Below are 57,671 nucleotides of genomic sequence, written 5' to 3' on the forward strand. Positions count from 1 at the left end.
TGAGCACCGGCCAGTACCGGTCCAGCGCCGTCTGGACAGCCGGGTCGGCTCGCAGTTCCCGGCGGATGTCGGCCAGGTCGGCATCGGCCAGCACCTGGGGGTCACCCGGAGCGTCGTCGCCACCGAGTGGGTCGTCCGCGTACGGGTCGACGTCGATCTCCTCGGCGATCTGGGCGGCCAGGGCGTGCACGACCTCGGTGTCGAACAGCGGACGTGCCAGGTTGTGCAGTCGACCCGACCGGCGGGTGTGCTCCCGGGCGTCGAGACAGATCTGCGGGGTGAGGCGCAGGACATGCCCGTCGACATCGATCAGTACGGTGTCGGACGGCACCTCCTGCCGGTCCCGTACCGCCGCCGCGATGACGTCGGCCATCACAGCGCGACCCTTGATCTCGGCCACCGGTGCCGACTCCGCCCGTCGGGCGGTCACGCCCGGGAAAAGGTCTCCCGGGGTGCGCAGCAACACGCCGGTCTCGGCCAGTGAGGGCAGTACCTGAGCGATGTACCGCAGGAACGTCGCGTTCGGACCCACGACCAGCACGCCTCGGCTGGACAGTTCCCGGCGGTGGGTGTACAGCAGATACGCGGCGCGGTGCAGCGCGACAGCCGTCTTGCCGGTGCCAGGTCCGCCCTGCACGACCAGCACGCCGTCGACTGGTGCCCGGATGACCTCGTCCTGCTCGGCCTGGATGGTCTGGACGATGTCCTTCATGCGGCCGGTCCGCCCGGCCGTGATCGCCGCGAGGAGCGCGGCCTCACCGGTCAACAGGCTGCCGGGCTGGTCTCGGGCGAGTTCGATGTCGAGCAACTCGTCGTCGATCGCGGTGACCGTACGCAGCCGGCTACGGATGTGGCGGCGCCGCCGGACCCCGTCCGGCGCGGCGGCGGTGGCGAGGTAGAAGGGACGGGCGGCCGGCGCCCGCCAGTCGATCAGCAAGGGCTCGTAGTCGCCTTCGTCATCGAACAGACCGATTCGACCGATGTAGCGGTTGGTGCCGTCGATCAGATCGAGCCGTCCGAAACACAGACCGTTGTCCACCGCGTCGTACAGGGCGATCCGGTCGCCGTGCAGCGCGACCGCGCTTTCCCGTTCCGAACGGGCCTGCGGCGTACCCCCGGTTTGTCGTAGCGCCGTGGCCAGGCGCTGCTGTGCCTGGGTCCGCAAGGCGTCCAACCGGCCGTGCAGCATCGTGACGTACCGCTGCTCACGGGTGAGTTCGGCGGCTCGGTCCGCGTCGTCGATGCCTTCCCGGCTGGACGTACCCACCGCACTTGACAAGTGTGCCCCCTGATTAGTACGTTGCCCGACGTAGGCACCTCAGTAGAGGTGTCCATTTTGTCTTGGTCGTTCGCCCATGGCACGCCATGGAGCGCCAACCATAACGCGCGGATCGGCCTTGCGCATATCTCCTCGCGCGGGCGTCTCCTCGCGCGGACGCGGCGCGTCCGGCAAAGGCCCACTGCCCGGCATCCACCCCACCGGCCGGCACCGCCGCGATCCGTCGAGATCGCCGTCGTTGAGCCGTCCTTGAGCCGTCGTTGAGCCGTCGTTGAGCCGTCGAGATCGCCGTCGTTGAGCCGTCTCACCGGCCGCACGGCCGGATTCGAGATCGTTTCAGCACTGGTCCGGGGGGTACGCACCGCACGCCACGACGCGGGTGAGGGGGCCATGATGGGCGAGGCGGACACCTGGAACCACCGGGCTGCGGCGACCGCGCGAGGCGGTCGGGTCCAGACCGACGACGGCGCGTTCTCCAGCCGGCTCTCGTCGCCGCTCGCCCCACCTGGCAGTGGGCTCACCCCGGAGCACCTGCTGGCGGCGGCGTTCGCGACATGTCTGCATCACGCCGCCGCGGAAGCGGCCACCGAGATCACCAACGAGCCGCACACGGTCGAGGTCCACGCCGAGACCCGGCTGCGCCGTGACCCCGACGGGCGCTACCGGGCCGAGGTACGGGCCAGTGTCTCCTCCTGCGGGCTGTCGCCGGACCAGTTGTCGGCGCTGGTGAACCGCGCCGATCAGCTCTGGCCGTTCTCCAGCTCCGGTGACGTACGGCACGCGCTGCACGTGGTGGCGGGCCGCGTCGAGGAGAACCAGCCGCAGGCTCAGCTGAGCTGACCCAGGTTCGCGGGTCACCGTCGGAACCCCGCGAAGACCGCCCGATGGTCGCTGGCCGGGGTCCGGACCACCCCGGCGGCGGTAGCGGTGAACCCACGGTAGAGCACATGATCCGGCCGGGTCACCGGCAGTGGTGCCGGCCAGGTGAACCCAGGGCCACTCCCGGCGTCGGCCTGGGCGTCGCGGAGCAGATCGGTCAACGGGGTGATCACCCGGTCGGTGGTGGCCGTGTTGAAGTCACCCACCACGATCAGACGATCGGCCCGTTCCTGGCGCAGTGTGGCGGCGAGAGTGGCGACGGTCCGGTCCCTCAGCACGGTGTCACCAGCTCGGGCCGAGCCGAGATGCACGACGTAGACCACGATGTCGCCGGTGGGTCCGGCGACCACGGCTCGTAACGCCCGGGTCCAGTCGAGCCCGGTGTCCACGCCGACCGCCTGCTGGATCGGCCACCGACTCCACAGGGCGACGGTGGAGAGCACGACACGGTGTGGATACCGTGGAGCCAACGCGGCGGCGATCGGCCGATGGCCGTGTTCGGAGATCTCCTGCAGAGCGATCAGGTCCGGATCCGCGTCGAGCAACACGTTCACGGTGGCAGCCGGGTCCGGATTCCCGGCCCGCACGTTCTGGCTGATCACCGTCAACTCGGCCGGGCCGTCGGCGGGCCCAGGCAACCAGACGATCCCGAAAGACGCGGTCCAGACGACCGTCGGCACCAGCACCGAGCCCAAGGCGGGAGCGGACCGACGCAGCAGCGCCACCGCGACCAACGGCATGATCCCCAGGCCGAGGAAGGGAATGACGCTGTCCAACAGACTGCCGAGGCCACGAACGTTGGGGACGAACTGGTGACCGGCGAGCAGGCCCGCCAGCAGCAGCGCGACGGCACTGGTACGGGCACCTCGGCGATGGGTGGGACGGGCCGCCGCGTCACCGACGGCAACGTCGATCTTGTGGGTGGTCACCGCGTACATGGTAGCGGCCGGCCGGAAGGGCGCTCCACAACGGACCGACGCCGCGCGGCGCGGTGGTGTCGACTCGGTCAGCCGGAGCTGACCCGGCGTAGCCGGGGCATCCGCACGACGTTCGCCCCGGAATGCAGGCTCGGCGCCAGCGTTCCCGCGACCCCGTCACGTCCCTTACGGAGGGTGTCGAGCACATCGGTCAGACCGGCCGCCCCGGGCCAGAACAGCCGGCCCTGGCCGGCGGTGCAGCCCATCTCCCACAGCAGCCGGCGTTGGCCCGTCGTGGCCACGCCGGTGGCCACCACCAGATTCGCCAGATCACGTCCGAGTCCGACAAGCGAAGGAAGCGCGGCCGGCGAGTTTCCCGAAGCCGCCAGCGCCGGATGGTCGATCTTGACCAGGTGGACCGGGATCCGCAGGAGCGCCGCGAGCGAGACGTCGGAGGTGCCGAATCCGGCGAAGGCGATCCGGACTCCGTCGTCGTGCAGCTGGTCGAGGGCCCTGGTGGCCAGGTCCGGACAGTTCGCCCCGCCGGTCTCGGTGAGCTCGATGATCAGCTGGTCGGCGGCGATTCGATGAGCCGCCAGCCGCTGCCGGATCTCGGTGGGGAACGCCGGGTCGAGCAGGCTCCGCGCGGAGACGCAGACCGACACCGGAAGGCGGAATCCGGCGTCCTGCCAGACCCGCGCCGCCGCCAGCGACCGGTCGACCATGCTCCGGGTGAACTCGGCGAGCAGTCCGGACCGCTCGACCAACGCCAGCATCCCGGTGGCCGGCTGGTCACCGAGCTCCGGCTGACCCCACCGGACGACCGCGTCGACGCCCAGTGCCGCCCCACTACCGAGATCGACGATCGGCGCGAAGCCGATGTCGAACCGGTGTTCGCTGACCGCACCGGGAAGTTCACCCCGCAGCGCCAACCGGTGTGGATCAGCGGTGTCCCGGCTGCGGTCGTACCGGGCCAACGCCCGTCCGGCATCCTTGGCCTGGTACATCGCCACGTCGGCCCGGCGCAGCATCTCCTCGGTACTCGAGCTGCCGTTGGCGGTGGCGAGACCCGCGCTGGCCCGCAGGCTCACCCGGATCCCGTCGAGGTCCATCGGATCGCGCAGCACCTCGAGGATCTGGCGGGCGTCGTGTTCGGCCCGAGCCGGCGCGGAGTGCCCGTCGAGGATGACAGCGAACTCGTCGCCGCCCAGCCGGGCCACCAGGCCGTCACCCGCCGCCCCGCGTAGCCGGTTCGCCACCTCGATCAGGACCTGGTCACCGGCGGAATGGCCGAGGGTGTCGTTGACCTCCTTGAAGTGGTCGAGATCGATGAGCAACAACGCCGTACTGGGCAGACTCCGCCGGTCGGCCAGTGCCGCCCCGAGGCGGTCGCGCAGGTGGCGGCGGTTGGCGAGGCCGGTCAGCGGGTCGTGGGTCGCGTCATGTTCGTGGCGGGCGGCGAGTTCGGTGGCCTGCGCGTACGCGATCGCGTTGCGGATCGCCGTGGTGAGCGCCGCGCCGAAGGTGCGCAGCGTGTACCGCTCCCGGTCGGACAGCCCGGCGGTCGGCAGGACCAACCGCAGCACACCCGGACCGGTCGGTTCCGGTCCGATGGCGCCAAGCGGCACCGTGACGGGTTCACCAGCGGAGGGTGGGCCGCCGGCTCCGGCCGGGCCGTCGTACCGTAGGCCGTGCTCATCGCCCCGGATCAACCGGCGTTGCCCGGCGTACTGGAACTCGATCTCGACCAGCCGCGCGGAGAACAGCCGGGCCGCTCCGTCGATCGCGGTCCGCAGCACCACGTCGAGGTCGACGGTGTTGAGCGCGTCGGTGGTTTCGGCCAGCTGCCGCCAGGCCGAGCGCTCCTCGCCGAGGTGCAGCCGCCGCCGATATCCGGAGTGCAGCAGCAAGACCGCGAGCGGGGTGGCCACCAGCAGTCTCGCGTCGATGGCGGTCACCAGCACCGTGGCCAACGCCAACACCAGGGTCGCGGCCTTGACGCCGGCGCGAACGCGGGCACCCCGCTGGACCACTCGCCGCCAGGGGGTCCGGTCGGCCAGCGCGACGACCGGCACCGGTACGGTCTCGTCGACCACGGCGTAGACGAGTGCGGCGGCGCACAGCGCCACCACCGTGGTCGGCCAGGAGTCGGCGAGATGTCCGGTGGAACCGAGTACCGGGGTCAGCCCGATCCAGCCGGCGGTGAGCGCCGCGGCGAGTGCGGCGATGGACTCCTTGGCGGCGGCGAAGGCGACCTTCGCGGGCGCGGAACCGACGACCGACCGACCGACGCCCACTCCGACAGCGGTGCAGACGACCACCCAGTGTGTCGGCAGCACGGCCACCGACACCAGCACCGCCGCGCTGGTCGAGGAGATGCCCTGAGGGGTACGGGTACGGATGGGCACGGTGCACCCGCTGGCCACGGCGACCAGGCTGGCCAGCACCACCGGGTAGTAGAGGGCCGGACGGCTGGGTGGTGCCTCGATCCCGGACACCGCCCATGCCACCGTCACCAGGCCACAACAGACGATCAGACCGACGATCGGCGCCAGCCGCCGGTCCATCCCGTCGCTACGCACCGTAGCTCTCGCCTCGCTTCCTGGCCGAACAGAACCATCTACATAAGCCTCGCGTCAGCGTCTCATAACTCACCGTCCATAGAACAGGTCCGGAGTCACAGCCAATCGTTGTCACGCATCTCGCCACCTCCTCCGATCTACTCGATGCAGTGGAAGGATAAGCAACGTAAGTACCGGTTGGTATAGCTAAATGTCTTTTGCCCCACTAATCGACTATTATTGCTAAATGAGCGCAGAGCGCCTTTAGGAACCCACGGGACCACATCGGATACTCCGCGACACCACTTTCCAAAGTGATCAGTGCACAACGGATGAATCCGAGACGAACCCGGACGACACCTCGGCCGTCAAGGCACGATCGGAACCCCACCCATCACCACGAACTCCGCGCCCGACGGGCGAACCATCACCCTCGCGCCACTGACCAGAGCGCTCGCCGACCCGCACGCAGGAAGGCACCCGCCCGAGGGAAATCACGAAGAGTCTCGACATAAACACTGAGGGTTCTCATCACGCCGGCAACGGACACTCCGCGAGCGGCGAGTACGTCGCGTGTCCACCGCATCGACTCGGTGAAAAGCTGCTCGTCGTCCACATAGACGGCGGCGGCCAGGAAGTCGACGATATGCCCGAGGTCGGCGACGGTCGCGTCCCATTGGGCAACCGTGTAGTCGGCGACGCTCGGTTGCCTGCGCCGCAGGTCGTCCAACCCCAGATCGATGATCTCGGCCCGTCGACTGATGAGTCCGACGTACTCCTCGCCGCCGAGCGAGCCGGTCCCGGTGCCCGGCCCGGAGAGCGCGTCCCCACCCTCGGCCAGCAGATCGGCGGCCCGGCGGGCGTCCGACGCCCAGACCACCCCGAGCTTGCGGGCCCACCGCCCGTCCGGACCGAACCCACGCCCACCCACCAGGATCGGCACGTCCGCGCGGCGGCACGACTCGATCATCCGGTGTGCTTGGGGAAGTCGCATCGGCAGCGCGCAGGCCAACGCGAGCGCGGACGCGTCATGACGATGCAGGTACCCCATCAGGTGCACGGCCGGCACGCTGGCCCCCAGAAAGGTGACCTGCCAACCGCGCAGCCGTAGCACTTCGGCGACCAGCCGGGGTGGCAGGGCATGCCACTCGCCGTCCATGCAGGCCACGATCACCCGGCCCCGGTACGGCCGTGGTGCCGACCTGGTGGTGACGGCGGAGACCACCAGCTCACTGATGTGGGTCGCGGCGTGTTCCTGAGCGACCGACCACTCGTTGCTCTGCCACCAGCGGCCCACCTGGACCTGCGCCGGTACGATCAGCTCCAACAGGACCGATTCCGCCGCGACCCCGGTGGTGAGCAGTTCGTCGGCGAGTTCCAGCGCACCGATCTCGTCCGCCGCCGCCAGACAGGACAGAAAGGCTGGATAGGCGCTAGCCAGGTCTAAGGTGGACGGGGCCGCCACTACCGGCCTGCCTCCGGTTTCGCCGGGCCCGAACCGCCTACCGGGTTCGCCTGGGAGGGACCGGTACCGGTGATCGTGTCGGGCACCGCGTGCAGGTGCCGACCGCGTGCCCTCGATGACGGCCGATCGGCACGGACCGCGAACACGGCGATGTCGTCGTGTTCGCGACCCGCCAGCCAGTCACCGGCCAGCTGTTCGACCCGCTCGGCGAGCGCCGGGGCCGGCATCCGGTGACAGCCGCGCAGGGCGTGGACGAGCCGGCTGAGCCCGTACTGCTCGTCGCCGTAGCGACCGCCCCGGGCCTCGGTGACGCCATCGCTGTAGAGCAGGCAGGTCTCCCCCGCCGCGAGATGCACGGCGACCTGACCGATCCGGGGATCCGGCACCACCCCGATCAGCATCCCGCTCAACGGCACCGGCTCGACCGTGCCGTCGGCGCGCAGCACAAGCGGCGGTAGATGGCCGCCGCCGGCGAGGGTCACGGTCACCCCGCCGTCGCGCCCCGGCTCGGCAACCCCGAGCACCATCGTCGCGAACCGGCCTTGACCGTGTGCCTGGGTGGTCTCCAACACCGACTCGTTGAGCAGCCGCAGCAGCTGCCTCGGGTCGGTCTCGACGTTACGCAGTGCCTGCAGGCCCTGCCGCACCTGGCCGGTGAAGACGGCCGCCTCGACTCCCTTGCCGGAGACGTCGCCGAGGAAGAACAGCGTGTTGCCGTCCGAGAGGTCGAAGGCACCGTAGAAGTCGCCGCCGATCCGCAACGACGACTGCGCCGGCCGGTACGCCGTACCCCATTGCAGCCCGGCGACCGGCGTGGGAGCGGTGGGCAGCAGGCTCGCCTGCAGAGTCTCGGCGATCTCGGACTGATGCCGGAAGAGCACCGCCGCGTCCAGCGCCGAACCGGCCCGGGCGGCGAAGCCTCGGAGCAGGTGATCGTCGGCGTCGTCGTACTCCGCCGGACGAGATCGTACGACGACCAGCACCCCGGTCGGACGGGCACTGCCGGGCAGCCCGGTGATCCGCGGCAACGCCTCACCGGCCTGCGCCTCGGTCAGCCAGCCGACATCGACCAACTGTTCGGCGAGCCAGTCGACCGACGTGGGCTCGACCCCCGCCAATGCTTCCGTGAACGCTGGTGGCAGTTCGGCCATCGGCACCATTCCGCCGTCGACCTCGGGCCTGGTGCCCGCTGCCCCACCGCGCGCCCGCCACCACTGCGCCCGACCTCGGCGCGGAGCCAGGACCAGTATCGCCACCTCGCCCAGTGTCGGCACCGCGAGCCGGACCGCCGCACGGGCGGCGCGGTCCTCGTGCAAGGGGTTGCCGAGTTGCTGACTGGCGGTGGCCAGGAACATCCATCGCGCCCGTTCCGCGAGCAACGCGTCGGATCGGGCAGTCGAGTCGGTGGCGTCGTCGACGTACCAGCCGATCCGGTCCGGGCCGAGGGTCACCCGACGCAGCCGCAGCCGGTGCCCCCGGTGACTCAGCTCCGCCGGGGTGACCTCGGCGGCCATCGCGGCGGCCAGTCCGGGGATGCCGCTGGCCGCGACCACCTGGTCGGACGCGAGTTCGGGCAGCAGCCGGCGAGCGGTCGCGTCAACGTGTCGGACCACGCCGGCACCGTCACAGACGACCAGGCCCTCCCGGAAGTTGTCGATCACCGCCTGATCGACGATCGCCGGCTGGCGAAGCAGATCAGCCGGCGCGCACCGTACCCCGGCGGCGGGCAGGCCCGCACCGGAAGCCGTCGATGCCGTCGGCTCTGGTGCCCGGACCGACCCGTCACCCGAATCGCAATTCGTGACGTCGGCGGCGCTCACCAGCCAGACCCACTCCTCACGTTCATCGACACGACCGCCGGCATCATGGTCACCGGGGTCACTACTCGTGCTCCACCCTACGCGGGTCACCGGCGACCGCCACCGGAGCGCAAAGCAACTACTCTCAGTTGAGATAACCAGGACACACGGCGATCGGCGCGCCATGGATCACCCGCCCGCCGCGCGAACCATCGCCACCGGGATTAGCCTGGTATGGGCCGGACCACGGAATCCCACCCGCCCGACACCGACGAGGGCGAGCGTCCGGTATCAGGCACAGGGTCCTGTTATCAGGCAGAAAGGCAGAATCGGTGATTCCTGACGGCCGGAACGCCACAGCGACACCCCTGGCGATGACTGTCGACACGACTACCGACGGTCAACCGGTGCTCCGGCTCTCCGGCGACCTCGACTTCCAGACGGCCACGACCCTGCGCGAGCAGATCGATCGACTGATGACGCGGCCACCGACCCGACTCGTACTCTCGTTCGCCGGGCTGCGCTTCATCGACAGCACCGGCTTGGCGGTTCTGGTGCACGCCTGGCGGCTGGCACATCCCCTCGGCACCCGGATCGAACTCAGCGAGGTTCCCGCGTTCCTTGCCAGCGTGCTGGACATCACCGGCGTTGGTGAACTGGTGAACCGACCGGCGGCCGCTGTCGACGACGACGCCAGCACCGCCTGACGGCGGCGATGCCAGCGACTGGCCCCAGTGAGACCAGCCGGCGGTCGGAGACTGAAGACGCCGACCGCCGACCGTTGGCTGAGGAGACGCCCCCGGCAGGAACCGCGGTCAGCCGGCCGCGACAGCGGGCAGCAACTGCTGACTCGACCGATCGGCCGCGTCGGCCACCTCACTGGGCGACAGCGGCATCGCACGCTTCCACCGGTGGTAGATCCGCTCGTATCGGGCGGCCATCAGATCCGGCGAGAAGGAATCCCGGACGTGGTCGGCGCAGACCGTCGGGTCGATCCCGCTCGCCTGCCGAATCCCGTCGGGAAGTTCCCTGGGATCCGTACAGATGATGCCGGTCTCACCATGGCGGACCACCTCGGGTACGGCGCCCCGATTGAGCGCGACCACCGGAGTACCGCACGCCATCGCCTCCAGCATCACCATCCCGAAGGGCTCCTCCCAGCGGATCGGCATGAGTAGGCAGCGCGCCTCGGCCAACAGACCCCAACAGCGCTGGCGGTCGGGATTGACCAACAGTTCCACGTCCGGGCCGAGCATCGGACGGACGACCTCATCGAGGTAGCGCTGCTCCGACGGCTCGGTCGCCTTGCCCGCCAGGACCAACCGCGAACCCGCCTCGCGGCAGGCTTCGATCGCCAGGTCCGGACCCTTGTCCGCCGCGAACCGGCCCAACCAGAGCACCGGTCCGTCGGTGGGTGCCGGTTTAGCCGACACGTCGGTCGACAGCCCGTTGTGCACCGTTGCCGTCCAGGGCAGACCTGCCCCGACCCGGCGCTGGGCGTAGGAAATGGACACCAGGGCGACAGCACGGTCGATCCCGCGCAGATACTCGCCAAGTTCGCCGTCGGGTGAGTTGTGCACGGTCACCACGGTCGGTACCCGGCGTTGCGCCGCGGCCAACGGGCCCACCGTGGTGTGGTCGTGCACCACGTCGAAGCTGCGATCCTCGATCAGCCGGTCCACCCGGGCCAGGTGCACCAGTTCGGGTAGCGAGTGGCCGAGCCGGTCGGCCTGCGGCTCCCGGACGGTGCTCACGAAGTTCGCGGCGGTGCCGGTCTTGCTGCCCGCGCCGAACAGGGTCACTTCGTTGCCTCGGGCGACCAGGGCGTCGACAAGCGCGGCGCACACCTGTTCGACGCCCCCGTACCCGGGTGGAGGCAGTTCGTAGTACGGCGGGACGATCATGGCGATCCGCAATGCCGTGTGGTGCTCGGTGTGCGTGGACGGGATCTCGTTCACGGCGCACCCCCTGCGCTCAGCCCGGCGCTACGGCCGGATGGCATCGGTTACCCGGCTACCGACGGATAAAAACGGATATATCTGGGAGTAAGCCGAAGCGAGCCGGACTGTGGAACGCACGGCCGCAGGACCCGGCCGCCCGTGGGTGGGCCGCCAGCTCGCCCGGTCCAGGCGATGTGCGGCGTTAGATCCGGCCGGCTCGGGGAACGCCACCGCGACACACACGCACCGCTCGCCACCTGGCGGTCGGTCCGACGAGGGGGTGGCCGATGCGCACAGCCGGACAGGACACCATGGCGGACCAGCGCGGCACGCCGCGACCCGACAGCCTGACCGGCACCGAGGCGCTCCCCCTACTCGCGTCCAAGATCACCCAACCCGACCCGCCGACCGGTCTGGTGGACCGTCCCCGGCTCCTCGCCCGGCTGGACGCCGGCGTCCACACGCCGATCACGCTGCTGGTGGCACCGGCGGGTTGGGGCAAGACGACGCTGCTCACGACCTGGTTCGCCCAACACCGGACGGCGACGGCGATCACGGCCTGGCTGACCCTCGAGCCCGGTGACGACGCCGACCGGTTCTGGACCTACCTGCACGCGGCGATCACGGACGAGATCTCGCGCCGGCTACCGGACCACCCTGCCGTGCCGCGACCGGGAGCGGCCGGCACCGGCGACTACCTGCCCAGGTTCGCGGCGGCGATCGCCGCGCTACCGGAGCCGGCTGTCGTCGTACTCGACGACTTTCACACCGTGACCGACCCTCGGGTGACCGGTGGGCTGGAGTTCCTCCTCCGGCACTGCCGAGGCCGGCTCCGCTTGGTGATCTCCGGTCGAACCGAACCGGCGCTGGCTCTGCATCGCTGGCGACTGGCCGGTGAACTGACCGAGCTGCGCAGCGGCGACCTCGCGCTGACCATCGCCGAGAGCGCCACACTCGTCACCGAGCAGGGCGGCGGTCTGTCGAACGAGCGGATCCGCGAACTCCACACACAGGCCGAGGGGTGGCCGGCCGGGGTACGGCTGGCCGCGCTGGCACATCGCCAGGTCGAGGAAGCCGCCGCAGCTCGGCAGGGGGGCGACGGCCCCGGTATCGGCCTGGTCGAGTACCTCAACGCCGAGGTCGTCGCCGGGCAGTCCCCGGCGGTTCGGGAAACGTTGATCCGTACCGCCCTGCTGGACCGGATGTGCGGCGATCTCGCCGACGCGCTCACCGGCCGACACGATGGCGACGAGCATCTCGCCGCGGCGGTCCGCGAAACGGCCGGTTTCGTCGTCCGGGAAACCCCCGGCGCGGTCGTCCGTGACGCGGCGGGCATGGCCGTCGACACCGCCACCGGCACCGTCTGGTACCGGTGTCACCAGATGCTCGGCGACGTGTTGTACGCAGAGCTCCTCCGGCGACAGCCGGACGGACTCGTAGACCTGCACCGGCGGGCCTTCGACTGGTACCGAACGCACGAGCGCCCGGTGGCCGCGCTCCGCCACGCCATGGCCCTGGCCGGAACGGGGGCGACGGACTGGCAAGTGCCCGCCGCACTCGCCGACGCCCATTGGCCGGAGCTGCTGCTGTGCGGCCACGAGGACGCCGGCCGCACCGCTGTGCCGACGGCGGTGACGTCCGACGATCCGGCGCTACGGTTGGCCGTCGTCGTCGACCGCCTGGAGACGGCAGGTCGCCTGGAGACGGCAGGTCACATCGTGGCACCGCCCGACGGACCGGGATCCGACGATCATCCGGCGTCGACGGCGCTGCACCTGGTGACGGCGCTGGCCCGGGGCGACTTCTCCGACGCGGTGACGTACGCGGGCCGGTTGCTGGCGATGACGGGACCAGCGACGACGGCCAACCGGCGGGGACACCGGGTCGCCCTGGTCGCGCGAGGTGCCGCCCAGCTCGGACTCGGCGACCTGGCCCGAGCCGAACAGTCCCTGATCGCCGCACGCGCCGACGACGGCCCCCACCGCTGCCCGGTCCGCCTGGCCACCGGGCTGCTCGCTCTGATACACGCGTGGCGCGGTGACGTGACCCAGGCACAGCGGACCGGCCAACAGGCGCTCGCGCTGCCGAGTTGCGCCGGCCGCCGGTGCGCCGGCCACTCGGCCGCGGCCCACCTGGCGTTCGCGCTGGTCGCGCTGCACCGCGACGACCTGACCGACGCCGCTCGGCACCTGGACCAGGTGCTCATGCTGGCGGTCCCCGGCGCGGACGCCGCCGTCGGTCGGTTGGCCGCCGTGGTCCGGGCCCAGGTCGACCTCGCCCACGGGGAGTACGCCGTCGCGACCTCGGTGCCGGACCAGCAACCGCCGCCCCCGCACGACCACCTGGAGTACGCCCGCCTGGTCATCGTGGCCGAGGCACGGATGGCCTGTGGCGACCTGGGCGGCGCCCGCGCGCTGCTGACCATGCTCACCGGCGGTCGACGCCATGCCGACCCGGTTCCGCGTGCACGCGGCACGATCGCGCTGGCCCGGTTGCACCTACTCAGCGGGCAGCCAGCGGCAGCGCTCAGCAGCGTCCCCGACTGGTCGCCGCAGGCGACCCACCAGTTGAGCACAGTGGACCGGATCGACGCCGGGCTGGTCGCGGCCGTGGCCACCCGCGCGCTGGGCGACCACCGGCGGGCCAGGGAACTGCTGGAGCGGGTACTCGACCTGGCGGAGCCGGACGGGCACCGGCGGGTGTTCCACCACGGCGGGTCACCCGTACGGGACCTGCTGGTGGACCATCTCGACTCCGGCACCCGGCACCGGGGGCTGGTCAACGATCTCGTGGACACCGCCGGCCGGCGGCACGCCGATCGGCATCGGCCGACCCCGACGCTGGCGGAGCCGTTGACCGACCGGGAACTCACGGTGCTGCGGTACCTGCAGAGCACCCTGTCCAACGGGGAGATCGCCGCCGAGCTGTTCCTGTCGGTCAACACCGTCAAGACTCATGTCCGCAACATCTACCAGAAGCTCGGCGCACCACGGCGGCGCGATGCGGTGCGTCGGGCCCGCGAACTGCGTCTTCTGTAGCACCCACCAGTGATGCCGCAGCCGACCTCCCCAGGAGGAACCATGACAGCGACGACGGCGCGCCGCAGCGACGACGACATCCAGCACGACGTCCTAGAGGAATTGAAATGGGACGCCCGGGTCCAGCCCAACGAGATCGGCGTGATCGTGCGCGACGGGGTGGTCACCCTGCTCGGCTGGGTGGACAACTACGGCAAGAAGTGGGCGGCCGAGCGGACCACCCATCGCGTACGGGGTGTGACGGCGGTCGCCAACGACATCGAGGTACGGCTGCCGAGTAGCGCCGAACGCACCGACGCCGACGTGGCCGGTGCCGCCACCCGGGCCCTGGAGTGGGACGCGTTCGTCCCGATCGAGCGTCTCGAGGTCACCGTCGCCCAGGGTTGGGTGACCCTCAAGGGCGAGGTGGAATGGGAGTTCCAGCGGCGGGCGGCCGAACGAGCGGTCCGCCGACTGTCCGGCGTACGCGGGGTGACCAACCTGATCGCGGTCCGGCCCCGGATCAATCCTTCCACGACGGAACTGCGCCGCAGCATCGAAGACGCGCTCACCCGCAGCGCGGCCACCGACGCACGCCACATCACCGTCGACGCCGACGGTGGTGACGTCGTCGTCGAGGGCGTGGTCCGGTCCTGGCTGGAACGGGAAGAGGCGGAACGGATCGCCTGGTCGGCTCCGGGCGTGACAGCGGTGAGGAACCGCATCGCGGTCGACCCGCAGCCGTGAGCGTGGCGACGGGGGCGTCAGCGGCCGGGCTTCGGAGGCCGGACCGAAACACGATCGTCGGACCGGTGGAGGCGACCGGGACATGTGGGACGAGCAGGTAGGGCGGGCCGTCGCGGCGGTCGTGGTCGCGATCGTCGGATCGCTGGCCCTGACCTGGATCTCCGGGCGGGTGGTACGGCATGCGGCCCGGGGGCGGTACGCCCCCTTTCTCAACACACTGCACCGGGAGTGTCACCGACCCTGGGGTGCCACGCTCGTCGTGTCCGGGACGCTGCTCGCGGTACCGTTCAGCGGGATCACCGGTGACCTGCGCGCCGAGGTACTGCACATCGGACTGCTCGCCCTCATCTACGCCGGTGCGTGGCTGGTCATCCGGATCCTGTTCGTCTTCGAGGACACGGCATTCCGCCGGTTGCCGGTGGACATGGCCGACAACCGACGTCGGCGCCGGGCCCGGACCCAGATCGGCCTGCTCCGCCGGTTGACCGCCGTGATCATCGGCATCGTGGCGCTCGCCGCGACCTTGATGACCTTCTCCCAGCTGAGGGCGCTCGGGGCGTCGCTGCTCGCGTCCGCCGGTGTCGCGGGCGTCGTCGCCGGTCTGGCCGCCCAATCGGTGCTCGGCCACGTGTTCGCCGGCCTGCAGTTGGCCTTCAGCGACGAACTACGTCTCGACGACGTGGTGGTGGTGAACGAGGAATGGGGCCGGATCGAGGAAATCCGCCTCACCTACGTGGTGGTCCGGGTGTGGGACCAGCGCCGGCTCATCCTGCCGACGTCCTACTTCACCACCACTCCGTTCCAGAACTGGACCCGCAACGAAGCGCAGGTGCTGGGTACCGTCGTCCTACACCTGGATTTCACCGCCGACATCGACGTCCTTCGCGCCGAAGCGCACCGGATCGTGGACGCGTCGCCGCTGTGGGACCGACGCGAGTGGGTGATGCAGGTGGTGGACGCCACCGAGACGACGATCTGTGTACGCGCGATCGCCTCGGCCGCCGACGCCCCGAGCTCCTGGGACCTTCGCTGCGAGCTTCGGGAAGGACTGTTCACGTTTCTCCGTAGTCACCACCCGGACTGGCTGCCCCGGGCCCGAAGCGAACTGGCCGGGCCGGTGGTCGATGATGCCGGGTCCCCGACGACGCCCGCCAGGTCGGGCGGCGGGTCGGGTCGTACCGCCGGCGGCACGACCGGCGGCCCCACCGGCGGTCGGCTCGGCCGTCCGGGGTCCGGCGGCCCCGATCCGGCGACCACCCGCGGCACCGGGCCGCGCGGCCGCGCGGCCCGAGCCGCCGGTACGCGCCAACTCGGCACCCGGGCGAGCGCTCGTCAGCAACAGATCGCCGACGCGGTCAGCCGGCGGACCACGCCCACCGCCGAAGCCTGACCGAACGGGCGGGCGGGTCGTGGTGGTGGTGGGTGCGTCTTGGGTGGGGGTGGTGGGTGCGTCTTGGGTGGGGGTGGTTGGTGCGTCTTGGGTGGGGGTGGTGGGTGGTGACTGGGTGCCGTCAGGCTTGGATCGGCGCGCTGAGCGCGGCCGCTACCTGGCGCAGTTCGGCGCAGAGGGTCCGTAGCCGATCCACCGGGGCCTGCTCGGCGAGCGCGCCCCGGGCATCGTCGAGCAGCATCCGGGCCCGGGCCAGCTCATGGACCGGGGCGCCGGTGTTCGACTCGGTGTCCAGACGCTGTTCCACCAGAGTCGTCACGATCTCCAACTCGCCACGCGGATCGACGTCGCCGGCCTCGACGACCACGGCAGCCGAATCACCCGGTTCGCCCCCGCCGGTGCGGCTGGCCGTCGGGCTGCTGGTAGAGGGGCGGACCGAGTCGTCGGTCCGGTCCCGCTCCGGTTCCTGGATCTCGGTCACCGTGATCGTCTGGGTACTGCCACTGTCGGCGTCGCGCGCCGACACGGTGACGATGCCGTCCGCGTCGGTGTCGACGGTGACCTCGATTCGCGGCACGCCGCGCGGGGCGGGCCGGATGCCGGACAGTCGCAGCCGGCCCAGCACCCGATTGTCGGCCGCCTGCGGCCGCTGTCCCTGCCGGATCACGACATCGACGCTGGTCTGATCGTCCTCGGCGGTCGAGAAGATCTGGGTCCGGCGGACCGGGATGGCTGTGTTGCGCTCGATGACGGTGGCCATCGTGCCGTCGTGGGCCTGCAGGCCGAGCGCCAGCGGCGTGACGTCGCGCAACCGGGTCGCCGCGCCGACACCGGTCAGCAGTCCGGCCTGCACCGCCGCTCCCAGGGCGACCACCTCGTCGGCGTTGATCATCAAGTGCGGCTCACGGCCGGACAACCGGCGCACCAGATCCCGTACCGCCGGGATGCGGGTGGCTCCGCCGACCATTACCACCTGGTCGAGTTCGGCGGAGGTGACCCGGGCGTCCCGCATCGCCTGCTCCACCGGGCCCCGGCAGCGGTCCACCAGATCGCGGGTCAGCTCGTCGAAACGCTGCCGCTCGACCAACGTCCGCAGATGCCGGGGCCCGGCCGGGTCAGCGGTGATGAACGGGAGGTTCACCTCGACCTCGGTCATCGCGGAGAGTTCCTCCTTGGCCCGCCGCGCCGCCTCGGCGAGCCGCTGCCGGACCTGCGGATCGGTGGCCAGGTCGATGCCGTGGTCCCGGTGGAACTCGGCGACCAGATCATCCACCAGCCGGCTGTCGAAGTCGTCGCCGCCGAGCTGCGCGTCGCCAGCGGCGGCCCGGACCTCGACCGTACCGTCGCCGGTGTCGAGCACGCTGACGTCGAAGGTGCCACCCCCGAGATCGACCACCAACACCGTCTGACGCTGCCGCAGGTGCAGCCCGTAGGCCAACGCGGCCGCGGTGGGCTCGTTGATGATCCGCAGGATCCGCAGACCCGCCATCCGACCCGCCTGGCGGGTCGCGGTGCGCTGAGCGTCGTCGAAGTGCGCCGGTACGGTGATCACCGCGAGTCCGACCCGCTCCCCGAGGACCTCGGCCGCCTCGTCGACCAGGCGACGCAGCACCATGGCGCTGATCTCCTCCGGGGCGTACCGACGGCCCCGGACGTCGAAGCGAGTCATCCCACCGTCACCGACCACGTCGAAGACCACCGCCGCCGCCTGACGGGCGACCTCGTCGTAGCGACGGCCGGTGAAGCGTTTCGCGGAGTAGATGGTCCCTTCCGGGTTGAGCACCGCCTGCCGTCGGGCGGGTTCGCCCACCAGTCGTGCCCCGGCCTCGGTGAACGCGACGACCGAGGGCGTCGTCCGGGAACCGGCGGCGTTCGGGACCACGGTCGGCCGACCGCCGGACACCGCCGCGATGACCGAGTTGGTGGTCCCCAGGTCGATTCCTACTGCCTGCGGCATGGCCACTGCCCTTCGTCGAGGTGGCTGGCGTACGCGCACCGGCAGGCGTGGTCGTGTCCACGCCGGCAGCGTCATGATGTCCTCGGACCGGATGACGCCGACTCACCCGTACCGGACGAGCGACCCGCCACCGCCGACCGCGCATGACAGCTGACCGCCGACCGCGCATGACCGCCCGCCACGGCGGGTACCACCGCGGTCATGACCGACGCGCTACGACTGCCGGACTACGTCACGGGACTGGACTTCCCACTGTCGCGGGAGGATCTGGTCCGCCGGGCCCAGGAACTCGGCGCGGACACCGCGCTGCTGCGGGCACTGCGGTCGTTGCCCGCCGAACGGTTCACCAGCGCCGAGCAGCTCCTGGCGGCCCTGGGACAGCCCGGTTGACCGGGTCAGCCGTCACAGGTCGAGCTGGATGTCCTCGGCTTCGTCGATCGACCGCAACGGCGTCACGGTGGCGTAACCGCCAGCGAGGTCCGCCAGATCGGTACCGGGGGTCAGGCGGGCACCGGTCTCCTCGACCGAGGTGCGCAGATAGCCCTCCCCCGACTCGGCGATCGCCATCTGCACCTGCCCGAAGGACGCCAGCCGCGCCCGGCGTAGTCCCCGCAACCGGTCCGCCGGTACGTCGGGCGCGTTGACGTTGAACACCGTCCCGGCTGGTGCCCGCCGCAGCATCGGCAGCAACCGCCCCAGCAGCTCGGCTGCCGTACCCCAGTGGCGGATCTCGTCGTCGGTGTCGTCCAGCGCCGCGATCGCCGTCACCCCACCGGACGAACTGGCGGCTACCGGCGACAGCACGTCCAGCGAGAAGGCGATCGCCCGTTGTCCCTGCCCGGCTGCGGTGAGCGCCGCACCGACCGTCCCGGAGTGGATCACCGCGTGCCCGGCGTTGGCTCCCCGGTTGATCCCGGAGAGCACGATCTGCGGCGGCGGGCCGAAGGCGCCGAGGGCGGCGAGGACGACGATGTAGCTCGGTGACGCGCTCACCCCGTACGCCGGCACGTCGTCGAGCCCCGGCAGTGGTCGGCGCTCGACGAGGACCCTGGCGTGGTCGGTGATCGCGGTCATCGCCGCGCTCATTCCGCTCGCCTCCTGCAGCGGGGCGGCGACCGTCACCTGGCAGCCCTCGTCCACCGCGGCCACCGCCAGTCGCCGCAGTCCGGGCGCGTCGATGCCGTCGTCGTTGGTGATCAGTACCGTTGGTCCTGCGGTCAACGCTCCCCCTCTCCCCCGCACCACGGTCACCTATCGGGCCTGGACCGTCAACCGTCCGGTCCCCCTCAGCCGCTGAGCCCGGCGCGCCCGAACAGTTCGGCGTACCCGGACGGCAGCTGGGTGAGCACGTCGTTGAGCTCGCCGCCGGACACCGCCTCGGCCACCGTGGACAGCACCGCGCCCGCGTCCCACTGGGCCGTCTGCTCGGTCGCCCCGCTCGGTTCGGCGATCTGGGCCAGGAACTCGTGGACCGCGTACGGTATCGCCGGGCCGTCCTGGTCGAGCAACGCCGCAGCGGCCGGCTGCGGCAACTGCGCCGCCAAGTCCCGGGCCTCACCTCGATCGAGCCGCTGGCCGAGCACCGACAGCACCGTCTGGGTGGCCGATTCGGCCTCGTCCCGGTCGGCGTACTCACCACGGTCCCGCACCTTGGCCAAGAACTCGTCGTAGCGCATCGCTTCCTCCTCCTCCGTCCACCCGCCGCCTCGCCCGGCGTCCGAACGGATGCGGCGGCATCGGTCGACGACGGGTACCCGGCCAGCCGGCGCCGATGCGCGGCGCGGGCCACGTTTCGGACCCACCTCGCCGGGTACGCGGCGGCCGTGTTCTACGCGGACAGCTTCTCCAGCGCCCGACACCGACTGCACGACGGCTACCTCACGGTCACGGCGGCCGACCTGATCGCCACGGATCCGCGACTACGTGACCTCGACGTCGACGTCCGGTTCGACGGCGGCGTCGCACACCTGACCGGCGAGGTCGCCGACGACGACCAACTGCGCCGGGTACGGGAGGCGATCGGCCGACTGGCCGGGGTGCACGGCGTCTGGGACCGGCTCCGGGTCGGTGGCCGGGCGCCGGTGATCCTGGACATCGGCTGCGGTGACGCGCCGCAGTACCCGGGCAACATCGGGCTCGACCAGCGGCCCGGCAAGGCGGTGTCGGTGGTCGCGGACCTGCGCGACGGACTGCCGATCGCCGACGCCACCGCCGACCAGATCTTCGCGGTCCACGTGTTGGAGCATCTCACCGACTACCTGCGGCTGGTACGGGAGTGCCACCGGGTGCTGCGTCCGGGCGGGGTTTTGCACATCCTGTCGCCGTGGTGGCGGCACGTGAACGCGGTCGCCGACCCCACCCACCTTCGCTTCTTCGACCTGCAGACGATCAAGGGAATCTGCCAGCAGCCGACTCCGGATCGGTGGTATCCCCAGCACGCCTCCTGCGACGGCGCGACCGTCTTCGCCGACCTGGTCGCCGCCCGGCCGACCGATCCCGAGCCCGACCCCCGCCATCTGGCCCGATTCTTCGACTGACCCCGACGGCGGCGGCCGGGCCGGTACCGACGGTCGGACCCGGCCGGCCACCGAGGGGTACGCGTCGTAGCCGGCGGTGTCGACGTAGCGGCTTCTCGGTCCACCCGGTGCTGGGGTCGAATCTCAGACCAGCCCGCCAGCGGCCAGGACGAGCCAGGTCAGTTCGGGATGCAGGATGTCGCTGTGCGCGCCGCTCGGCGGCCCGCCACCGCAGACGACGGCGGAGGCGTCCACGTTGAGGATCCGGCGATGGCCGTGCCGGTATCGTCCCGACCGCCCGACCGCGCGGATCGGGTCGCGGGGAGCGCTCACCGCGCGAGCACCCCGGTACCCGAGCGCACCCCACCGTTCGCCGATGTCGGGCAACGCGGCGGCGGCGTCACCGGCGGCCATCGAAGCGAGCGGGTAGAAGATCCCCAGCGCGGCGTCGTGCACCGAGTAACAGACGGTCAACGGGCCGTCGACACGGGCCGGCAGCTCGACCAGTGCACCCGCCCGGTGGGCGGCGAACGGCAGCACCGGAGCGAAGGCAAACTGCGAGAACGCCGCCTGCAGCAGGGTCACCGACCGCACCGGACCCGGAGCCGGAGCCGGAGCCGCGCCGGGCAGCCAGGCGGCGGCGTGACAGACCAGCCTGGCCCCGAAGCTGTGCCCCACGAGATGCAGCCGGATGCCCGGCACGGCCGCTGGCAACCGGCCGAGCAGCGGGCCGAGTCCGTTCCGTCCCACCACACCGGCCCGGTTCTTCATCTGCCAGTACGTCAGCTGCCGCAACGCCTCCTTGGCACCGTTCCAGATCCCCCGCAGCGGATCGCCGAGACCGGCGGCGCCTCCGACGGCGTCGACCCCGGCCAGCGGAGCGTCGCACCGCCGTAGTCCGTCCAGGAACCTGCGATAGACCTCGACCGGGTCACCCTCGAGCATCCGGGGCAGGGCGGGCGTACCGGTGCCCCGGTCGCCGGGCTGGGCGGCGCGGTCGGCTTCACCGTCGGTCTCTCCGTCGGTCACTCCGTCGGTCTCTCCGTCGTCGAACCCCTCGGCCACCGTCGTGGCGAACTGCCGTAACTCGGTCGCGAACGCCCGTACCCGGGCGGTGGTGGGCGCGGTCGCGAGCAGGTGCGCCATCCGGTCCAAGGCCGGCGCGCCACGCGGGAAGGTCGCCCGCAGACCGTGCAAGGTGGCCGCGTCCAGCAGGGTCGTCACCGGCTGCGCGGCCCGTGCTCCCGAGCCACCGCCGGGTCCGACCTCGCCGCCTGGTCCGAGCCCACCACGCGGCCCGAGCCCAGCACGCGGTCGCAGGCCAGCGGCACCAGCGGGTCGGACGCCTCCCACCGCCGCCGCGCCGCCCGGCGACCCGACGCCGCGACCCGCCGCTGGTCCGCCGCCGGGTCGGGATGCCGACGGCGCGGCCGGTACGTCGGCACCGAGCCGGACCGGATCGACCGGCGCGTAGTCGGCGACCGGTTCGTCGGACCATCGCCGCGCCGGCCAGTGCACGCCGACCAGACCGAGGGTGTCCGCCCACGGGCCGGCCTGCCGCGCCTGCCGCGCGAGCAGCCCGAAGAACGCCTCGTAGAGTCCGGTCGCGATCGACCGGTCGTTGTTCCAGCCGTGGACGAAGACAACGAGGTCGGTCACGCCGCAGGCGCGCAGCCCGGCGACCAGCCGGGTCGCGGCCACCGGATCGGGGTCGCCGGCGGCGTCGAACCCCAGTTCCCAGTACGGTAGCCCGCCGATCCGCTGGTGCATGCCCGACTTCCTCCCTGGCCGTCCCCGCCGCCGTCACACCGACTGCAGGGCGCGCAGCAGATCGACCAATCCGTGTCCTTGGAACTGTCGGTCCCGGCCCAGCGGGACGGCGCTGGACACCATCACCTGTTTGACCCGCTCGGGCTGGCCGATGAACTCGCGCCGGACCGAGAGGAAGGCGGCGATCGCCCCCGACACGTGTGGGGCGGCGACACTGGTGCCGGATTCCTCCAGGTAGACGGCGGGCTGTGGCCCGGTCCAGCCGGCCAGCGCGGCGGTCAGCTTCACGCCGGCCGCGCAGGACACGATCCGCTCCCCCGGCGCGACCAGGTCCGGCTTGTGCCGGCCGTCACCGGTCGGCCCCTTCGAGGAGAAGTACGACACTCCGTACGTGTGCGGCATGTCGCGATGGGTGGAGCCGACGGTGATGGCCCGTTCGGCGTTGCCCGGGTCGTTGATCGTCATCCCGAGGGTGAATCGCGACGGTACGCCGAACGGCGCCGCGACCGATCCGTAGCCGGAGTTGCCGGCGGCCGTCACCACCACCACGCCGGACCGGACGAGCTTGTCCACCTCCCGGCAGAGCGGGGACTGTCCACACGCGAACCACTCCGGGTCGAACTCGTACCCGACGCTCAGGTTGACACCGTGGATCCGCATCACCCGGTCGCTGCCCGCGTTGACATGGCGGACGTACGCGAGCGCGCTGATCACCCGGGACACCCGTTCGGTCAGACCGCCGCCACCGTGCAAGACCTTGAGGCTGACGAGCCGGGTCAGCGGCGCGATGCCGGTGAGCGGCTCCGCCGCGGTGTACGGGCGGGGCACCTGGATCGGTTCGTCGGGGTTGTCGATGTCGTAGTGGTTCTCGATGACCCGTACCACCCGGTCCGGCTGCTCTCGCGCCCAGCCGTCCAGCCCACCGGCGATGATTCCCGCGACGTGGGTGCCGTGCCCGGTCTCGTCCACCAGCGCTCCGTCGGCGCGGGGCGGCCCGACGGCGGGGAAGGTCCGGTGCAGGTCGCGCACTTCCGGTGCCGTAACGGTGGCGTGGCGGGAGAAATGCGGATGGGTGGCGTCGATGCCGGAATCGACCACCGCCCAGACGATCCGCTCGCCGAGGGCGGCGAAGGTACGCCGGGCCGCGTCGGCCTTGATCGTCGCGGTCGACACGTCGATCTGCTGCGCGACCGGGAAGTCCGGCCAGACGCGGTGCACGCTGCGCCGGGCCGGGTCGCCCTCGACCGAGTCGGCGGCCACCAGCCGCTTCATCTGGTTGACGCTCAGCTCGCCGACGGCGTACTCACCGGCGAGCGGCTGCGGATGGCGGCCGGCCGTGACCCGGAACCACAAACCGGCCAGCTGGTCCATCGCCCGCCGGGCACCTCCGTCGAAGTGCAGGTTGAGCGCTACCAGCACTGGCATCGGTTCGTCGGGATCGGCCGGGAATCCGATCCGCCGACGGCCACTGGGCCGGCGTAGCGGCGCGGCGATGATCCCGGGTGCCGGCACCGCCACGGCCGGAGGAGCATCGGCCGGCGGAGCATCGGCCGGCGGAGCATCGGCCGGAGGAGCATCGGCCGGCGGAGCATCGGCCGGCCGGTGCGACGTCGTGGTCGGCCCGGTTCGCTCGGCCCTGCCCCCGGTTCGCTCGGCACCGCCCTCAGCCGGGACGGGCGGGGGTTCACCAGTAGAACCGCCACTAGCGGTCTGCTGGCGGGTGTCGGCCGAGTCGGTGTGGTCCGCCGCCCGGGCACGACCGGCCGTGGTGAGCACGAACGTTCGGGTTCCGCTGACCAGTCCGGCGCGCCGGAGCCGGTCGAGTGCGTCGCGCACGTGCTGGTGCCAGCGGGGTTCTCCGTCGCGATAGGTGCGTTCCGCGTCGGTCAAGGCGTCGCCGAACCGCAGGGCCACCTCCCGCAGCACCGGCGCCGTGCCCGCGATCGCTCGCGACCGCTGCGCCAGTACCAGGAGCGTCCGGACGTCCCATTCCTCAGGCTCCGCCATGGCGGCCCTCCCTACCGGCCGCCGTGTCGGCCGACCCATCGGACGACACGGCGGACAATACAAGCTTAGAGCGACCATGTGATTACTTGAAGTCACCAAACAGCCACGTTCGTGCCCGGTGCGGCAGCGACAAATTCCGAACCCGCCTCGGTTCTCCTGGTGGAGATCTACGGTGGGATAGCAAGACCGTCCCGTCACCCCCCTTTCTTCTGCGGGCGCTGGCCGAACAGGGAGGTGACGCCCCATGCTGGAGCGTCCGGCAGCCACCATCTCATCGGTGCGACGCCGCCGGATGGCGCACGCCCGGCATGCCTGGGCCTACGACGGACACGCCCATCTGGAGATCAGTACGGACGACGACGGTCGAGCCATCGCCGACGTACCGGCGCTGGAGCGCGCGCTGGAAGCCGTCGACGGAATCCACTGGGCGGCCTGGAACGGCGCCCTGTGCCGGATGGTCGTCCGGTTCGACCCCGACGTGATCAGCGGCAGCGAGTTGGTCGCCGCGCTGGGCACGGCGGAACGCCGAATCAACCCCCAGGCGGTCGGCAACACCCATGTCGACGCCAGCCTCGGCAACGCCGTCTCATTGGCCGGTGACCTGATCGGCGCCGGGGCCGGAATCCTCGGCCGACTCCTACGGCTGCCGGCCATGCCGAACGAGATCGCCGCCCTACCGGCGGCCTTCGAACACGTCCCGCAACTCCGGTCCCGACTCCGTCGGATCCTCGGACCTGTCGGTGCCGACCTCGGACAGGCACTGTTCGCCACCGCCGTGGCCGCCGCGAGCCAACGACCGCTGACCAGTCTCACCGACGCCGTCCTGCGCGCCGGGCTGATCGCCGAGAACTCCGCCTACCACGACGTCTGGGCCAGCCGGGTCCACGAATTACACCGCGACGCGGCCAGCAGCCGGGCCGCCGTCCTGCCACCGACGGCGCGGCCCCGGCCACTGCCCGACGGGCCGATCGAGCGGTACGCCCAGCGGATGAGCACCCTCACCCTGGTGGCCGCCGGTATCCTCACCGTGCTGCCCGGGGGGCGGCAACGCGCCGCCCGGGTCACGGCGGTCGCGTCACCCCGCAGCGCCCGCACCGGCCGCGACGCCTACGCCGGGCAACTCGGCCGTACCCTGGCTCGCCAGGGTGTCGTCGTCCGCGAGGCGGCGGCGCTGCGCCGGCTCGACCGGATCGACACCGTGGTCGTCGACGCGTCGCTGCTGCTGACCGGCCGGACCTTGATCACCACCGTGCTCCCCGTGACCGGGACCGAACAACAGGCCCGCGACCAGGCGACCCGCCTGCTCGACGGCGACGGTGGCGGAGCCGACGGCTGGGCCCTGACCAGCCCGCGCCGGCTCGCCACCCCGGCTCCGGCGGACCTGGTCGACCACGCCCACGCCGCCCACGCCGCCGGGACGGACGACGGCACCATCGGCGACGAACTACTCGCCCTGAGCCGCCACGGTGAACTGGTCGCGCTGGTACGAACCACCGCCGAACTCGACCCGTTGGCCGCCGCGGTGACCGCGAGCGCCCGGCGGGTCGGCCGACTGCTGATCGCCGGACACTCCACCACACCGCAGGCCGGCACGGGCACCGTCGCCGGCAGCGCACTCGCCGCCCGCTTCCACGCCGAGGGCACCGTCGCGGGCGGCGGCAAACTGGCCGCGTCGGTACGGACCCTGCAGCAGGCCGGACACGGCGTGGTGTTGATCTCCGCCCGAAACGACGTGGCGCTGGCCGACGCCGACTGCGGAATCGGCATCATCCGCGACGCCGACCGACGCCCGCCCTGGGGTGCCCACCTGATCTGCGGATCGGGACTGGACAGCGCCTGGCTGGTCCTGGAAGGAGCTGTCCTGGCCCGGGCGGTCAGCGCCCGCAGCGCCGGGCGGGCGATGCTCGGCTCGGTCGCCGCCGCCGCGCTCGGGGTACTCGACGGCACGCCCCGTGGCGGCGCACGGGCGTTGCTGATCGACAACATCGCCGGGTTGATCAACCTCGGGGCCGGTTACTGGGCCGCACGTGAGCTCGGTCGCCGACCACTACCGGTGGCCGACAGCCAGGTCCCGTGGCACGAGATGTCCGCCGAGCAGGTGCTGCGTATGCTCGACAGCTCCGCCGACGGGCTCAGCGACGACCAGGCCCGCCAGCGGCTGGGCGAGCAGGACGCAGACGACACCGAGTCGGACCGACCACGCGGGCTGTGGCGGGCGGCGGCGGCCGAACTCGACACCCCGCTGACCGCACCGCTGGCCGCCGGCGCCGGGGTATCCGCGTTCACCGGTTCCACCGTCGACGCCGTCATGGTGCTCTCGGTGATCACCGCGAACGCGCTGCTCGCCGGAGCGCAGGAGGTGACCGCCGGGCGGGCGCTGCGCCGGCTGCTGCGCGCCAGCGCGCTGCGGGTACGGCTGCGGCGCGACGGCAGTCAACGGATCGGCCCCGCCCAGGAACTCGTCGTCGGCGACCTGATCTGCCTCGAACCGGGCGACTCCGTGGCGGCCGACTGCCGCCTGATCACCGCAACCGGCCTGGAGATGGACGAGTCCAACCTCACCGGGGAGTCCGTCCCGGTGAGCAAGTCGGCCGCCGGTAGCGGCGCGACGGCCATCGCCGAACGCACCAGCATGGTCTACGCCGGCACCACGGTCGCCGCCGGCACCGCCACGGCCGTGGTGGTGGCCACCGGACGATCCACCGAAGCCGGTCGCAGCGCCCACCAGGTACGCGACGAGGCCCCACCGGGTGGAGTCCAGGCCCGGCTGCGGCAGATCACCGCCGCGTCCGTACCAGCTGCCCTGGCCGCCGCGGTCGCCACCCTCGGCAGCGGACTGCTGCGGGGGCGGCTCGCCGAATCCGTCAACTCGTCGGTCGCCCTCGCCGTCGCCGCCATCCCCGAAGGACTCCCCTTCGTCGCCACCGCGGCGCAGCTCAGCGCCAGCAAACGCCTCTCCCGGCACAACATCCTGATCCGCGATCCGCGGGCGATGGAAGCTCTCGGCCGGGTCGACGTCATCTGCTTCGACAAGACCGGCACCCTGACCCAAGGCTCGATCGGTCTGCACAGCGTTTCCGACGGCCTGCGCGGCGAGCCGGTCGACGCGCTGACCGCCGGTCACCGACACATCCTGGCCGCAGCGCTGCGCGCCACGCCCGTACCGGATGGTGATCAGAAGTTGCCGCACCCCACCGACCAGGCGGTGGTCACCGGCGCACAGGACCACGGCGTCGGAATCCGCGACGGCGCGGACGGCTGGCAACTCGTCGCCGAGCTGCCGTTCGAGCCGGGACGGGGCTTCCACGCGGTTCTCGGCGCCGGTCCCTCCGGCGCGACGATCTGCGTCAAGGGCGCGCCGGAGACGGTCCTGCCGCGCTGCGTCGACTGGCGACGCGGTGACGAGGTGGTCCCGATGGACGAGGCGCACCGCCGCGACGTCGAAGCGGAGATCGACCGCCTTGCCCGTAACGGGCTGCGGGTACTCGCGGTCGCCGATCGCGACGCCTCGCAGCGGCGTGACCTCGCCGACGACCGGGTCGACCGGCTGGTCCTGCGCGGACTACTCGGACTGGCCGACCCGCCACGCGACAGCGCCGCCGAAGCCGTACGCCGGCTCCGTCAGGCGGGCATCACCGTGGTGATGCTGACCGGAGACCACCCCAGCACGGCCGAGTCGATCGGCGCACACCTCGGACTGCTCAACGGCAGCGAGGTGGTGACCGGTGCCCAACTGGACGCGACGAGTGACGAAGACCTCGCCGACCTGGTCGCCCGTACGGCGGTGTTCGCCCGGGTCAGCCCGGCCCACAAGGTCGCGGTGGTCAGGGCGTTGCGCCAGGCCGGACGAGTGGTCGCGGTCACCGGTGACGGAGCCAACGACGCACCCGCCATCCGGCTCGCCGACGTCGGAATCGCGCTCGGCGATCACGGCACCAGCGCCGCCCGGCAGGCGGCGGACATGATCGTCGTCGACGGCCGGATCGAAAGCATCGCCGAGGGGGTGACCGAAGGCCGGGCCATGTGGGTGTCCGTACGCGAGGCGCTGGCCCTGCTCCTCGGCGGCAACCTCGGCGAGATCCTCTTCTCGGTGGGCAGTTCGCTGATCTCCGGCCAGCAGGCACTCAACCCACGTCAGATCCTCTTCGTCAACTTGATGACCGACCTGCTGCCCGCGATCACCGTCGCCGCGCGTCCGCCACGCGGGGTCACCCCGGACGAACTCGCCCGGGAGGGACCGGAGTCGTCACTGGGCGTGAGCCTCAACCAGGAGGTCGCCCGGCGGGCGGCGGCCACGGCACTGGCGACCACGGGCGGCTGGCTCGCCGCCCGGCTGACCGGAACCCCGGCCCGGGCCAGCAGCGTCGCCTTGGCCGGTCTGGTGGCCGCGCAACTCGCCCAGACCGCGGTGGCCGCCAAAGGTGATCCCCTGGTGTTGGGTGCCGCCGGAGTGTCGATGGGTGCCCTGTTCGGTGTGGTGCAGACCCCCGTGGTCAGCCAGTTCTTCGGCTGCCGGCCGCTGGGGCCGGTCGGCTGGTCCATCGTGGGCGGATCGGCGGTGGCCGGCGCCGGGCTGGGTCTGCTGCCGTTGGAACGCATCCAGCGGTTGCGGCGCACCCGGATGGGGCGGTTCACCGTCGACGCCACGCGTCCGCTGCGGACCCGCCGGGTCCGGCGGACGGCACCGAGGACGGCGCACGGCCTACGACCGGTCGGCGACCGTGCGTTCCAGGCCACTTGATCCATCCTCGCGGTCCCAGACGTCGTCGCGGTCCGAACCAGCCCGGCTTCGCCGGCAGCTCCTGGTCGTGGTCTGCCCTGGGCTCGGCACCGGACTCACCGTCGGAATAGTCGAATCCGCGCTGCTGGGACCGTTGGCCGGCTGGGCCGTCACCGCCGCTGCCTACCTGGCGTTGCGCTGGCCGGCGATCTGGCGGTCAAACGCGGCGGCCACCGCCCGCGCGGTCGACCAGGTCGACCCGGGCCGGCTCCTGGCGGACACCGTACTCGTCGGTGCCGCACTGGCAAGCCTGCTCGCGGTCGTGGTGGTGCTCGGCGCCCCCCGAGTGGCGCACGATCCGAAAAGCACCTGGCACATCGCGCTGAGTGTGCTCGGCGTCGTACTCTCCTGGGCCGTGATCCACGAGGTGTTCACCGGCCGGTACGCCCGGCTGTACTACGGCGACCGCGCCGGCGGCATCGACTTCCACCAGGACCAACCGCCCCGATTCAGCGACTTCGCCTACCTCGCATTCACCATCGGGATGACCTTCCAGGTCTCTGATCCCCAGCTCACCAGCAGCCCGATGCGCCGCGCGGTGCTCTGCCACGCGGTGCTGTCGTTCCTGTTCGGCGCGGTCATCATCGCGGTGCTGATCAACCTGATCGGCGGCTTGGTACGGTGAACCAACGCCGAACGCGCGGATCCCGGGCCCGGGCCACAGCCCCCGGTCACGGTTCACCAACCGGCTACGCCGCGTCGCGGCATCAGGACGGCTACGCCGCGTCGCGGCATCAGGGCGGCTACGCCGCGTCGCTGATCTGGCGTTCGAATCGCTGCCGCAACGTCTCCGCCCGGTCCGGATCGGTGAACCCCCGGAACGCCTGCTCGACGAACTGCGGCGGCATCATCACCTCGACCTGGCTCCGGAAGTCCTCGTCGAGTTTGGTCACCGTCAGCTCGGGCGGGTCGGTGAGCCGGGCGACGATCGGTCCGGCGTTCATCCGGGAACGGATGTACGGCGTACCGGGCGTACCGGTGGCGCACAGGTAGTAGCCGTAGGCGGTGCCGGCCCCGCTGGCCGTCGCGGTGTCATCGGACTCCAGATGCCACACCTCGACGACACACAACATCCGTTCGTCGGCGTTGACCTCGTGCCCGTGCGCGGCGTGCTCGTCAGTGGTCGACTGCTCGATCGCGGTGGCGATGCGCGACGCGGCGTCGGCACGGCGCTGCTCCTCGGTGACCACCGGCGTGGCCGCCGCGACCGAGTAGTACAGGCCGACCGACAGCACCGCCAGGACGAGGGCCTCGGGCACCAGCCACCAGGTCCGCTGGAAGCGGCGCCGGGACACCCCCAGCGAATCGACATCTTTCGACATTCAAGCAGTGTCGCAGCAGAACCGGCCGAGGGAAAGCCACCGCGTCAGCGGGCCAACTCGGCCACCTGCTGATCGAACTGCAGACTATCCAGCCAGCCCCGGTGCACCATCGTGCCGTCGGCGTCGAGGAACACGTACCAGCTCTGCTCGGTGATTTCGAACTCGCGCCACACCGCGCCATCGGTGTCCCGCAGGTGCGGAAAACCGTACAGGTCGAACTCCTCGACGAAGTCGCGCATCGCGGCCTCCTCGCCCAGGCCGGCCACGCCGACGACCGACAGGCGCCCGCCGTACTCATCGGCGACCGAGGCGACCGACGACGCCTGTCCCGCGCACATCGCACACCACGGTGCCCAGAACCAGAGCACCGCTGGTCGGCCGGCCAGGCTCCGGCCGTCGAAGGTCGCGTCGTCGAGCGTCGGCGCGGTGAAGGTCAGATACGCCGGCAGCGGATCGGGAACCTCGGCGGCCGACGGCCGAGCGTCGACGTGACCGGGGGCGGTGGAACCCGCCGAGACCGGTCGATCGGCCGCGCTCGGACCAGGCCCGCATCCGGTCACCACCAACACCACCGCGACCAACGCGACAGCGATGATCCGGTCACGCCACACCGTGATACCTCCCGAGGCCGCCGACCGCTGCCGGCAGTCGCCAGTGCCAGCAGTCGCCAACCGTCCCTGGCCAGTTGCGCGCCGGACGCGCTAGTGGCCGCCCTTGCCCTCACCCGAGGCGCAACGCCAGCGCCGGACACATGTTGACCGCCTTGCGGGCACCCGGTTCGAGCCACACCGGCACCGGGGACGGCGGGAACGCCGGGTATCCGTTGGCGTCGAGCCGAATGAACTCCGGAACCACATGGGCGCAGAGCCCGTGCCCGTCGCAGCGGGTCCAGTCGACGCTGAGCCGTTTGGTGCCACCGGACGGCGCGTCGGCGGGCAACGGCAGGATTCCCTTGACCTGCTTGCCGCACCCGTCGCCCTGAGCGTGCGCGGCCAGGTCCTCGGCGAAGACCTCCAGGGCGGAGATCGCGAACCGTGAGGTGCCGTCCGGGTGGCTGCAGGCACCGCGACCCTTGACCACGCTCGCCGCCGCCCGCACCACGTCGACCGCCGCGCTGCCGATCACCAGGGAGTCGACCGCCCGGGCCAGGTCCGGCAGGCCGAGCCGACACGGGCCGCACTGGCCGGCAGACTCTCCGGCAAGGTAGTGCACCACTCGCGCGACCTCACCCAGTGGGCAGGTTCCTTCGCCGAGCGGAACGGTGATCCCCGCCCCGAGCGTGCCACCGACCCTGGTGAAACCCTGACGGGACACCTCCACGGTGGCCACCGCCTCCGGTGTGATCCACTTCCCGTGGAATCCACCAATCAACAGCCCGGGTCCGACCGGTGCCTCACACAGCTCCAGGATGTCGAGCAGCGGTGTGCCGGTCGGACATTCCACCACCGCCGGCCGGGCCGCCGACCCGCCGATGGTGAGCAGCACCGTCCCCGGTTCGTCGGGCAGACCGAGCGCGGCGAACTCGTACGGTCCGAGTCTGGCCGCAACCGCCAGCTGCGAGTAGGTCTCCGCGTTGGACAACAGCGTCGGCAGACCGCTGACTCCGGAGTCACTGGCCCGGACCTTCACCCCGGGCGGGATGTGCGGCAACCCGTTGATCCCGCGTACCAGGGCACCTCCCTCTCCGGAGATGAATCGGTGCGGGACGGTGACGATGCTGGTCGGCGCGGGCATCCGACGTTCGGCCAGGGCGGCGGAGAGTGACGCACCACCGACACCGTCGTCGGCGACGCCGATCACGATCTCCTCGGCGTCGAGCGCGAAGGCGGCCAACGCGGCGCCGTCGAGGATGAGGTGCGGCGCGCGGGTGAGCAGGACCTTGTCTTTCCAGCTCGCCGGTTCGCCTTCGGTGGCGTTGACCACGACCACGACGGGCTTGTCCTGCTTCTCGGCGGAGTCGACCACCGCTTGGACCTTGCGGTGGAACGGGAAGCCCGCACCGCCGCGGCCACGTAGCTCGATCGCCTCGGCCAGCCGGATCAGGTCGGCCACCGACAACGGTCCGACCCCGCCGTGCACCTCCTCGTGCGCCCGCAGGTCGAGCCGCCCGAACTCCTCGAAGCCGGCGGTGAGCCGAGGCGGGCCGATGGTGGCTACGGGGGGAACCGGTGCCGCTCTCAATTCGCTTCTCCTCGAAGCTGGGTCCAGTACTCCTCATCGAAGTCGTCGGAGGCTCCGCGACGGCGGCGGGACCGGCGACCAGCGGCCGGGTCGGCTGCGGCGGCGGCCCGCTTGGCGCGCCGGGACGCCAGGTCGACCAGGGTGGGAGTGTCATCCGGTGGCAGGTAATCGTCCTCTGGCTGGCGGGTGGAACGAGGTGGCGGGACCGTCTCCTCCTCGTCGGCACGGCGGCGGGCGGCGCGGCTGCGCACCGGCTCCGCCGAGACCGGACGGTCGTCGAATCGCCCCCGGGGGCCGGCGCCGGAGACGGGACGTTCGTCGGCGAACCGGCTACGCGCGCCGGCACCGGACACCGGGCGGTCCTCGGGGGCGTAGCGACCACGGGACCCGACCGGCTCCTGCGTCGAGCGCCGCGGCTCGTACCGGCGGTCGTCGACCCCGTCGGTGAATCGGGCGTCGGCGTCGTAACGGGTGTCGGCGTACCGGGCGTCGTCGGCGGCGTAGCGCCGGCGCCCGCTGTCCGGCTCGGCGTAGCGGCCACGGCCGTCGTCGGGCTCGGCGTAGCGGCGACGGGCGGCCGTGTCGTCGGCGTAGCGGCCACGGCCGTCGTCGGACTCGGCGTAGCGGCCACGGCCGGGGATCTGTTCGTCGTCCCAGTCGCGGTCCGGCTCGGCCACGGTGGGTCGCGGACGCGGGCTCGGCCGTGGTACCTCCGGCACCCGATACCGGTCCGACGACGTCGGTTGGCTCGTCCGGGCCGTTGCGCCCCGGCCCGCGCCGACCGGCGCCCAAGAGTCGATCATGTCGGCGGCGCGGTCGCCGATCGACGCGAACCGGCTCGTCACCGGCTCCAGGCTGATCTCGTCGTCCCGGCTGCCACGGCGACGGGCCGAGCCCGACCCGGTACGGAGATCCTCGGCCATCTTGCCGACCGGTTTGATCGACGTCCCGGTGGCCTGCGACACGAAGGGCTTCTTCTTGCCGACGCCGGTGGCGAACCGGACCAGTAGCGCGATGACCACGAGCAACGCGCAGCCGAGGTAGCTCAGGGTCACCCAGGTCGCTGGCGGACGCCCGGCGCTCAGCCCGTGCAGAATGCCGATCGGCCACGCGGCGTAGGCGCCACTGTGCAGGGCCCGCCACATCCAGGGTGGACCCACATCGACGAATCGCGCTCTGGCCAGACCCGTCCAGAGGATCGCGAACAACAGATAGGCCGCCACGGTCCCGAACCCGACGTAGATCGCCTGCCCGCCGCCGAGGAACGGGACGAAGGCGCCGACCGCCGAAACCGCACCGGTGGTGATCTGGGTGACGATGTGCAGCACCAGGAACGTGATCGACATGATGCCGGTGGTGCGATGCGCGGATTGCAACAGCACTCGATGCCGGGGCAGCAGCACGATCCGGTCGGTCGCGAGCAGCCCGATCATGACGGTGATGCTCAGCGCGACGAGCGCGAACACGCCCCCGAAGAAGTCCATGAAGAAAAACGCGTAGACGTAGGCGATCCGGCCGGTGGGAGTCAGCATCGCCAGGGCCCAGAAGGCCGCCAGTACCGACGCCGAGAGCGCCAGGACCGACAGTCGCGAGGGTTGCCGACCCCCGGAGAGTTCGGGCCTGGGGCCGGCGGGTCGCTGGTTCTGCTTCGTCCGCGCCATATGCTCCTCGATCTCCCGCTCGGTGCCATCCATGCGCTCGGTCGTCCGGGCTGTCCGCCCGGTCGCCGCGAGTGCCTGCCCTTGGCGTGGCGCCGGAGAAACCGTACCGCTTCCCGGTCGTCCCACCCGCCCCAGCGCCCCGTCCCTCACCATCTACGTAGCGGAAGCGCGTACGGATGAACCGCTTCGAGATTTGCTTGTTCCCCGGACGTTCTGCCGGAATCGTCCCGCTACTTCCGGGTCCATCGACGGCCACCCCGCCTGTCTGGATAACAGAGAGTCACTGTCCGATCACGACAGATCATAAGTGGAAATTAAGACGCCCTTCCGGTTCCGCGAAGAGAGCGGAACCGGAAGGGCTGGTTCCCGGGTGAGCGGCGGGAACCGGCTTGGCGCGATCCGAGCCATCGCCTGCGGTCGGACAGTCGCACCGCGCGGCCGACGATGACCGGGCGCCCGTGGGGTCAGCGGACCCGTAGTTGGTCGCCTGACCAGCCGGGTCGGGTCAACCGACCACCAACGAGCAGGTGGCCAGCGGTTCCAGACCCACCGGCCGCTGCGCCTGCCGACCGATCGAGATCGCGATCCGGTCGATCGTCGCCGTCCGCTTACTCGCCAGCGGACCGAGGATCGCGTTGTTCACGAAGTTCGGACCACCCTGACCCTGGCTACTGGCCAACCGCGCGTTCGCCTCAGCCAGCTGCGTCTCCAGCAACCGCAGGTTCCGATCCACCTCCACCCGAGCCGCCGCCGGCACCGCCGGCAACCGATCGGCGACACTCGGACACTGGATCACACCGACCGAGGAGGACTCGGAGGTATCTGCAGCGGCGAGCCCGAGCCCGGCGCCCATGATCAGGGCCGCCAGTCCGAGGGTGCCGGCCACCTTCCACCGCCGCGAGTTCAACGGCGACGGACCGACCGGGTGGTCGACCCTACGCCGAGGAGAACGTGAGTACATGCGACTGACAACCCAACCCTTCTGGGAACAGTTGCCGGTGGCCGCGCCGCTCGATCGTCGGCTTACCGGCGGGTGGTTCCACCCGCGCCCGGCGACACCCCGAGCGTGGGGCCGCCGGACACTGCGTGAGACGTTCCGGTCGAGGCGTCGGCGATCTTCGCCGCCGTCTCGACCATGCATACGTCGGTCCCACGGGGACGGTTCAACCGGTCGCGCAGAACGTGAAACAGGCCGAGCCGCCGCAGGGGACACCGATGCCCGCCGCGCGAAACGGTCCCGGGGTACCCGGACACGACCCTTCGCGGGACGTCCAAGAATGAGGTGGGGCGACGCAGCCGACTCTTGCGGGAGACCGACGTTAAGGCGCGCCGCCCCGCTTAAGAACACTACTCCCGTACCCTGCGAAAAGGATCGCTGGACTCGCTGTAGCGATCGAGCAATTGCTTGGGTTTCCGGATTCCGGCGTTCGGCCGACGGCTGATCAACCACTCAGCCTGCCGCCGCGGGAGACCCACGGGCGGGGCCCACGGGCGGGACCGCCCGTCGGGCGGAGATGCGACAATCACCACGATGTCCGCGCCCGAAGCACCTGACCCGTTGACCCCGGACCTGCTCGCCTTCTGGCAGGAACGACATCTGTGCACGCTGACCACGTTGCGCCGCGACGGCAGCCCGCACGTGGTGCCGGTCGGAGTGACCTTCGACCCGGACACCGGCACCGCCCGCGTGATCACCTCGGGACGGTCCCGCAAGGCCGCTCACGTCCGTGCGGCCGGCCCGGCCGGCGCCCGGGTTTCCGTCTGCCAGGTCGACGGCCGGCGCTGGTCCACGCTCGAAGGCCGGGCCTGGGTGCGCGACGACCCGCAAGCCGTACGGGACGCCGAGCAGCGGTACGCCCGCCGCTACCGGGTTCCCCGGCCCAACCCCGACCGGGTCGTGATCGAGATCGCGATCGACCGCCGCCTCGGCAGCCTATGACGGCGGGCCGGCCGCACCGCGCGTAAGGTCGACGCATGAGTACGGAGACGTCGGGAAGCATCCGGTACAACGCGACCGTGGTGGCCGGCGCACAGCCGGAGAGCATCCTGCTACCCGGCCACGACGTGCCGTTGGGCCGCTACACGACGGTCCGGCGGCTGTTGCCGCAGCGGCCCCGGCGGATGGTCGGCGCCTGGTGCTTCGTCGACCACTTCGGGCCCGACGACGTCGCCGGCCGGCCCGGCATGCAGGTCCCGCCGCACCCGCACACCGGGCTGCAGACGGTGACCTGGCTGGTCGACGGCGAGATCCTGCACCAGGACAGTCTGGGCAGCGTCCAGCCGATCGTGCCGGGGCAGCTCAACCTGATGACCGCCGGGCACGGGATCGCCCACTCGGAGCAGTCGCCGCCGGATCATCCGCCGGTGATGCACGGGTTGCAGCTGTGGGTGGCGTTGCCGGAGTCGGCCCGCCACGGCGCGCCCCGGTTCGAGCACCACGCCGCACTGCCGCAGGTCACCGCCGACGACGCGCGGATCACCGTCGTGGTCGGCGAGTACGCCGGCGCCCGGTCCCCCGCCGAGATGGCCAGCCCGATCGTCGGAGCACAGATCGACATCGACACCGACGCGCCCGTCGCGCTGACGCTGCGCGACGATTTCGAGTACGCCCTGCTGGCGATGTCCGGCACGGCCAGGGTCGACGGAGTGGAGCTGGCCCCGGGCGGGCTGCTCTACCTGGGCGAGGGCCGGTCCGCGTCGACGGTGACCGCCGGCGGTGCCGCCCGGCTGTTCCTGCTCGGCGGCGAACCGTTCGACGAGCCCCTCGTCATGTGGTGGAACTTCGTCGCCCGCAGTCACGAGGAACTGGTGGCCGCCCGCGACGACTGGGCGGCCGGCCGGCGGTTCGGCACGGTCACCGGCTGCGTGGTCACCCCACTGCCGGCCCCGGAGATGCCGACCACCCGGATCAAGGCCCGCGACCGGCACGGCCGCACGGTCGACTGACAGCTGGCCGCCCCGTACGCCGACCGGGTGCATCATGTACGGATGTCACAGTCACCACCGCTCGGCACGCCGTTCTGGCGGTTCTGGAGCGCCGCCAGCCTGGCCAACATCGGCGACGGGATCCGGGTCGCCGCGTTCCCGCTGCTGGCCCTGTCGCTGACCGGGGATCCGCTCGGACTGGCCGTCGTCGCCACCGCGCAGACCCTGCCCTGGCTCGTCGCCGGGCTGGCCGCCGGTGCGCTCGCCGACCGGGTCGCACCCCGTACGCTGCTCGCCGCCGCCGACACGGTGCGTGCCCTGATGCTGGTGCTCCTGGTCGCGACGGTGGCCACCGGCACCGCCACGATCGCGCTGGTCGCCGCCTGCGCTTTCGGTCTCGGCGTCGGCGAGGCGGTGCGGGACACCGCCGGCCAGGTGGCGGTGCCGAAACTGGTGCCGCCGGCCGCGCTGGAGCGGGCCAACGGCCGGCTCACCGCCGGCACCATCGTCGGCAACGAGTTCGTCGGCCCACCGGTCGGCGCCGCGCTGTTCGTCGTCGGCGCGGCCGTACCGTTCGCGGCCAACGGGGCCAGCCTGGCGCTCGCCGTGATGCTGGTGCTGTCGTTGCCACTCAGCCTGGCCCGTACCACCACTGCCATGGCCGCCGCCACGACCACCGTCACGACGGTCGGCCCGAGCATCCGGGCGGGGCTGCGTTGGCTCACCCGGCACCGGACGTTGCGCGCCCTGGCGCTGGTGGTCGCGGCGGTCGCCGCCGCCGACGCGGCATGGTTCGCGATCTTCCTGCTGTACGCCCGGGACGTGCTCGGTGTCGGCGCGCTCGGCTACGGCCTGCTGCTGTCCGCCGGAGCCGGTGGCGGGCTGGCCGGCGCGTTCCTGGCCGACCGGCTGGTCGCCGGCCGGCGGCACCGGCTGGTGCTGGCCGTCTCCCTGGCGGTCACCGCCGGAGTGCCGGCGCTGCTTCTCGCCGTACCGCAGATCTGGGTGGCGGTGGTGGTGACCGTGGTCTCCTCCGGTGCGTTCGCGGTGCTGAACATCTGCGCGGCGACACTGCGGCAACGCACCGTACCGGACGGTCTGCTGGGACGGGTGACGGCGGCGTCCAAGACCCTGATCTACGGTGCCGCCGGCGGTGGCGCACTGCTCGGGGGCGCGCTGGCCGCTGGTGTCGGGTTGGCTGCCCCGTTCGGCTTCGCCGCTCTGGTGGCCGTGGTCGCGGCCACCGGCTGGTGGCTGGCCACCCGGGGCGACGTGCCGTCAGCCCGGCCGGCCTGAGCGCCGGAGCGGTCGACTGCCGGCGGTGGCCCGTACCCGTCCGGACCACCGTCATCGATGGTCGTCGTTGTCCGGCCGGCTGGTCGAGGCGGACCTGCTCGCCCAGCGGTCAGATCCGCGCGGCGGTGAGGAACTCGTGAGCACCGCGTAGTCGGGTGGTCAGCCGGGCACGGGTACGGGCGCAGTCCAGCCGCAGCTCGGCCGGTCCGGGGACGTCGCTGGCGGCACGGAGGCCGGTGGGCAGCGCGGCCGGGTCGAGGCCGTCGCGGCGCGCGATGAGCACCCCGAGGTGGTGCCGGCTGAACGCGTCCGGGCCGGCGACGTGGTGGACCCCGGAGTACGGCGACCCGGCGAGTTCACACAGTGCTGCGGCGAGGTCGGTGACATGCACCGGGCACCGTACGTCGTCGGTGAACAGCACACCGGTGCGCACGCCGGCCGCCAGAGCGTGCACATGTTGCTCGTGGACGGACTCGCCGTACCCGATGATCAGTGACGTCCGGGCGATGACGGCGTGAGGGGTGATCGCCGCGACCGCCGTCTCGGCGGCGGCCTTGGCCGCACCGTACGGCGTCGTCGGGTCCGGTGGGCAGGTCTCGTCGTAGGCGCCCGCCGCGCCGGCGAAGACCGCGTCGCTGGAGACGTGGACGAGCCGGGCCGCCACCGCCCCAGCGGCGAGGGCGACATGCGCGCCGCCGTCGGCGGTGCTCGCCCAGTCGTTCTGACGATAGGCGGCGTTGACGATCACGTCGGGTCGAGCCGTGGCGGCGACGCGGGCGACATGGTCGCGGCGGCGGACGTCGAGTGCGTGCCAGTCGAGGTCGCCGCCGGGCGGATGGCGGTGAAAGGTCGCGGCCACCTGGTGCCCGGCGCGCCGTGCCTGACGGACGATCTCCCGGCCGAGGAATCCGCTGCCGCCCACCACGAGAAGCCTCATCCGAACACGGTAGGCCCGGCGATCCGCCCGCGTGTCGCGCGCTACGTCGGCCGGTCGAGGCCGGCCCGGACCCGGCCGGTCTCGTACGCCCAGATCGCGAGCTCCACCCGGTTGCGGACGCCGAGCTTGGCCATCAGGGCGGCGAGGTGGCTCTTGACCGTGCTGAGGCTGATGTGCAGCTCGCCGGCGATCTCGGTGTTGGTGCGGCCCCGGGCGACGGCGACCAGCACCTGCTCCTCACGGTCGGTCAACGGATCGAGCGGCTGACGGGCCGGTCCCACCGGACCGGCGGCGGCGAAGGCGCCGAGCAGTCGGGTGGTGACCGCCGGCGCGATGAGTGCGTCACCGACGGCGGCGGCCCGGACGGCCTGGGTGAGCAGCGCCGTACCGGCGTCCTTGAGCAGGAAGCCCCGGGCACCCGCGCGCAGCGCGGCGTAGACGTACTCGTCGAGGTCGAAGGTGGTGATGACGACCACGGCGAGCGGGTCGACGACGCCGGGTCCGGCGAGGCGGCGGGTGGCCTCGATACCGTCCACGTCGGGCATCCGGATGTCGAACAGGCACACGTCGGGGCGTAGCCGGTGGGCGAGGTCGACCGCGCGGCGGCCGTCGGCCGCCGCGCCGACGACGTCGATGCCGGGCTGGGCGTCGAGGATCATCGTCAGCCCGGTCCGGACGATCTCCTGGTCGTCGGCGACGACCACCCGGATGGTCACGTCCCGGCCCGGCCGGCCGGAGCGTGGCGGGGCAGGGCCACGGCGACGGTCCAGCCCCGGCCGTGGTCCGGACCGGCGTCGCAGGTGCCGCCGAGCAGCGCCGCCCGCTCGATCATGCCGACGATGCCGAAGCCACCGCCACCGGCGGGTCGGGCCGTGCTGGTGTCGCCGTCGTCGCTGACCCGCAGCCGCACCGCGTCGGCGTCGGCGTCGACGCGGACCTCGATCCGGGTGGCGTGCCGGGCGTGCCGGCGGGCGTTGGTCACCGACTCCTGGGCCAACCGGTAGACCGCTGTAGCGACGGTCGACGGGATGTCGTCGAGGTCGCCGTGCAGGGCGATGTCGACGACCGGCCCGGGCTGGTCGGGGCTGGCGAGTCGGGCGATGTCACCGATTCCGGGGTTCGGGGTGAGGTCCGTCGGGTCCAGCCGCCCGGCCGGTTCGCCGTGGCGCAGGCCGCGCACCATCAGCCGCATCTCGGCCAGGGCGCGGGTCGCCTCGTCCTCGATCACGGCCAGCGCGTCGAGGGCGGCCGCCGGTCGGGTCGGTGCCACCGCGATGCCCGCCTGGGCGCGGATCGCCATCGCCGACACGTGGTGGGCCACCGTGTCGTGCAGGTCGCGGGCGAGTCGTTCGCGCTCGGCCGACTTTGCCTGGTCGAGTTCGCGGGCCCACAGCGTCGCCCGGTACCGCAGCGCGGTGGCGACGGCCATCGCGGCGGACACCACCACCGTCCCGCCGACCAGGTCGGCGAGGTCGAGGTGGCCCACCGCCGCCGACAGGCCCATCTTGGCCAGGATGATCGCCGTACCGGCCACGATCTGCCGACCGGAACCCCAGCGGTACAGCGCGTACGGCAGGATCAGCAGGTAGACGCCGGTGACCAGCTCCGGTTCGTGGCCGACCAGCAGTGCGGCCACGGCGGTGACCGGGAAGGCGACGGCGACCATCAGCAGTGGCCTGGTCCGACGCCACAACAGGGTCGGCGCCAACACCAGGGCGATGATCATCGAGTACGTGGGCGACACCAGGTCGGTACGGAGCAGTCCTTCGACGGTCGCCGCTACACCGACCGCGCCGAGCAGCGCCGAGTCCCGCCAGACCCGCGTCGGTGGGTCGGCGACGGCGGGCTCGGCCCACACCGACCGCAGCAGCGCACGCACACCGCGATCGTACGCAGCGGGCCGTGCCGGCGGACCGGCCACAAGTACGACGGGCGGCCCCGTCCAACGGCCGGGACGACACCGGCCCGTGCGGCGATGACCGGCGGCCGCGCCGCCGCGACGATCGAGCCATGTTCACACCCGTACCGAATCCACGGTCGACGTCACGTTCCGCCGGTCGCTCCACCGCCGCCAACTGGCTGATCCCCACCGGGCTGGTGCTGCTCAGCCTGGTACCGGTGGTCGCCGGCGGCCTGCGGCTGGCCGAGCTGGCCGGCGGGCCGGCCATCGTGCCCGACGGCGACCGGGTCACCGCCACCCCGATGGCACTGGTGACGCACATCGTCAGCGTCACCGTTTTCAGCCTCGTCGGCGCGTTCCAGTTCGCGCCGGGCGTGCGGCGACGCCACCGCGCCTGGCACCGGGCCGCCGGGCGGGTCCTGGTGCTCTGCGGGTTGCTCACCGCCGGGACCGGCCTGTGGCTGACCCTGTTCCTGCCGCCGGCAGCGGTCGACAGCGAGCTGCTGGTCGCCATCCGGGTGGTGGTGAGTGCGGCGATGGCGGCGTGCGTCGTGGTCGGTTTCGTCGCGATCCGGCGGCGCGACTTCGCCGCGCACCGGGCCTGGATGATCCGGGGGTACGCGATCGGGATGGGCGCGGGCACCCAGTTCTTCACCCAGCTGGCGTGGCTGGCCGTGATCGGCCCGGTGACGGCGTCGGGCCGGACCGGCACCATGGCCGCCGGTTGGCTGATCAACGTGGTGGTGGCCGAGTGGGTGATCCGGCGTCGCGCCGCCGGCCCTCGCCGACGACGCGACGCGGTACGGGTCAGCGGATCCGCTCGACCACGACCCGCCGGATGACGAACCTGCCCGGTTCCCGGACCTGTTCGAAGGCGGCATCGTTGAGCAGCACGCAACTGGCCGACGGGCTGGTCACCGTGACGGTGACGCTCCGGTCGTTGTCGAGGTTGGTCACCCTGAGCACGGTGCCGATCGGGAAGGTGCCACTGGACGCCGCCGGGGCGGCGTCCTCGGTGAACAGGGTCACCGTCGAGCCGGCGCAGACGACCTCACCGGTCCCGGGCGCACCGGCGTCCGGCGCGGCACCGGTGTCCGTACCGCCGGTTGGTGCCGGTTGCGGCGCCGCCGGGGTGGTCGGGGCCGCGACCGAGGCGCCGGCCTGGACGTCGGCGGTGCAGCCGGCGGCGGCCCGCCGCTGCTGGATCAGGTCGACGACGGCCTGCCGGTTGGCGATTCGGTCGACGGACAGGGCGTCCGGGTTGGCGCGCTGCTCGGCGATGAAGGTGAGGTTGTTGCGCAGCGCGGTGTCCAGGCCGGCGCAGTTCTCGCCCGCGTTGCCCAGCCCGGTGCCGACCGCGAGTCCGCCGCCGAGCAGGGCGGCGGCCGCCACCCCGATGAACACCTTGCGTGCCCGTCCGCTTCTGACGTCCCACCCGTACATGCGCCCGCTCCTCCCGGTCACCGCCGCGCGATCGCGGCCCACCCACCGGTACGGGCGGCGACGACGAGTGGACCTGCGTTTCGACTGACGTTTCGCTCAAGAAGCCTCACATAAGCCGGTGGGCCGGCCGCCGGTGCGGCAGGACCCCGGCGGCGGGCCGGCCAGTCAGTCAGTCAGTCAGTCAGCGGACGGTCTCGACCGCGACGACCGTCAACCTGGCGGGCAGTACGCCGTGCGCCAGCGTCGCCGCGAGCGTCCGGGCGGTGTCGGCGCCGAAGGCACCCGACAAGGTCGCGTCGCCGCGCACTACGTAAGGGACGTTGGGCGCGCTGAGCACCGTGTTGTCCAGCACGATCGCGATCTGCTGGTCCTCGCCGCCGGGCTTGCCGGCCGCCACCGTCTCCTCGGTCAGGGCGGTCCACTTGGGCTGGCCGGTCTCGGTGAACCGCAGCTGGATCACCCAGTCGCCCGTGCTCTGGTGGAGCTCCGCCTCCGCCGAGGCCAGGTCGGCGCCGACGACCTTGGCGACGTCGAGCAGATATCGGGTGGCCTGCTCGGAGTCGCAGGCGGCGGTGGACGCGTCGAGACGGTCGAAGACACCGGCCGGCCGGCGTTCGAGCGTCGGGCAGGTGATCGCCGGCACCCGGTACTGCAGCTCCGGAGGCAGGGCCGCGACTTCGGCACAGGTGAGTCCGGTGTACGCCGCCACCGCCGGGTCGTCCAGCCGTACCGGCTCGGATTCCTCGCCGGGCAGGTCGAAGGCGGTGCCGAGTTTGTCCTTGGCGGAGGCGGCGACGGCGACCGGGTCGAGCCTACCCGGCGGGTCGTCCGTGCACTCCGTATCGGTCACGGGCGGTTCCTCGAGCCGGGTGGCGAGGACCCGCCGGAAGCTGAGGCTGCCCGGTGCCAGCAGCGCCTCGACCTGATCGCTCTGCTCGCTGGCAGCAGTGACCAGCAGGGTCTCGTCGCCGATCGCGGTGACCGTCGGCCTGGTCAGATCGGACTCGACCATCCGGTCCTGCAGGATCTGCTTGGTCTGCTCCAGCGCGCTGGTCGACGGCCGGTCGCCGGCCGGGCTCGACACCCGTACGGTGATCGCGACGTCGCCGGTGGCCGGACGCCCGTCCCATCGACCGAAGACCAGATAACCGGCGGTCGTGCCGGCGCTGACGACGACCACGGCCGCGAGCCCGAGTGCCAGCCACACCCGACGGCGGGAGATCCGATTCGGTGCCGGCTCGGGCGGTAGGTAACCTTCCGGCACATATCCCAGTCCGGGTGGCGCGACACGATAGTCTGGCGCTGGCTCCTCCGTGGACATGCGACCAGGGTACGGGAGGTACGCACGGGTGCGTCTCGGGTTGGACTTCGGCACGTCCACCACGGTCGGCGTGTTGCACCGGCCCGGCGGCCCGGTGACCCCGCTGCTGTTCGACTCGTCGCCGTTGCTGCCCTCGGCCGTCCATGTCGGGCCGGACGCCACCGTGCTCACCGGAACGGACGCCGAACGGGCGGCGGTCGCCTATCCAGCCGGGCTGGAGCCCAACCCGAAGCGGCGGATCGACGACGAGACCAGTTGGCTCGGCGAACGGGAGTACGCCGTCGTCGATCTGATCGCGGCGGTCTTGGCTCGGCAGTGGGCAGAAGCGTCCCGCGTCTGCGGCCGAGCGCCGTCGGCTGTCGTGCTGACCCATCCGGCCGCCTGGGCACGCACTCGGCTGACCGTGCTGTCCGAGGCGGCGCGACGGGCCGGACTGCCGCCGGTGACGCTGGTTCCCGAACCGGTCGCCGCGGCCGCCTACTTCGTCTCCGTCCTGGGTCAACGGGTTCCGAGTGGCCGGGCGCTGGTCGTCTACGACCTGGGGGCCGGCACCTTCGACCTCAGTGTGGTGCGCGGCGGCGCCGCCGGGTTCGAGGTGATCGCCACCAGTGGCCTCGACGACGTCGGCGGGCTGGATCTCGACGCCGTCGTCGTCGACCACGCCCGGACCCTCACCGCCCGGGCCAGCTCCGGCTGGGCCCGGTTGGACTGGCCGCAGACCAGTGCGGACTCCCGGGCCCGGCGGGATCTGTGGTGGGGCGCGCGGGCGGCCAAGGAGCTGCTGTCCCGGCACCCCCACGCCGATCTGCACATCCCGATCCTCGACGTCGATCTGCACATCACCCGGGAAGAGTTCGAGAAAGCCGCCCAGCCGTACCTCGACCGTACGGTCACCGCCACGCTCGACCTGCTGCGCCGGGCGGGGGTGGCACCGGAACACACGGCGGGAGTGTTCCTCGTCGGAGGATCCAGTCGGGTGCCGCTGATCGCCGCGCTGCTGCACCGGCGACTCAGGATCCCGCCCACCGTGATCGATCAGCCCGAACTGGTGGTCGCACAGGGGTGCCTGTATGTACCGCCAGCGCCACCGGCCGTGCCTCGACCGAGCGGACCCGCGGCGCCGCCCGGACCACCGGCGTTCCCGCCGCCCGGACCACCGGCGTTCCCGCCGCCCGGACCACCGGCTCCGGCCGCGCCGGTGTTCCCACCGACCACACCGCCAGCGGTCAACGGCGTCCCGCCGCGTGGGGTGCTGCCGGCGGACTTCCCGGTCCATCTCGTCGAGCTGGCGCTCGGCGACCGGGTCGGGTACACGGTCCGCACCTACGTCACCGACGACGACGGGTCGACGAGCGCGGTGTTCGCCAGTCGGCGGGCGCGGCTCCCGCTGTTTCCCCGTCCTGAGCAGGCCAGCGACCACGCCGCCGGCACCGATGACCACGACATGACCTCGGTGCTGCACTGGGAATCGTTGAGTTCGTCGATGGCCACGGCGTTCCTACCGCTGACGCCGGACAACCGGTACCGGCTCGATCTGGTGCCGGTCACGTTGGAACGGCACCCGAAGCAGTGGCTGATCGATCTGGTGATCGAGACGGGAAACGTGGCGCGCGAGCTGATCGCCGCGCTCGACATCGCCGACGGCCACCTGCTCCTGGGCGAGGGCACGTTGCTGGACCGACTCGACGACGCGCTGCGGGTGGCGAGCCGGATGCCGTTTCGACGTGGACGTCGTGAGCTGCTCGCCTTCGATCAGGCGCGCGTGGTCGACCACTGGCGACACGTCGTCGCGATGATCGAAAACCGGATCGACTGGCAGAGCTGACGTCGGGTCGGTCAGCCGCCCGACGGCGCGGCCGGTGCGCGGACGACCAACCGGTCCAGCAGCTCGCGGCTGGCGGCGGCCACGGCCGCCACGGCGGCGTCGAACGCCTCGGCGTTGTGCGCGGCCGGTTGCCGGAATCCGGAGATCTTGCGGACGTACTGCAGCGCGGCGGCCTCGATGTCGGCCTCGGTGACGTCGGTGGCGTACGGCTCACGAAGGGTCTTGATGCTTCGGCACATGCGTCCATCCTGCCGCATCATCGGCCGAGCCGGCGTCGGCGCCTGCCGACGCCGGCCCGGTCGGCCGCCGTCGATCTGATCACTCCCGCGAGGCCGGCTGGTCGATCCGGTCGGCCGCAGGGTGTGGTTGGTCGGCCGTCTCGCCGGGCTGACCGTAGTACGCGTCGCGCATGATCGCCTGCATGTCGTCGAGCATCGGCATCCGGGGATTGGCCGGGGCGCACTGGTCGTCGTAGGCGTTCATCGCCTGCTGCGGCAGACTGGCGAGGAACGACGTTTCGTCGACGCCGACCGCCTGGAACGACGGCTCGATACCGACCGCGTCGCGCAACCGTTCCACGGCGGCGGCGTACGACTCGACGCCTTCCTCCGGTGTCGCCGCCGGCAGGCCGAGCATCCGGGCGATCTCCGCGAAGCGTTCCGGGGCCCGGTAGTGCTCGTACTTCGGCCAACCGGAGAGCTTCGTCGGCCGGGCCCCGTTGTAGCGGATGACATGCGGCATCAGGATCGCGTTGGTCCGCCCGTGGGCGATGTGGAAAGTCGCACCGAGCGTGTGCGACATAGCGTGCACGATGCCCAGAAACGCGTTGCCGAAGGCCATGCCGGCGATGGTGCCCGCGTTGTGCATCTTCTCCCGGGCCTCGGGGTCGGCCGCGCCGTTGACGACCGCCCGCTCCAGATAGCCGAAGATCAGTCGGATCGCCTGCAACGCCAGTCCGTCGGTGTAGTCGTTGGCATAGACCGACACGTACGACTCGGTGGCGTGGGTGAGCGCGTCGAAGCCGCTGTCAGCGGTCACCACCGCCGGCAGGTCCGCCGCGAGCACCGGGTCGATGATCGCCACGTTCGGAGTCAGCGCGTAGTCAGCCAACGGATACTTCTTGCCGGTGACCGTGTCGGTGATCACCGCGAACGGGGTGACCTCGGCGCCGGTTCCCGACGTGGTCGGGATGCAGACCAGCTTGGCGAGCACGCCGGGTGCGGGGAAGGTGAAGGCACGCTTACGGATGTCGAAGAACTTCTCCCGCATGTCGGCGAAGACCACGCCGGGGTGCTCGTAGCGCAGCCACATCACCTTGGCGGCGTCCATCACCGATCCACCGCCGAGGGCGATTATCGTGTCGGGCCGGAAGTGACGCATCTGCTCCGCGCCGGCGTCCACCGTACGGATGCTCGGCTCCGGCTCGACCGTGTCGATGATCTGCAGGGCGACCCGCTCGGCGCGGCCCTGCAACACGGTGAGGATCCGGTCGACGAACCCGAGCCGGGTCATGGTCGCGTCGGTCACCACGGTGACCCGGTGCACGTCGGGCATGTCGGCGAGGTACCGGATCGCGTGCGGCTCGAAGTAGATCTTCGGCGGAACCTTGAACCACTGCAGGTTGTTGGTCCGCCGGGCGACCCGCTTGATGTTGAGCAGATTCAGCGCGGTCACGTTGTTCGACACCGAGTTACGCCCGTAGCTGCAACCGGGGTGATCCCGCAGACCACACCGGCCGGCTCGGCGATCTCCACGATGCCGCTGATGTCGTCGCGGCCGACCACCCCGACCGTCTTCATCCCGGCCATGCTGTGGGTGACGTGCTCGCAGGCGAACATGTTTTTGACCGCTTTGTCCTCGAACACGCCGCGGCCGGTCTCCGTCACGGCCAGCCGGGCCAGGTCGCTGTGCCGGCCCAGCGCCGCGATCGACGCCTTGCCGACGATCGTGTCGACCCGTTCCTGGTCGAACTCGGCGTAGTCGTCGAGCGCCTTCGACGCCGCCGCGACCAGGGCATCGATCGCCACCTGGGTCTCGGTCGGCGGGGCCGCCAGGACTGCGGTCATCCGGATCACCTCGTTCGGTCGGCACCGGCGGCACCCCGCCGCCGGCCCTCGACCTCATCGTCGACCCTGCGCCTGCCCACGCGCTGTTGCCGGTCGACCTCGATCGGCGGGACCTTCGTCCCGATCGGACGCCCGCGACCCGGGTGCGGTCAGTCGGCCGTCCGTGCCCCCGCCAGGGCCTGCGCCTTCGCCGGCCAGGTGGGCAGACTCGCCGTGGCGCGCATCCCGGCGGACCGCACGGCGGCCCGCAGCGTGGCCTCGTCGGTCTCGGCGAGCTGCTGATACGTACGGATCCCGGCTGACTGCAGGGCGGCGGCCATCTTGGGGCCGATCCCCTCGATGCGTCGGAAGTCGTCGGCGGGCGCGGATTCGGGTGACACGGCCTGGGTCGGCACCGCCGCGACCGGCTCGGCTGCTGCCACCGGCTCGGCCGGGACAGTGGGTTCGGCTGCTGCCACCGGCTCGGGCGCGGCGGGCGCCGCGGCAGCGATCGGTTCCGGTTGGGCCGGGCCGGCCGGCACCGCCGGGTCAGGCTCAGCCGGCTCAGGCTCAGCCGACTCGGATACCGCGACCGGTTCGTCGGTGACGGCGCTGGTGACGGGCGGGTCGGTGACCGCCGCGACGGCGGGCGCGTCCGTCACGGCCGGGGTCGACCCCACCGGCGGCGTACTCGTCACCGGGTCGGAGACCGCCTCGTCGCCGTTTGCCGTCCCTGGTTCGGCGGACTGCCCGGCGGACCCCGCCGACGGGGATCGACGGCTCATCACCAGCCAGCCCGCCGCCGCGCCGAGCGCAACGACGACCAGGAGTATCAGTACGTTCCCCGGGGACCAGTCCACGGCAACCTCCAGCACCGAAGTCGGGATCGCGAAAGGGTTTCGTCAAGGCCTTGCCGCTGTCAACCTACGGGCTGAGGCATGACACTGCTGCGGCAGGTGCACCCGCTACTCGCTGCCAACCGGTCCGGAACGGTGCGTGTCACGAACCTGCCGTCACCGGCCGAAGAAGGGTTTGCGTCCACCGTGCCGGGCCAGCTCCGCCTGGTCTGCCGTGGTCAGCCGGACCCGGCCGGTGACCGCCCGTACCAGGTGTGCCCGGTCCCACCCGCGAGCCGCGCGCAGCGGCGCGCCGGTGTGTCCGAGTGCCAGTGCCACCACCACATCCGCGCCGGGTCCGGTCAGACACGGCGGGAGACCGAGCGCGTCGGTGACGTCCAGGCCGTGTACGGCCGCCTCGACCACCCTGGTCGCCTGGAAGTCGGTGAGTGTCATCAGGTCGCCGTGCCTGGTCACCACGCGGCGATCGGCTGGTTGCGCCGCCACGAGTTCGGCGATCACGCTGGCGCGACGGGCCAGGTCGTCAACCAGGCGCTGAGGCGGTTCGGCATCGGCCAGCCGGCGCGCGTGGTCGATCCGGGCCGTGTCCTGTGCTGGTGCGAAACGGGCGTCGGCCACGTAGTACCCGGCGGCGGAGACCAACTCCGTGTCGTCGCCGGTCTCCGCCGCCGGCGCGCTCCGGCCGGATCGGTGCTCGGCGGTACGAGGTGCGTCGAGCAGCTCGGTGGTCCGACCGAGCGCTGTCACCGTGTGGGCCAGCAACTCCCGGACCGTCCACGGTGCGCAGCGGGTGGGCCGGTCGAACTCGACGTCGGGGACGGAGCGCAGAAGCGCGACGAGCGCACCTGCCTCGGCGCGGTACGCGGCGTCCACCTCGGCGCGGCGCCAGACCCGTTCGACCACCCGGAACCGTTCGGCCACCACGAGGGTCTCGTCGTCGACGGTGAAGTCGGGGCGGCCGAGCGACGCCCGCATCTCGGCGGAGTGCCAGAACGACTCGTGCCCGGCACGCCACCGGGCGATCGTCCGGAACCCCTCGCCCTCGTCGACGGCGTGCGCGAGATCCACCTCGGCGAGGGGCAGCGTCCGTACCCGCGGGGTCTCCAGCACCGCGCACGGCTGGTCGGCGGAGTCGACCAGCAGGGTCCGATCCCCGGGTCGGGGCAGGGGTTCCCCGTCGAGGTCGTACTGCGGCGCCAGCCCGGTGGTCGCGGTCTTGTCCCCGGCCAGGATCGCGTCGACCAGACGATCGCGCAGCGGTCCGGGAAAGGCGAATTCGGCTTTCGGTAGTTCGATCACCATGGCTCCTCGCTCAGGTGGTCCGACCGTACCGGCGATCCGGATTGTTCCGGTGCCGGGCAGGCCCGGCACCGGAACAATCCGGATGACGATCTCGGTGCCGTACGCCACGATGTGGCGATGACATCGTCAGACCGACCCTCGGTTGCGCTGCACCCGATGACCCAGACAGAGTTCGACGACCGATTTCCCCGGTTGTTGGAGGGCTACGCCGCGAGCCTGGTGCGGTCCGGACGGGCCACCAACGCCACCGCGATAGCCGAATCACGACGTCAACACGACGAGTTGCTGCCGGCCGGGCTGGCCACCGAGCGCATGCTCTTCCTGATCGCGCGGGCGGCGGATGCCGCCGACGCGCCACCGGTCGGTTGGCTCTGGGTCGGACTGCCCGAGCCGGCAGAGCACGACCGGCCGGCCTGGATCTACTACGTAGAGGTCGACGCGGGTCAGCGCGGCAACGGGTACGGACGGACCATACTGTCCACGATCGAACCGCTGCTCGCCGAACGTGGGGTGACCCGGATCGGGCTCAACGTCTTCTCGGACAATCCAGTGGCCCGCCGACTGTACGAGTCGATCGGATTCGCCGTCACCGCCCAGCAGATGATCAAGTCGATCGGTCCGGTCGCCGCGCGGGACGACATCGATCCGCTCGCCGGGCGGGACAGCGAGCTGTGACGCCGGCTCCGAGAATCGGCGGCGGCCGGGCGTCCCGACCGGTGATCGCCCGCGCCATGCCTGACCCGCCCTGCTCAGCCGGGCGGCATCGCGATCCGTAGGCTCACCGCACCGTGCAGGTCGAGCCAGACCTCGTCGGGACCGCGCACCAGGCGCAGCAGCACCCCGGCGCAATGCGGGCAGCGAGCGACCAGGCCCGGGGCGTTCGGATAGACCATCAGGGCCGCGAGCGGACCGGCCCGTCCGCAGCCGGCACAGCGGCCGACCGCGGTGGTGACGTCGACCGCGAAGATCTCGGTGAGCGGGCCGGCCAGCGCGTTGCCGTCCAGATGTCCCCCGTCACGCACCGCCGGGGCCGCCAGTTGTTCGGTCATCTCAACCTCCGGTGGGTCCGAAACGCTCGGTACGGACACGGCGTGGACCGTGTCCGAGAGCGACGAGGATGTCCGCTGCCGTCTCGACGAAACCAGTCGGACCGCAGACGAAACACATCGGTGCCAGTTCCGCGGGCCAGCCGTGGCGGTTGAGGTGGGCGACCCCGAGCCGTCCCACCCGGCCCGGCCAGCCGTCCGGCGCGTGCCGGGTGTACACGTAGCTGACGTCCAACCCGGCATCGTCGCGTACCCGCCGGCGCAGCTCGTCGGCGTAGTAGGCGTCCTGCGCTGTCCGTACCGAATAGACCAGCCGGAACGGCACCCGGCTACCGGCGGCCCGGCGGGCACGTATCATCGCCATCAATGGGACGATCCCGGAACCGCCGGCGACCAGGAGCACCGGATCGGCGGCTTCGGAGCGCCAGACGAACCAGCCGCCCACGGGTCCGCGAATCTCCACCGGGTCCCCGACCGTGTACGGTCCGGTCAGGTATCCGGAGACCTCACCGTCGGGGACCTGCTGCACGGTCAGCTCGACCCGATCGCCGTCCGCCGGTCCGGCGATCGAGTAGCTGCGCTGCGCCTGGTAACCGTCGTCGGCGGTGAGTCGGACGTCGACGTGCTGCCCCGGCAGGTGGCCGGGCCACCCCGGGACGTCGAGGATCAGCGTACGAGCGGTGGGGGTTTCCGGGCGGGCCGCTGCCAGCCGCGCCACGCGCCACCCCAGCCGGCCGGTCAATCGCCCTGGTACCGCTGCTCGCGCCACGGATCACCGTAGTCGTGATAGCCGGCGGTCTCCCAGAAGCCTGGTTCGTCATCGAGGAGCAGCCGGATCCCGTGTACCCACTTGGCCGACTTCCAGAAGTACAGGTGTGGCACCAGGAGCCTGGCCGGGCCGCCGTGCTCGGCGGGCAGGTCCTCGCCGTCGTAGCGGTAGGCGATCCAGGCCTGCCCGTCGGTCAGGTCGGCCAACGGCAGATTGGTGGTGTAGCCGCCGTACGAATGCGCGAGCGCGTACTCGGCGGCGGTCTCGACGTCGGCCAGCAGGGTGTCCAGTGAGACGCCTCGCCAGCGGGTGCCGAGCTTGGACCACTTGGTCACGCAGTGGATGTCGACCGTCACGTCGTCGCCGGGCAGGTCGAGCAGCTGCGCCCAGGTCCACCGGTGCTCCCGGCCGTCCTCGGCGGTGAGCACGAACTCCCAACCGGCGGTGTCGATGCGCGGTGTCGGACCGGCGGACAGCACCGGAAAGTCCTCGGTGAGGTACTGACCCGGGGGCAGGGTGACCGCACCGGGGGAACGCGGGCGGCCGTGGAAGCCGGGTGACACGATGCTCACCGGACAGTGGTACCACCCGCACGACCAGGTCCGCCAGCGATACCGGACTTTTTGACCCGTTGGTGCTCGCGCCGGGTCGCACGGTGCAGTGCGGTGCAGTGCGGTGCAGTGCGGTGCAGTGCGGTGCAGTGCGGTGCAGTGCGGTGCAGTGCGGTGCAGTGCGGTGCAGTGCGGTGCAGTGCGGTGCGATGCGGCCGAAGCGTCGGCCGTCACAGGTCGACGTCGGCCGTCACAGGTCGAACAGGTCGCGGACGGCTTCCTCGATCCGGGCCATGCTCGCGCCGGTGACCATGCCGACCCGTTCCGCACCGGAGCTTCCGGAGATCCGCCGCATCCGGTTGACCACCACCACGCCGGACAGCGGGTCGGTTTCGGCAAGCGGCACCACGAAGGGTGGCAGGGTGGTGGCACCCCGTTGCCGAACGATCGGCGCGCAGTAGGGTGCCGCCCGAGGGCGGTCGTTGTGGGTGTCACCGGACAGCACCACCACGCGGTAGCGCAGGTCGGAGCGCTCCCCGACGGTCCAGATCTCGCCGCGGTTCACGCCGCGTCAGAGAGGTCGGACCAGCCGCATTCCAGGGTGTCGGCGAGCTGGTCGAAGGCGTCGAGCTCGGCACGTACCTCGGGGTTGGCGGCCAGCCACTCCTCGTGGGCCCGGTCGGCGTCGCGGCGGGCCTCGCGGCGGGCCGCCCGGTCGATCCAGTCGGAGAGAGTGACCCCTTCCCGCTCGGCAGCGGCGCGTGCCTGGGCCAGGGTCTGCGGACTCAGACGCAGGGTGACCATCTCTGCCATTGGGCGATGGTACGTCCGGATGTCCTGGTACGCGGTACCGGGGCGGTCGGATGGTCGCCGGGTCGTACCGCCGCGAGGCCCGCCGCGACGCCGCCCGCCAGCGCCTTCCGACCCGCGTCGGCACGCGCCGTTCAGCACGCGCCCGCGTCGGCACGCGCCGTTCAGTCGTGCAGTTGCGCCAGATGCCGCATCTTGTTCATCGCGTCCAACGCTGCGACCTTGTACGCCTCGGCGAGTGTCGGGTAGTTGAACACCGCGTCGACGAAGTAGTCGATGGTGCCGTGGCAACCCATCACCGCTTGTCCGATATGGACGAGTTCGGTGGCTCCGGTGCCGAAGATGTGCACGCCGAGCAGCTGCCGGGTGTCCGGGGCGACCAAGAGCTTGAGCATGCCGTACGAGTCACCGATGATCTGGCCACGGGCGAGTTCCCGATATCGGGCCACGCCGACCTCGAACGGCACCCGGTTGTCGGTGAGCTGGTCCTCGGTGCTGCCGATGAAGCTGATCTCGGGGATGGTGTAAATGCCGATCGGCTGCAGTTGCGGCATGCCCCGCGCCGGCTCGCCGCAGGCGTGGTGGGCGGCGAGGCGTCCCTGTTCCATCGAGGTCGACGCCAGTGCGGGGAAGCCGATGATGTCCCCGACCGCGTAGATGTGCTCCGCGGTGGTCTGGAAGTTCTCGTTGACCCGCACCCGACCCCGTGAGTCGGCTTCCAGCCCGGCGCGCCCGAGATCGAGATCGGCGGCGACGCCTTGGCGGCCGGCCGAGTACATCACGGTGTCGGCGGCGATCCGCTTGCCGCTTTCCAGGACGGCGACCGCGCCACGGGGATGGCGTTGCACCGAGGCGACCTCTTCGCCAAAGCGGAAGGTGACTGCTAGATCACGGAGATGGTATTTCAGTGCCTCGACGATCTCCAGGTCGCAGAACTCCAACATCCGGTCGCGCCGTTCGACGACGGTCACCTCGGTGCCGAGCGCGGCGAACATCGAGGCGTACTCGATGCCGATCACGCCGGCACCGACCACGATCATCGACTGCGGGACGTGCTCGAGATTGATGATCCCGTCGGAGTCGACGATCGTCCGTTCGTCGAAATCGACACTGGCCGGCCGCGCCGGCCGGGTTCCGGCCGCGATGACGATCTTGTCGGCGGTGACCTTGTTGCCGTGACCGGTCGGATCGGTCACCACGACGGTGTGCGGATCGTCGAAGCGCGCGGTCCCGGTCATGATGCGCACCCGGTTACGGGTCAACTGACTGCGCGTAACGTCGATCTCACGCCCGATCACATGCTGGGTCCGAGCGGCGAGATCACTGACCGTTATGTCGTCTTTCACCCGGTACGAACGGCCGTAGACCTCGCGCTGGTTGAGCCCCGTCAGGTAGAGCACCGCTTCCCGGAGGGTCTTCGACGGGATCGTCCCGGTGTTGATGCAGACACCACCGAGCATGTGCGCGCGTTCGACGACCACCACCCGCCGGTCGAGCTTCGCCGCGGCGATCGCCGCCTTCTGTCCACTGGGGCCGGATCCGATCACGAGCACGTCGACGTCATACACACCGACCAGTCTGCCAGCACCGGGTTTCGAGCCGCTTACGCGGCCCGTACCCATCTGGCCGTACTCGATGCGATGGATGGGTCGCCCCGTCCGGCGAACAGCCCAGTACGGCACAGCGCGCACCCGGACGAACACGATGTTCAACGACAAATGCCGGTACGGGACACCGAGGTCCACTAACCGGTCCGCCAGGCCCGGAACGCGGCCAGCGACACCCGCTCCACCATCTCCACCCCCTGTCCCAGGGTGTCGTGGTGGTCGGACAGGACAGCCACCAACCAGTCGTTGTCCTCCTCGACGATCCGACCGATGCTGTTCACCAGCCACCGCCCGGCGTGCTCGTCGATCGTCACCCACCCGTTCTTCACCCAGACCTTCGATCGGGACGACCCCGCCCCGGCAGTCACCCCCCACCGCTGTTCCGACACCACGCCGCTCATCAGCTCGAGCACGAAGTCGCGGTCCGCCTGCGACAGCGGCCCGTCGGCGGTGGTCAGGGTCCGCAGCAGACGGATCTGGTCAGCGGCCGTGGTCGTGGTGGTGCCCCACGCGGAACGCGGCCGCGTCTCGGTCATCCCGAACTCGTCGTTCGCGCTGCGCAGGCCGGACACCCCACCGATCGACGCGAACAGCTCACTGGCGGCGGAGTTGTCGCTGACCGTGATCATTCTCGTGGCGAGCCGGCGCCGGTCCGCGCCGAGCGCGGATCCCCCCATGTGCAGCAACAGAGCGGAGAGGATGTCGACCTTGACGATACTCGCGGTCTGGAAGACCTGGTCGGCACCGATCAGGAAGCCGGCACCGGTGGGCTGGTCGACCACGGCGACGCTGAGCTGACCGGCGGCTCCGGCCGTGTACCGCCGCACCTGCTCCGCGGCGCGGACGGCCCGCGCCCGTTGCCGCGCGACGGCGTCGTCTACCGTCTCCGGGCTCGGACCGGGAACTTCCCGCCCGGGTGCCACACCAGCGGCGACCCGTTGTCCGGTGCCGGTGGCTGACTCCGGCACGGACAGCCCGCCGTACCGGCTCCAGCCGTAACCGGCGGCACCAGCGGCCAACAGGCCGAGGGCACCGAGGCTCAGCACCGTACGTCGGGAACGTCCCGACTCCGGGCTGGCGTGCCGTCCGGGACCTCCGCTGCGGACATCCGTACCTCGGCGGGGCTGTTCACGACGGCGGGGCTGTTCACGACGGCGGGGCTGTTCACCGACGAACCCGCTGGATCCCCACGCGTCATCTGTCCGACCTCGCACTCGCGCCGCCCTCCGAGCGTCCCGTACCGGCCCTGCGTCCACCGGTGGTACGGAGCCGCCGGACGGGTCGTTCAATCGCGGTCCGGTGTCTTCCGGCCACCGGGAACCGACCATCGGCACCCGACCATCGGCACCCGACCATCGGCACCGGCCACTCCGGGACCTGACGACGCGGGGGGACTCCGGCACGGCCCGGTGGACCAGGGGTGACGCCCGCCGGTCAGGTGGGCAACCAATAAGGTTGTTCCATCTCCCCGATCACGAACAGGCGGACCGACGATGGCGGACACGGCTACTGTCAGCGCGTTGAGCGCCGGTGACCATGCCTGTCTGACCTTTTCCGACCAGGAAGAGCGGCTCGACCTGGTCGCGGCGTTCGTCCGCGCGGGCCTGCGGGCCGGGCAGAAGGTCGTGTGCTGGACCGACTCGGTCAGCCCGGACGATCTGACCGGGGAACTCCACGACCGTTCGGTACGTCCTGGTTCGGCGTTGCGCCGTGGACAGCTACAGATCGGTTCGGCCACCGCGTCGCTGCTCGGCGGTGATCCGGCGGATGCCGGCACGATGGTACGGATGCTGGCCGAGGAGGTACGGCTGGCCACCCGGGAGGGATACCCGGGGCTACGGTTGACGGCCGACATGTGCTGGGCCACCCGGCCGTTCGCCTCCGCCGAGCAGTTGCTGGAGTTCGAGACGCTGGTGACCGACCTGCTGGCGCACGGCCAGCTCTGCCTGATCTGTCAGTACGACCGGGAACGGTTCGACGCGGTGACCCTCGCCTTCGCCGCACGGGTGCACCCCAAGACGGTGGCCGCGCAGGTGTACCTCGAACACCCGCTACTGCGCATCTGCCGGCAGTACAGTCCGGCGGGCGTACGGGTGGCCGGCGAACTGGACTACCGGCACAAGGACGTCCTCGAACTCGCGCTCGCCGAGTCCGTCCGGATCGACCGGCACGTGCACCTCAACCTGACCGGACTCGACTACATCGACGGCGCTTGCGCGAGCATCGTCGTGGCCGCCGCCCGTGCGCTGCCCCGGTCGCGCCGGATGACGGTAACCTGCCGGCGACTGGTGGGCACGGTGCTGTCCCTGGTGGGTGGGGATGACGTCAGCCAGCTTCGGGTACAGAGACGCCATGAGCAGCCCTGATCCGACCGCCGTCGACACCGACGGCCGGACCGACCTCGTACGGACGGAACCGGATCTCCTCGATCAGCCGTTCGATCAGGACGGCCTGTACGGGTTGCGGGCCACGCTCAGTGCGCACGCGCCCCGGCTGCGCGTCTCCCAGGAAGAGACCGAGCATCTGCTGATCGTGGCCAGCGAGTTGGCCACGAACGCCATCCGGCATGGCGGCGGCACCGGCCGGCTGCGGCTGTGGCGGCACGGGGACTCGCTGTACTGCGAGGTGAGCGACCACGGGCCGGGCATCACGGATCAGCAGGTCGGGACCGTACCGCCGAACCAGTCCCGCACCGGCGGGCGAGGCGTGTGGATCTGCCGGCAGCTGTGCAGCGATCTGACCATCGCCCACGGTCCTTCCGGCCAAGGGGCCGTCGTCACCGCGGTCCTGTCGGTCGGTGCTCCAGCGGCTCGACCGTGACGACCGGACCTCGACGCGGCACCACCGTG

Annotated in this window: 50 protein-coding genes and 1 pseudogene (1 of these 51 running past the window's edge); 17 read left to right on the forward strand and 34 right to left on the reverse strand. The window is 71.5% G+C overall.

Annotated features, from left to right (window positions below; all coding sequences use genetic code 11):
* Positions 1-1,189, reverse strand: the 5' portion of a protein-coding gene (locus O7632_RS19645; protein ID WP_278120207.1) for an ATP-binding domain-containing protein. The gene continues 1,097 nt to the left of window position 1, outside the view; only the first 1,189 of its 2,286 coding nucleotides appear in the window; its start codon is at positions 1,187-1,189; its stop codon lies beyond the left edge, outside the window.
* A 483-nt stretch (positions 1,190-1,672) separates the two neighbouring features.
* On the opposite strand from O7632_RS19645, the gene O7632_RS19650 reads away from it, so the two are divergent.
* Positions 1,673-2,119 carry an OsmC family protein gene (locus O7632_RS19650; RefSeq protein WP_278116340.1) on the forward strand — a complete coding sequence of 149 codons (447 nt, stop codon included), beginning with the start codon at positions 1,673-1,675 and terminating at the stop codon, positions 2,117-2,119.
* Positions 2,120-2,133: 14 nt separating this feature from the next.
* Here the strand turns inward: O7632_RS19650 and O7632_RS19655 are convergent, their stop codons facing one another.
* The 4 genes from O7632_RS19655 to O7632_RS19670 all read right to left on the reverse strand — a co-directional run bounded on the left by O7632_RS19655 (position 2,134) and on the right by O7632_RS19670 (position 8,921).
* A complete protein-coding gene (locus tag O7632_RS19655) occupies positions 2,134-3,087 on the reverse strand; it encodes an endonuclease/exonuclease/phosphatase family protein (RefSeq protein WP_278116341.1) in 954 nt (317 codons plus the stop codon).
* A gap of 77 nt (positions 3,088-3,164) precedes the next feature.
* Positions 3,165-5,657, reverse strand: coding sequence for an EAL domain-containing protein (locus tag O7632_RS19660; RefSeq protein ID WP_278116343.1), 2,493 nt, complete (start codon positions 5,655-5,657; stop codon positions 3,165-3,167).
* Positions 5,658-6,063: 406 nt separating this feature from the next.
* Complete coding sequence (locus O7632_RS19665; RefSeq protein ID WP_278116345.1) at positions 6,064-7,101, reverse strand: cobalamin-dependent protein; 1,038 nt, start codon at positions 7,099-7,101, stop codon at positions 6,064-6,066.
* Positions 7,101-8,921 (reverse strand): PP2C family protein-serine/threonine phosphatase, encoded by a 1,821-nt coding sequence (locus O7632_RS19670; RefSeq protein ID WP_278116347.1) that lies wholly within the window; start codon positions 8,919-8,921, stop codon positions 7,101-7,103. The genes O7632_RS19665 and O7632_RS19670 overlap by 1 nt, the downstream gene beginning before the upstream one ends.
* Before the next feature lie 353 nt (positions 8,922-9,274).
* Here O7632_RS19670 and O7632_RS19675 point away from each other — a divergent pair, with 353 nt between their 5' ends.
* On the forward strand, positions 9,275-9,607 hold the full coding sequence (locus O7632_RS19675; protein WP_278116349.1) for an STAS domain-containing protein: 333 nt from the start codon (positions 9,275-9,277) through the stop codon (positions 9,605-9,607).
* A 108-nt stretch (positions 9,608-9,715) separates the two neighbouring features.
* Here the strand turns inward: O7632_RS19675 and O7632_RS19680 are convergent, their stop codons facing one another.
* A complete protein-coding gene (locus O7632_RS19680) occupies positions 9,716-10,804 on the reverse strand; it encodes a glycosyltransferase family 4 protein (RefSeq protein WP_347403635.1) in 1,089 nt (362 codons plus the stop codon).
* Between the two features lie 323 nt (positions 10,805-11,127).
* On the opposite strand from O7632_RS19680, the gene O7632_RS19685 reads away from it, so the two are divergent.
* From O7632_RS19685 to O7632_RS19695, 3 genes are all read left to right on the forward strand, one after another.
* Positions 11,128-13,878 carry a LuxR C-terminal-related transcriptional regulator gene (locus O7632_RS19685; protein WP_278116353.1) on the forward strand — a complete coding sequence of 917 codons (2,751 nt, stop codon included), beginning with the start codon at positions 11,128-11,130 and terminating at the stop codon, positions 13,876-13,878.
* A 42-nt stretch (positions 13,879-13,920) separates the two neighbouring features.
* A complete protein-coding gene (locus O7632_RS19690) occupies positions 13,921-14,604 on the forward strand; it encodes a BON domain-containing protein (RefSeq protein WP_278116355.1) in 684 nt (227 codons plus the stop codon).
* Between the two features lie 82 nt (positions 14,605-14,686).
* A complete protein-coding gene (locus O7632_RS19695; protein ID WP_278116358.1) occupies positions 14,687-15,994 on the forward strand; it encodes a mechanosensitive ion channel family protein in 1,308 nt (435 codons plus the stop codon).
* Positions 15,995-16,115: 121 nt separating this feature from the next.
* On the opposite strand, the gene dnaK is transcribed toward O7632_RS19695, so the two are convergent.
* Positions 16,116-17,951, reverse strand: a complete 1,836-nt coding sequence (gene dnaK, locus O7632_RS19700; protein ID WP_278116360.1) for a molecular chaperone DnaK — start codon at positions 17,949-17,951, stop codon at positions 16,116-16,118.
* Between the two features lie 201 nt (positions 17,952-18,152).
* Between dnaK and O7632_RS19705 the strand changes: the two genes are divergently transcribed.
* Positions 18,153-18,341 (forward strand): DUF2795 domain-containing protein, encoded by a 189-nt coding sequence (locus O7632_RS19705; protein ID WP_278116362.1) that lies wholly within the window; start codon positions 18,153-18,155, stop codon positions 18,339-18,341.
* A 12-nt stretch (positions 18,342-18,353) separates the two neighbouring features.
* On the opposite strand, the gene O7632_RS19710 is transcribed toward O7632_RS19705, so the two are convergent.
* Positions 18,354-19,172, reverse strand: a complete 819-nt coding sequence (locus O7632_RS19710) for a 5'/3'-nucleotidase SurE (protein ID WP_278116364.1) — start codon at positions 19,170-19,172, stop codon at positions 18,354-18,356.
* Between the two features lie 65 nt (positions 19,173-19,237).
* Positions 19,238-19,627 carry a DUF2267 domain-containing protein gene (locus O7632_RS19715; RefSeq protein ID WP_278116366.1) on the reverse strand — a complete coding sequence of 130 codons (390 nt, stop codon included), beginning with the start codon at positions 19,625-19,627 and terminating at the stop codon, positions 19,238-19,240.
* 186 nt (positions 19,628-19,813) lie between these two features.
* On the opposite strand from O7632_RS19715, the gene O7632_RS19720 reads away from it, so the two are divergent.
* A complete protein-coding gene (locus O7632_RS19720) occupies positions 19,814-20,488 on the forward strand; it encodes a methyltransferase domain-containing protein (RefSeq protein WP_347403636.1) in 675 nt (224 codons plus the stop codon).
* Positions 20,489-20,611: 123 nt separating this feature from the next.
* Here the strand turns inward: O7632_RS19720 and O7632_RS19725 are convergent, their stop codons facing one another.
* Positions 20,612-22,237: a hypothetical protein gene (locus O7632_RS19725; RefSeq protein WP_278116369.1), complete on the reverse strand. Its 1,626-nt coding sequence runs from the start codon at positions 22,235-22,237 to the stop codon at positions 20,612-20,614.
* Positions 22,238-22,270: 33 nt separating this feature from the next.
* Positions 22,271-24,244 carry a S8 family serine peptidase gene (locus O7632_RS19730; RefSeq protein WP_278116372.1) on the reverse strand — a complete coding sequence of 658 codons (1,974 nt, stop codon included), beginning with the start codon at positions 24,242-24,244 and terminating at the stop codon, positions 22,271-22,273.
* Between the two features lie 244 nt (positions 24,245-24,488).
* Between O7632_RS19730 and O7632_RS19735 the strand changes: the two genes are divergently transcribed.
* Together O7632_RS19735 and O7632_RS19740 are read left to right on the forward strand one after the other, a co-directional pair.
* Complete coding sequence (locus O7632_RS19735) at positions 24,489-28,985, forward strand: HAD-IC family P-type ATPase (protein WP_278116375.1); 4,497 nt, start codon at positions 24,489-24,491, stop codon at positions 28,983-28,985.
* A 67-nt stretch (positions 28,986-29,052) separates the two neighbouring features.
* Positions 29,053-29,649: a DUF1345 domain-containing protein gene (locus O7632_RS19740; RefSeq protein WP_278116377.1), complete on the forward strand. Its 597-nt coding sequence runs from the start codon at positions 29,053-29,055 to the stop codon at positions 29,647-29,649.
* Positions 29,650-29,767: 118 nt separating this feature from the next.
* Here O7632_RS19740 and O7632_RS19745 read toward each other — a convergent pair whose 3' ends face one another.
* From O7632_RS19745 to O7632_RS19765, 5 genes are all read right to left on the reverse strand, one after another.
* Positions 29,768-30,346 (reverse strand): hypothetical protein, encoded by a 579-nt coding sequence (locus O7632_RS19745; RefSeq protein ID WP_278116379.1) that lies wholly within the window; start codon positions 30,344-30,346, stop codon positions 29,768-29,770.
* A gap of 44 nt (positions 30,347-30,390) precedes the next feature.
* Positions 30,391-30,957 (reverse strand): redoxin domain-containing protein, encoded by a 567-nt coding sequence (locus O7632_RS19750; protein WP_278116382.1) that lies wholly within the window; start codon positions 30,955-30,957, stop codon positions 30,391-30,393.
* A 109-nt stretch (positions 30,958-31,066) separates the two neighbouring features.
* Positions 31,067-32,527, reverse strand: coding sequence for an NADH-quinone oxidoreductase subunit NuoF family protein (locus tag O7632_RS19755; RefSeq protein WP_278116384.1), 1,461 nt, complete (start codon positions 32,525-32,527; stop codon positions 31,067-31,069).
* Positions 32,524-34,221: a hypothetical protein gene (locus tag O7632_RS19760; protein ID WP_278116386.1), complete on the reverse strand. Its 1,698-nt coding sequence runs from the start codon at positions 34,219-34,221 to the stop codon at positions 32,524-32,526. Before O7632_RS19760 ends, O7632_RS19755 begins: the two co-directional genes overlap by 4 nt.
* Positions 34,222-34,693: 472 nt before the next feature.
* On the reverse strand, positions 34,694-35,095 hold the full coding sequence (locus O7632_RS19765) for a hypothetical protein (RefSeq protein WP_278116388.1): 402 nt from the start codon (positions 35,093-35,095) through the stop codon (positions 34,694-34,696).
* Between the two features lie 624 nt (positions 35,096-35,719).
* Here O7632_RS19765 and O7632_RS19770 point away from each other — a divergent pair.
* From O7632_RS19770 to O7632_RS19780, 3 genes are read left to right on the forward strand one after another with little or no spacing between them, the layout of a single operon-like run.
* The gene (locus tag O7632_RS19770) at positions 35,720-36,127 is read left to right on the forward strand and encodes a TIGR03618 family F420-dependent PPOX class oxidoreductase (RefSeq protein ID WP_278116390.1); all 408 of its coding nucleotides are present in this window, start codon (positions 35,720-35,722) and stop codon (positions 36,125-36,127) included.
* Between the two features lie 35 nt (positions 36,128-36,162).
* Positions 36,163-37,134 carry a pirin family protein gene (locus O7632_RS19775; RefSeq protein ID WP_278116392.1) on the forward strand — a complete coding sequence of 324 codons (972 nt, stop codon included), beginning with the start codon at positions 36,163-36,165 and terminating at the stop codon, positions 37,132-37,134.
* Between the two features lie 42 nt (positions 37,135-37,176).
* On the forward strand, positions 37,177-38,409 hold the full coding sequence (locus O7632_RS19780; RefSeq protein WP_278116394.1) for an MFS transporter: 1,233 nt from the start codon (positions 37,177-37,179) through the stop codon (positions 38,407-38,409).
* A 109-nt stretch (positions 38,410-38,518) separates the two neighbouring features.
* On the opposite strand, the gene O7632_RS19785 is transcribed toward O7632_RS19780, so the two are convergent.
* The 3 genes from O7632_RS19785 to O7632_RS19795 are packed head-to-tail and all read right to left on the reverse strand — an operon-like array spanning position 38,519 to position 41,225.
* Entirely contained in the window at positions 38,519-39,346 is an 828-nt protein-coding gene (locus tag O7632_RS19785; RefSeq protein ID WP_278116396.1) for a sugar nucleotide-binding protein, read from the reverse strand.
* A gap of 41 nt (positions 39,347-39,387) precedes the next feature.
* On the reverse strand, positions 39,388-40,062 hold the full coding sequence (locus tag O7632_RS19790; RefSeq protein ID WP_278116398.1) for a response regulator transcription factor: 675 nt from the start codon (positions 40,060-40,062) through the stop codon (positions 39,388-39,390).
* Entirely contained in the window at positions 40,059-41,225 is a 1,167-nt protein-coding gene (locus O7632_RS19795) for a histidine kinase (RefSeq protein ID WP_278116400.1), read from the reverse strand. The genes O7632_RS19790 and O7632_RS19795 overlap by 4 nt, the downstream gene beginning before the upstream one ends.
* Before the next feature lie 131 nt (positions 41,226-41,356).
* On the opposite strand from O7632_RS19795, the gene O7632_RS19800 reads away from it, so the two are divergent.
* Positions 41,357-42,088, forward strand: a complete 732-nt coding sequence (locus O7632_RS19800) for a DUF2306 domain-containing protein (RefSeq protein WP_278116402.1) — start codon at positions 41,357-41,359, stop codon at positions 42,086-42,088.
* On the opposite strand, the gene O7632_RS19805 is transcribed toward O7632_RS19800, so the two are convergent.
* Positions 42,054-42,689, reverse strand: a complete 636-nt coding sequence (locus O7632_RS19805; RefSeq protein ID WP_278116404.1) for a hypothetical protein — start codon at positions 42,687-42,689, stop codon at positions 42,054-42,056. The two genes, O7632_RS19800 and O7632_RS19805, sit on opposite strands and share 35 nt — an antisense overlap.
* A 181-nt stretch (positions 42,690-42,870) precedes the next feature.
* Positions 42,871-44,010 (reverse strand): hypothetical protein, encoded by a 1,140-nt coding sequence (locus tag O7632_RS19810; RefSeq protein WP_278116406.1) that lies wholly within the window; start codon positions 44,008-44,010, stop codon positions 42,871-42,873.
* A gap of 28 nt (positions 44,011-44,038) precedes the next feature.
* Between O7632_RS19810 and O7632_RS19815 the strand changes: the two genes are divergently transcribed.
* The gene (locus O7632_RS19815) at positions 44,039-45,835 is read left to right on the forward strand and encodes an Hsp70 family protein (protein WP_278116408.1); all 1,797 of its coding nucleotides are present in this window, start codon (positions 44,039-44,041) and stop codon (positions 45,833-45,835) included.
* An 11-nt stretch (positions 45,836-45,846) separates the two neighbouring features.
* On the opposite strand, the gene O7632_RS19820 is transcribed toward O7632_RS19815, so the two are convergent.
* From O7632_RS19820 to O7632_RS19845, 6 genes and pseudogenes are all read right to left on the reverse strand, one after another.
* On the reverse strand, positions 45,847-46,074 hold the full coding sequence (locus O7632_RS19820; RefSeq protein ID WP_278116410.1) for a DUF2277 domain-containing protein: 228 nt from the start codon (positions 46,072-46,074) through the stop codon (positions 45,847-45,849).
* A gap of 79 nt (positions 46,075-46,153) precedes the next feature.
* Positions 46,154-47,509: an iron-containing alcohol dehydrogenase gene (locus O7632_RS19825; RefSeq protein WP_278116412.1), complete on the reverse strand. Its 1,356-nt coding sequence runs from the start codon at positions 47,507-47,509 to the stop codon at positions 46,154-46,156.
* The gene (locus tag O7632_RS19830) at positions 47,506-47,901 is read right to left on the reverse strand and encodes an aldehyde dehydrogenase family protein (RefSeq protein ID WP_278116414.1); all 396 of its coding nucleotides are present in this window, start codon (positions 47,899-47,901) and stop codon (positions 47,506-47,508) included. The genes O7632_RS19825 and O7632_RS19830 overlap by 4 nt, the downstream gene beginning before the upstream one ends.
* Before the next feature lie 149 nt (positions 47,902-48,050).
* On the reverse strand, positions 48,051-48,740 hold the full coding sequence (locus O7632_RS19835; protein ID WP_278116416.1) for a helix-hairpin-helix domain-containing protein: 690 nt from the start codon (positions 48,738-48,740) through the stop codon (positions 48,051-48,053).
* A gap of 153 nt (positions 48,741-48,893) precedes the next feature.
* The gene (locus tag O7632_RS19840; RefSeq protein WP_278120209.1) at positions 48,894-49,640 is read right to left on the reverse strand and encodes a maleylpyruvate isomerase N-terminal domain-containing protein; all 747 of its coding nucleotides are present in this window, start codon (positions 49,638-49,640) and stop codon (positions 48,894-48,896) included.
* Positions 49,626-50,039: pseudogene (locus tag O7632_RS19845) on the reverse strand (ASCH domain-containing protein); the annotation flags it as partial. The pseudogene O7632_RS19845 and the gene O7632_RS19840, both read right to left, overlap by 15 nt.
* 156 nt (positions 50,040-50,195) lie before the next feature.
* Between O7632_RS19845 and O7632_RS19850 the strand changes: the two are divergent.
* On the forward strand, positions 50,196-50,714 hold the full coding sequence (locus O7632_RS19850; protein WP_278116417.1) for a GNAT family N-acetyltransferase: 519 nt from the start codon (positions 50,196-50,198) through the stop codon (positions 50,712-50,714).
* A gap of 74 nt (positions 50,715-50,788) precedes the next feature.
* Here O7632_RS19850 and O7632_RS19855 read toward each other — a convergent pair whose 3' ends face one another.
* From O7632_RS19855 to O7632_RS19885, 7 genes are all read right to left on the reverse strand, one after another.
* Positions 50,789-51,061 carry a DUF6510 family protein gene (locus O7632_RS19855; RefSeq protein WP_278120210.1) on the reverse strand — a complete coding sequence of 91 codons (273 nt, stop codon included), beginning with the start codon at positions 51,059-51,061 and terminating at the stop codon, positions 50,789-50,791.
* 28 nt (positions 51,062-51,089) lie between these two features.
* Positions 51,090-51,827 carry a ferredoxin reductase gene (locus tag O7632_RS19860; protein WP_278116420.1) on the reverse strand — a complete coding sequence of 246 codons (738 nt, stop codon included), beginning with the start codon at positions 51,825-51,827 and terminating at the stop codon, positions 51,090-51,092.
* Positions 51,824-52,426: a sulfite oxidase-like oxidoreductase gene (locus O7632_RS19865; protein ID WP_278116422.1), complete on the reverse strand. Its 603-nt coding sequence runs from the start codon at positions 52,424-52,426 to the stop codon at positions 51,824-51,826. The genes O7632_RS19860 and O7632_RS19865 overlap by 4 nt, the downstream gene beginning before the upstream one ends.
* Positions 52,427-52,655: 229 nt before the next feature.
* Positions 52,656-52,970 (reverse strand): type II toxin-antitoxin system PemK/MazF family toxin, encoded by a 315-nt coding sequence (locus O7632_RS19870; RefSeq protein WP_278116424.1) that lies wholly within the window; start codon positions 52,968-52,970, stop codon positions 52,656-52,658.
* Entirely contained in the window at positions 52,967-53,218 is a 252-nt protein-coding gene (locus O7632_RS19875) for a YlcI/YnfO family protein (RefSeq protein WP_278116426.1), read from the reverse strand. Before O7632_RS19875 ends, O7632_RS19870 begins: the two co-directional genes overlap by 4 nt.
* A gap of 161 nt (positions 53,219-53,379) precedes the next feature.
* Complete coding sequence (gene sthA, locus O7632_RS19880; protein ID WP_278116428.1) at positions 53,380-54,783, reverse strand: Si-specific NAD(P)(+) transhydrogenase; 1,404 nt, start codon at positions 54,781-54,783, stop codon at positions 53,380-53,382.
* Between the two features lie 176 nt (positions 54,784-54,959).
* The gene (locus O7632_RS19885) at positions 54,960-55,868 is read right to left on the reverse strand and encodes a serine hydrolase (protein ID WP_278116430.1); all 909 of its coding nucleotides are present in this window, start codon (positions 55,866-55,868) and stop codon (positions 54,960-54,962) included.
* 447 nt (positions 55,869-56,315) lie between these two features.
* Here O7632_RS19885 and O7632_RS19890 point away from each other — a divergent pair, with 447 nt between their 5' ends.
* Both O7632_RS19890 and O7632_RS19895 read left to right on the forward strand, forming a co-directional pair.
* Complete coding sequence (locus O7632_RS19890) at positions 56,316-57,188, forward strand: MEDS domain-containing protein (protein ID WP_278116432.1); 873 nt, start codon at positions 56,316-56,318, stop codon at positions 57,186-57,188.
* On the forward strand, positions 57,175-57,642 hold the full coding sequence (locus tag O7632_RS19895; protein ID WP_278116434.1) for an ATP-binding protein: 468 nt from the start codon (positions 57,175-57,177) through the stop codon (positions 57,640-57,642). Before O7632_RS19890 ends, O7632_RS19895 begins: the two co-directional genes overlap by 14 nt.
* Positions 57,643-57,671: the final 29 nt, after the last annotated feature.

Origin of the sequence: Solwaraspora sp. WMMD406 (assembly GCF_029626025.1) — a bacterium.
Lineage (GTDB): Bacteria > Actinomycetota > Actinomycetes > Mycobacteriales > Micromonosporaceae > Micromonospora_E.

Bases quoted from the DNA above. Each gene is read 5' to 3' on its own strand.
- O7632_RS19690 (WP_278116355.1), top strand. From the start codon at position 13,921: ATGACAGCGACGACGGCGCGCCGCAGCGACGACGACATCCAGCACGAC.
- O7632_RS19830 (WP_278116414.1), bottom strand. From the start codon at position 47,901: ATGACCGCAGTCCTGGCGGCCCCGCCGACCGAGACCCAGGTGGCGATC.
- O7632_RS19730 (WP_278116372.1), bottom strand. From the start codon at position 24,244: ATGGCGGAGCCTGAGGAATGGGACGTCCGGACGCTCCTGGTACTGGCG.
- O7632_RS19685 (WP_278116353.1), top strand. From the start codon at position 11,128: ATGCGCACAGCCGGACAGGACACCATGGCGGACCAGCGCGGCACGCCG.
- O7632_RS19785 (WP_278116396.1), bottom strand. From the start codon at position 39,346: ATGAGGCTTCTCGTGGTGGGCGGCAGCGGATTCCTCGGCCGGGAGATC.
- O7632_RS19780 (WP_278116394.1), top strand. From the start codon at position 37,177: ATGTCACAGTCACCACCGCTCGGCACGCCGTTCTGGCGGTTCTGGAGC.
- O7632_RS19820 (WP_278116410.1), bottom strand. From the start codon at position 46,074: ATGTGCCGAAGCATCAAGACCCTTCGTGAGCCGTACGCCACCGACGTC.
- O7632_RS19675 (WP_278116349.1), top strand. From the start codon at position 9,275: ATGACTGTCGACACGACTACCGACGGTCAACCGGTGCTCCGGCTCTCC.
- O7632_RS19895 (WP_278116434.1), top strand. From the start codon at position 57,175: ATGAGCAGCCCTGATCCGACCGCCGTCGACACCGACGGCCGGACCGAC.
- O7632_RS19805 (WP_278116404.1), bottom strand. From the start codon at position 42,689: ATGTACGGGTGGGACGTCAGAAGCGGACGGGCACGCAAGGTGTTCATC.
- O7632_RS19810 (WP_278116406.1), bottom strand. From the start codon at position 44,010: ATGTCCACGGAGGAGCCAGCGCCAGACTATCGTGTCGCGCCACCCGGA.
- O7632_RS19800 (WP_278116402.1), top strand. From the start codon at position 41,357: ATGTTCACACCCGTACCGAATCCACGGTCGACGTCACGTTCCGCCGGT.
- O7632_RS19770 (WP_278116390.1), top strand. From the start codon at position 35,720: ATGTCCGCGCCCGAAGCACCTGACCCGTTGACCCCGGACCTGCTCGCC.
- dnaK (WP_278116360.1), bottom strand. From the start codon at position 17,951: ATGCCGCAGGCAGTAGGAATCGACCTGGGGACCACCAACTCGGTCATC.
- O7632_RS19875 (WP_278116426.1), bottom strand. From the start codon at position 53,218: ATGGCAGAGATGGTCACCCTGCGTCTGAGTCCGCAGACCCTGGCCCAG.
- O7632_RS19650 (WP_278116340.1), top strand. From the start codon at position 1,673: ATGGGCGAGGCGGACACCTGGAACCACCGGGCTGCGGCGACCGCGCGA.
- O7632_RS19850 (WP_278116417.1), top strand. From the start codon at position 50,196: ATGACCCAGACAGAGTTCGACGACCGATTTCCCCGGTTGTTGGAGGGC.
- O7632_RS19760 (WP_278116386.1), bottom strand. From the start codon at position 34,221: ATGGATGGCACCGAGCGGGAGATCGAGGAGCATATGGCGCGGACGAAG.
- O7632_RS19775 (WP_278116392.1), top strand. From the start codon at position 36,163: ATGAGTACGGAGACGTCGGGAAGCATCCGGTACAACGCGACCGTGGTG.
- O7632_RS19735 (WP_278116375.1), top strand. From the start codon at position 24,489: ATGCTGGAGCGTCCGGCAGCCACCATCTCATCGGTGCGACGCCGCCGG.
- O7632_RS19725 (WP_278116369.1), bottom strand. From the start codon at position 22,237: ATGCACCAGCGGATCGGCGGGCTACCGTACTGGGAACTGGGGTTCGAC.
- O7632_RS19745 (WP_278116379.1), bottom strand. From the start codon at position 30,346: ATGTCGAAAGATGTCGATTCGCTGGGGGTGTCCCGGCGCCGCTTCCAG.
- O7632_RS19705 (WP_278116362.1), top strand. From the start codon at position 18,153: ATGACCGACGCGCTACGACTGCCGGACTACGTCACGGGACTGGACTTC.
- O7632_RS19715 (WP_278116366.1), bottom strand. From the start codon at position 19,627: ATGCGCTACGACGAGTTCTTGGCCAAGGTGCGGGACCGTGGTGAGTAC.
- O7632_RS19695 (WP_278116358.1), top strand. From the start codon at position 14,687: ATGTGGGACGAGCAGGTAGGGCGGGCCGTCGCGGCGGTCGTGGTCGCG.
- O7632_RS19680 (WP_347403635.1), bottom strand. From the start codon at position 10,804: ATGATCGTCCCGCCGTACTACGAACTGCCTCCACCCGGGTACGGGGGC.
- O7632_RS19890 (WP_278116432.1), top strand. From the start codon at position 56,316: ATGGCGGACACGGCTACTGTCAGCGCGTTGAGCGCCGGTGACCATGCC.